The organism is Microbacterium sp. MYb64 (assembly GCF_002979495.1).
GTDB lineage: Bacteria > Actinomycetota > Actinomycetes > Actinomycetales > Microbacteriaceae > Microbacterium > Microbacterium azadirachtae_A.
In genome coordinates this window covers 1-57,671 of sequence record NZ_PCOW01000022.1, presented here as the reverse complement: position 1 = coordinate 57,671, position 57,671 = coordinate 1, and the positions used below count along the sequence as shown (strand labels likewise).

At 71.5% G+C, this 57,671-nt stretch carries 46 protein-coding genes (1 of these 46 running past the window's edge); 24 read left to right on the top strand and 22 right to left on the bottom strand.

Going from position 1 to position 57,671, the window contains the following annotated elements; translation table 11 throughout:
- The 6 genes in view from CQ044_RS16285 to menC are tightly spaced (at most 25 nt apart) and all read left to right on the top strand, a layout consistent with a single transcriptional unit that may run on beyond the window.
- On the top strand, nucleotides 1–1,323 hold the 3' portion of the coding sequence (locus CQ044_RS16285) for a dipeptide/oligopeptide/nickel ABC transporter permease/ATP-binding protein (protein ID WP_105689428.1). It extends 624 nt beyond the left edge of the window; 1,323 of the gene's 1,947 nt are visible here — the last part of the coding sequence; its start codon lies off the left edge, out of view; it ends in the stop codon at nucleotides 1,321–1,323.
- On the top strand, nucleotides 1,320–2,357 hold the full coding sequence (locus tag CQ044_RS16280; protein ID WP_105689427.1) for an ABC transporter ATP-binding protein: 1,038 nt from the start codon (nucleotides 1,320–1,322) through the stop codon (nucleotides 2,355–2,357). Before CQ044_RS16285 ends, CQ044_RS16280 begins: the two co-directional genes overlap by 4 nt.
- 25 nt (nucleotides 2,358–2,382) lie before the next feature.
- On the top strand, nucleotides 2,383–5,718 hold the full coding sequence (locus tag CQ044_RS16275; protein WP_105689426.1) for a serine hydrolase: 3,336 nt from the start codon (nucleotides 2,383–2,385) through the stop codon (nucleotides 5,716–5,718).
- Nucleotides 5,718–6,851, top strand: coding sequence for a M20 family metallopeptidase (locus tag CQ044_RS16270; protein ID WP_258133350.1), 1,134 nt, complete (start codon nucleotides 5,718–5,720; stop codon nucleotides 6,849–6,851). Before CQ044_RS16275 ends, CQ044_RS16270 begins: the two co-directional genes overlap by 1 nt.
- Complete coding sequence (locus CQ044_RS16265) at nucleotides 6,848–7,711, top strand: GNAT family N-acetyltransferase (protein ID WP_105689425.1); 864 nt, start codon at nucleotides 6,848–6,850, stop codon at nucleotides 7,709–7,711. Before CQ044_RS16270 ends, CQ044_RS16265 begins: the two co-directional genes overlap by 4 nt.
- Complete coding sequence (gene menC, locus CQ044_RS16260) at nucleotides 7,708–8,814, top strand: o-succinylbenzoate synthase (RefSeq protein ID WP_105689424.1); 1,107 nt, start codon at nucleotides 7,708–7,710, stop codon at nucleotides 8,812–8,814. Before CQ044_RS16265 ends, menC begins: the two co-directional genes overlap by 4 nt.
- 80 nt (nucleotides 8,815–8,894) lie before the next feature.
- Here menC and CQ044_RS16255 read toward each other — a convergent pair whose 3' ends face one another.
- Complete coding sequence (locus CQ044_RS16255) at nucleotides 8,895–11,402, bottom strand: FtsX-like permease family protein (RefSeq protein ID WP_105689423.1); 2,508 nt, start codon at nucleotides 11,400–11,402, stop codon at nucleotides 8,895–8,897.
- Nucleotides 11,402–12,166, bottom strand: coding sequence for an ABC transporter ATP-binding protein (locus tag CQ044_RS16250; protein WP_105689422.1), 765 nt, complete (start codon nucleotides 12,164–12,166; stop codon nucleotides 11,402–11,404). Before CQ044_RS16250 ends, CQ044_RS16255 begins: the two co-directional genes overlap by 1 nt.
- A gap of 109 nt (nucleotides 12,167–12,275) precedes the next feature.
- On the opposite strand from CQ044_RS16250, the gene CQ044_RS16245 reads away from it, so the two are divergent.
- The 3 genes from CQ044_RS16245 (at nucleotide 12,276) to CQ044_RS16235 (ending at nucleotide 15,910) form a co-directional block, all read left to right on the top strand.
- The gene (locus CQ044_RS16245; protein ID WP_105689421.1) at nucleotides 12,276–13,511 is read left to right on the top strand and encodes a sensor histidine kinase; all 1,236 of its coding nucleotides are present in this window, start codon (nucleotides 12,276–12,278) and stop codon (nucleotides 13,509–13,511) included.
- The gene (locus CQ044_RS16240) at nucleotides 13,499–14,137 is read left to right on the top strand and encodes a response regulator transcription factor (protein WP_045272158.1); all 639 of its coding nucleotides are present in this window, start codon (nucleotides 13,499–13,501) and stop codon (nucleotides 14,135–14,137) included. The genes CQ044_RS16245 and CQ044_RS16240 overlap by 13 nt, the downstream gene beginning before the upstream one ends.
- Before the next feature lie 129 nt (nucleotides 14,138–14,266).
- The gene (locus tag CQ044_RS16235) at nucleotides 14,267–15,910 is read left to right on the top strand and encodes a helix-turn-helix domain-containing protein (RefSeq protein WP_219844984.1); all 1,644 of its coding nucleotides are present in this window, start codon (nucleotides 14,267–14,269) and stop codon (nucleotides 15,908–15,910) included.
- A 25-nt stretch (nucleotides 15,911–15,935) separates the two neighbouring features.
- Here the strand turns inward: CQ044_RS16235 and CQ044_RS16230 are convergent, their stop codons facing one another.
- Both CQ044_RS16230 and mgrA read right to left on the bottom strand, forming a co-directional pair.
- Nucleotides 15,936–16,922 carry a 4-(cytidine 5'-diphospho)-2-C-methyl-D-erythritol kinase gene (locus tag CQ044_RS16230; protein WP_105689419.1) on the bottom strand — a complete coding sequence of 329 codons (987 nt, stop codon included), beginning with the start codon at nucleotides 16,920–16,922 and terminating at the stop codon, nucleotides 15,936–15,938.
- Between the two features lie 4 nt (nucleotides 16,923–16,926).
- Nucleotides 16,927–17,994 carry an L-glyceraldehyde 3-phosphate reductase gene (gene mgrA, locus CQ044_RS16225; RefSeq protein ID WP_105689418.1) on the bottom strand — a complete coding sequence of 356 codons (1,068 nt, stop codon included), beginning with the start codon at nucleotides 17,992–17,994 and terminating at the stop codon, nucleotides 16,927–16,929.
- A gap of 299 nt (nucleotides 17,995–18,293) precedes the next feature.
- On the opposite strand from mgrA, the gene CQ044_RS16220 reads away from it, so the two are divergent.
- Nucleotides 18,294–18,902, top strand: coding sequence for a hypothetical protein (locus CQ044_RS16220; protein WP_146116811.1), 609 nt, complete (start codon nucleotides 18,294–18,296; stop codon nucleotides 18,900–18,902).
- A gap of 130 nt (nucleotides 18,903–19,032) precedes the next feature.
- Here CQ044_RS16220 and CQ044_RS16215 read toward each other — a convergent pair whose 3' ends face one another.
- From CQ044_RS16215 to rsmA, 3 genes are all read right to left on the bottom strand, one after another.
- Nucleotides 19,033–19,254 carry a hypothetical protein gene (locus tag CQ044_RS16215; protein WP_105689416.1) on the bottom strand — a complete coding sequence of 74 codons (222 nt, stop codon included), beginning with the start codon at nucleotides 19,252–19,254 and terminating at the stop codon, nucleotides 19,033–19,035.
- Nucleotides 19,255–19,483: 229 nt separating this feature from the next.
- Nucleotides 19,484–19,801, bottom strand: coding sequence for a hypothetical protein (locus CQ044_RS16210; protein ID WP_146116810.1), 318 nt, complete (start codon nucleotides 19,799–19,801; stop codon nucleotides 19,484–19,486).
- 33 nt (nucleotides 19,802–19,834) lie between these two features.
- Entirely contained in the window at nucleotides 19,835–20,683 is an 849-nt protein-coding gene (gene rsmA / locus CQ044_RS16205; protein ID WP_105689414.1) for a 16S rRNA (adenine(1518)-N(6)/adenine(1519)-N(6))-dimethyltransferase RsmA, read from the bottom strand.
- Nucleotides 20,684–20,719: 36 nt separating this feature from the next.
- Between rsmA and CQ044_RS16200 the strand changes: the two genes are divergently transcribed.
- Nucleotides 20,720–22,054, top strand: a complete 1,335-nt coding sequence (locus CQ044_RS16200) for an MFS transporter (protein ID WP_105689413.1) — start codon at nucleotides 20,720–20,722, stop codon at nucleotides 22,052–22,054.
- Here the strand turns inward: CQ044_RS16200 and CQ044_RS16195 are convergent.
- The 4 genes from CQ044_RS16195 to rsmI form a co-directional block, all read right to left on the bottom strand.
- Nucleotides 22,036–22,938, bottom strand: a complete 903-nt coding sequence (locus CQ044_RS16195) for a TatD family hydrolase (protein ID WP_105689412.1) — start codon at nucleotides 22,936–22,938, stop codon at nucleotides 22,036–22,038. The genes CQ044_RS16200 and CQ044_RS16195 overlap by 19 nt on opposite strands.
- 4 nt (nucleotides 22,939–22,942) lie before the next feature.
- The gene (gene metG / locus CQ044_RS16190; protein ID WP_105689411.1) at nucleotides 22,943–24,538 is read right to left on the bottom strand and encodes a methionine--tRNA ligase; all 1,596 of its coding nucleotides are present in this window, start codon (nucleotides 24,536–24,538) and stop codon (nucleotides 22,943–22,945) included.
- A 57-nt stretch (nucleotides 24,539–24,595) separates the two neighbouring features.
- Nucleotides 24,596–25,225: a class I SAM-dependent methyltransferase gene (locus CQ044_RS16185; protein WP_258133349.1), complete on the bottom strand. Its 630-nt coding sequence runs from the start codon at nucleotides 25,223–25,225 to the stop codon at nucleotides 24,596–24,598.
- A gap of 359 nt (nucleotides 25,226–25,584) precedes the next feature.
- Nucleotides 25,585–26,400, bottom strand: coding sequence for a 16S rRNA (cytidine(1402)-2'-O)-methyltransferase (rsmI, locus tag CQ044_RS16180; RefSeq protein WP_105689436.1), 816 nt, complete (start codon nucleotides 26,398–26,400; stop codon nucleotides 25,585–25,587).
- A gap of 23 nt (nucleotides 26,401–26,423) precedes the next feature.
- Between rsmI and CQ044_RS16175 the strand changes: the two genes are divergently transcribed.
- Nucleotides 26,424–27,995 (top strand): dolichyl-phosphate-mannose--protein mannosyltransferase, encoded by a 1,572-nt coding sequence (locus tag CQ044_RS16175; RefSeq protein WP_105689410.1) that lies wholly within the window; start codon nucleotides 26,424–26,426, stop codon nucleotides 27,993–27,995.
- 1 nt (nucleotide 27,996) lies between these two features.
- Complete coding sequence (locus tag CQ044_RS16170; protein ID WP_105689409.1) at nucleotides 27,997–28,959, top strand: magnesium transporter CorA family protein; 963 nt, start codon at nucleotides 27,997–27,999, stop codon at nucleotides 28,957–28,959.
- A gap of 38 nt (nucleotides 28,960–28,997) precedes the next feature.
- Here CQ044_RS16170 and CQ044_RS16165 read toward each other — a convergent pair whose 3' ends face one another.
- The 6 genes from CQ044_RS16165 to CQ044_RS16140 form a co-directional block, all read right to left on the bottom strand.
- Nucleotides 28,998–29,471: an Lrp/AsnC family transcriptional regulator gene (locus tag CQ044_RS16165; RefSeq protein WP_105689408.1), complete on the bottom strand. Its 474-nt coding sequence runs from the start codon at nucleotides 29,469–29,471 to the stop codon at nucleotides 28,998–29,000.
- Between the two features lie 2 nt (nucleotides 29,472–29,473).
- Nucleotides 29,474–30,889, bottom strand: coding sequence for an amino acid permease (locus CQ044_RS16160; RefSeq protein ID WP_105689407.1), 1,416 nt, complete (start codon nucleotides 30,887–30,889; stop codon nucleotides 29,474–29,476).
- The gene (locus tag CQ044_RS16155; protein ID WP_105689435.1) at nucleotides 30,886–32,049 is read right to left on the bottom strand and encodes a histidinol-phosphate transaminase; all 1,164 of its coding nucleotides are present in this window, start codon (nucleotides 32,047–32,049) and stop codon (nucleotides 30,886–30,888) included. The genes CQ044_RS16160 and CQ044_RS16155 overlap by 4 nt, the downstream gene beginning before the upstream one ends.
- A 213-nt stretch (nucleotides 32,050–32,262) precedes the next feature.
- Nucleotides 32,263–34,032, bottom strand: coding sequence for a thioredoxin domain-containing protein (locus tag CQ044_RS16150; RefSeq protein ID WP_105689406.1), 1,770 nt, complete (start codon nucleotides 34,030–34,032; stop codon nucleotides 32,263–32,265).
- Between the two features lie 33 nt (nucleotides 34,033–34,065).
- Nucleotides 34,066–34,902 carry an aldo/keto reductase gene (locus CQ044_RS16145; protein WP_105689405.1) on the bottom strand — a complete coding sequence of 279 codons (837 nt, stop codon included), beginning with the start codon at nucleotides 34,900–34,902 and terminating at the stop codon, nucleotides 34,066–34,068.
- Between the two features lie 70 nt (nucleotides 34,903–34,972).
- Nucleotides 34,973–35,572 carry a TetR/AcrR family transcriptional regulator gene (locus CQ044_RS16140; RefSeq protein ID WP_105689404.1) on the bottom strand — a complete coding sequence of 200 codons (600 nt, stop codon included), beginning with the start codon at nucleotides 35,570–35,572 and terminating at the stop codon, nucleotides 34,973–34,975.
- A 104-nt stretch (nucleotides 35,573–35,676) separates the two neighbouring features.
- On the opposite strand from CQ044_RS16140, the gene CQ044_RS16135 reads away from it, so the two are divergent.
- Complete coding sequence (locus CQ044_RS16135; RefSeq protein ID WP_105689403.1) at nucleotides 35,677–36,462, top strand: SDR family NAD(P)-dependent oxidoreductase; 786 nt, start codon at nucleotides 35,677–35,679, stop codon at nucleotides 36,460–36,462.
- Nucleotides 36,463–36,503: 41 nt separating this feature from the next.
- Here the strand turns inward: CQ044_RS16135 and CQ044_RS16130 are convergent, their stop codons facing one another.
- A complete protein-coding gene (locus tag CQ044_RS16130) occupies nucleotides 36,504–37,436 on the bottom strand; it encodes a nucleoside hydrolase (RefSeq protein ID WP_105689402.1) in 933 nt (310 codons plus the stop codon).
- A gap of 78 nt (nucleotides 37,437–37,514) precedes the next feature.
- Here CQ044_RS16130 and hrpA point away from each other — a divergent pair, with 78 nt between their 5' ends.
- The 5 genes from hrpA to CQ044_RS16105 all read left to right on the top strand — a co-directional run bounded on the left by hrpA (nucleotide 37,515) and on the right by CQ044_RS16105 (nucleotide 46,075).
- Nucleotides 37,515–41,585 carry an ATP-dependent RNA helicase HrpA gene (hrpA, locus tag CQ044_RS16125; protein WP_105689401.1) on the top strand — a complete coding sequence of 1,357 codons (4,071 nt, stop codon included), beginning with the start codon at nucleotides 37,515–37,517 and terminating at the stop codon, nucleotides 41,583–41,585.
- A gap of 190 nt (nucleotides 41,586–41,775) precedes the next feature.
- Nucleotides 41,776–42,753, top strand: coding sequence for an EamA family transporter (locus CQ044_RS16120; RefSeq protein ID WP_105689400.1), 978 nt, complete (start codon nucleotides 41,776–41,778; stop codon nucleotides 42,751–42,753).
- A gap of 9 nt (nucleotides 42,754–42,762) precedes the next feature.
- Entirely contained in the window at nucleotides 42,763–43,710 is a 948-nt protein-coding gene (locus CQ044_RS16115) for an NADP-dependent oxidoreductase (RefSeq protein WP_105689399.1), read from the top strand.
- A gap of 68 nt (nucleotides 43,711–43,778) precedes the next feature.
- A complete protein-coding gene (locus tag CQ044_RS16110) occupies nucleotides 43,779–45,146 on the top strand; it encodes an O-acetylhomoserine aminocarboxypropyltransferase/cysteine synthase family protein (RefSeq protein WP_105689398.1) in 1,368 nt (455 codons plus the stop codon).
- 110 nt (nucleotides 45,147–45,256) lie between these two features.
- The gene (locus CQ044_RS16105) at nucleotides 45,257–46,075 is read left to right on the top strand and encodes a shikimate 5-dehydrogenase (protein ID WP_258133348.1); all 819 of its coding nucleotides are present in this window, start codon (nucleotides 45,257–45,259) and stop codon (nucleotides 46,073–46,075) included.
- Nucleotides 46,076–46,078: 3 nt separating this feature from the next.
- Here the strand turns inward: CQ044_RS16105 and CQ044_RS16100 are convergent, their stop codons facing one another.
- The 3 genes from CQ044_RS16100 to CQ044_RS16090 are packed head-to-tail and all read right to left on the bottom strand — an operon-like array spanning nucleotide 46,079 to nucleotide 49,277.
- The gene (locus CQ044_RS16100; protein ID WP_105689397.1) at nucleotides 46,079–46,975 is read right to left on the bottom strand and encodes a carbohydrate ABC transporter permease; all 897 of its coding nucleotides are present in this window, start codon (nucleotides 46,973–46,975) and stop codon (nucleotides 46,079–46,081) included.
- Nucleotides 46,972–47,940 (bottom strand): carbohydrate ABC transporter permease, encoded by a 969-nt coding sequence (locus CQ044_RS16095; protein WP_105689396.1) that lies wholly within the window; start codon nucleotides 47,938–47,940, stop codon nucleotides 46,972–46,974. The genes CQ044_RS16100 and CQ044_RS16095 overlap by 4 nt, the downstream gene beginning before the upstream one ends.
- Nucleotides 47,941–47,966: 26 nt before the next feature.
- The gene (locus CQ044_RS16090) at nucleotides 47,967–49,277 is read right to left on the bottom strand and encodes an ABC transporter substrate-binding protein (protein ID WP_105689433.1); all 1,311 of its coding nucleotides are present in this window, start codon (nucleotides 49,275–49,277) and stop codon (nucleotides 47,967–47,969) included.
- 221 nt (nucleotides 49,278–49,498) lie between these two features.
- Between CQ044_RS16090 and CQ044_RS16085 the strand changes: the two genes are divergently transcribed.
- From CQ044_RS16085 to CQ044_RS16065, 5 genes are all read left to right on the top strand, one after another.
- A complete protein-coding gene (locus tag CQ044_RS16085) occupies nucleotides 49,499–51,022 on the top strand; it encodes a UDP-N-acetylmuramoyl-L-alanyl-D-glutamate--2,6-diaminopimelate ligase (RefSeq protein ID WP_105689395.1) in 1,524 nt (507 codons plus the stop codon).
- Nucleotides 51,023–51,114: 92 nt separating this feature from the next.
- Nucleotides 51,115–51,813 carry an RNA polymerase sigma factor gene (locus CQ044_RS16080; RefSeq protein WP_105689432.1) on the top strand — a complete coding sequence of 233 codons (699 nt, stop codon included), beginning with the start codon at nucleotides 51,115–51,117 and terminating at the stop codon, nucleotides 51,811–51,813.
- A 64-nt stretch (nucleotides 51,814–51,877) separates the two neighbouring features.
- Nucleotides 51,878–52,273 carry a hypothetical protein gene (locus CQ044_RS16075; RefSeq protein ID WP_258133347.1) on the top strand — a complete coding sequence of 132 codons (396 nt, stop codon included), beginning with the start codon at nucleotides 51,878–51,880 and terminating at the stop codon, nucleotides 52,271–52,273.
- 148 nt (nucleotides 52,274–52,421) lie between these two features.
- Nucleotides 52,422–54,023 (top strand): S8 family serine peptidase, encoded by a 1,602-nt coding sequence (locus tag CQ044_RS19890; protein WP_105689393.1) that lies wholly within the window; start codon nucleotides 52,422–52,424, stop codon nucleotides 54,021–54,023.
- Between the two features lie 42 nt (nucleotides 54,024–54,065).
- Complete coding sequence (locus CQ044_RS16065; RefSeq protein ID WP_258133346.1) at nucleotides 54,066–56,534, top strand: CHAT domain-containing protein; 2,469 nt, start codon at nucleotides 54,066–54,068, stop codon at nucleotides 56,532–56,534.
- A 236-nt stretch (nucleotides 56,535–56,770) separates the two neighbouring features.
- Here CQ044_RS16065 and CQ044_RS16060 read toward each other — a convergent pair whose 3' ends face one another.
- Nucleotides 56,771–57,628 (bottom strand): sulfurtransferase, encoded by an 858-nt coding sequence (locus tag CQ044_RS16060; protein ID WP_105689392.1) that lies wholly within the window; start codon nucleotides 57,626–57,628, stop codon nucleotides 56,771–56,773.
- Between the last annotated feature and the right edge of the window lie 43 nt (nucleotides 57,629–57,671).

Below are 57,671 nucleotides of genomic sequence, written 5' to 3'. Positions count from 1 at the left end.
CTCCTCGCCTTCGCCGGCCTGTCGTTCCTCGGGCTCGGCGTGCAGGTGCCGGCGTACGACTGGGGCCGGCTCCTCGGCGAGGGACTCAACCGCATCTACCTGAACCCCGCCGCCGCCCTCGGTCCCGCCGCCGCGGTGGTGATCGCCGGGCTCGCCTTCAACCTCCTCGGCGAGACCGCCGCTGCAGCCCTCGGCGGCCGCAACGCACGGCGCCCGCGCCGGCTCCCCCAGACCGCCCCCACGGGCGACCCCGGGCACGCGCAGGTCGTGAACGATGACATGGTTCTCCTCGTCGACGATCTGCGCGTGTCCTTCCCCTCAGCGGACGGCTGGGTCACCCCGGTCCGCGGCGTGAGCTTCTCTATCTCCCGCGGCGAGGCGATCGGCGTCGTCGGCGAGTCCGGATCCGGCAAGAGCCTGACCGCCCTGGCCGCGGCGCAGCTCATCGAACGACCCGGTCACGTGGACGCGACCAGGCTCGAGTTCTGCGGCACGCCGCTGCTCGACGCCCCGGAGCGGACGCTGCGCCCCCTGCTCGGCACCTCGCTCGCGATGGTGTTCCAGGATCCGATGACCTCGTTCAACCCCACCCGCCGGATCGGCTCGCAGCTGGCCGAGGCCGCCGCAGAGCATCAGGGCCTGGGCCGCACGGCCTCGATGGCACGGGCGATCGAGCGCCTCAAGGCGGTGCGCGTGCCGGCGGCCGAGCGGCGCGCACGACAGTTCCCGCACGAGTTCTCCGGCGGCATGCGGCAGCGCGCGATGATCGCGATGGGCCTGATGAACCACCCTCGGCTCATCATCGCCGACGAGCCCACCACGGCCCTCGACGTCACCGTGCAGCGCCAGGTGCTGCAGCTGCTCGCGAGCGTGCGCCGCGACACCGAGGCCGCGATCCTGCTGATCAGCCACGACATCGCCGTCGTCGCGCAGACCTGCGATCGCGTGCTCGTGATGTACGCGGGACGCATCGTCGAGGACCTCCCCGCGAGCCGGCTGAACGAGAGCGCCCGGCACCCGTACACGCGCGCACTGCTCGACGTCGTCCCCGAGCTGGACACCGACCGGGGCGCACCGCTGCGCATGATCCCCGGCCGTCCGCCGGCACCCGGGGCGTTCCCCGCCGGGTGCGCGTTCGCAGACCGCTGCCCGCTCGCCTCCGCCCTGTGCCGCGAGCAGGACCCCGCGCTGACCGATGCGGGGGACGGCCACAGGGTCGCCTGCTGGCATCCGGTCGACGGCACGATGCCGGTCGCCGCGGTGCCCACGATCACCACGGCCGTGCCCGTGCCCGACTTCGAAACCCAGGAGGTCGTCCGATGAGCGAGCTGCGTTTCGACCGGGTGAGCGTCCGCTACGGCACCCACCGCTCCGGCCTCACCGCCGTCGACGATGTGAGCCTCGTCGTCCCCTCCGGCTCGGTCGTGGGCCTCGTCGGCGAATCCGGATCCGGCAAGTCAACGCTCGCCCGCGCCGCGATCGGCCTCGCCCCGATCAGCGGCGGCGCGATCACGCTCGACGGCGCCGATGTCCGCTCGCTCCGCCGGCGCAGGCCCATCCAGATGGTGTTCCAGGATCCGTTCTCCTCGCTCGACCCGCGGATGAGCATCGGCGAATCGATCGCGGAGGCACTGCCGCGCAGCCTGCGCGGCGGCGCAGCCCGGCGGGCCAGAGTGGCGGAGCTGCTCGAGATGGTCAGCCTCGACCCGGAACGCGCCGGATCCCTTCCTGCGGCGCTCTCCGGCGGTCAGCGTCAGCGCATCGCCCTGGCCCGCGCGCTCGCCGCGGATCCCGAGGTCGTGATCGCCGACGAGATCACCTCGGCGCTCGACGTCTCCGTGCAGGGCTCGGTGCTCAACCTCGTCCGCGAGCTGCGGCGAGAGCTGTCGCTCACGATGCTGTTCATCTCGCACAATCTCGCCGTGGTCCGCTATCTCAGCGATCATCTCGCTGTGATGTACCTCGGCCGCATCGTCGAGTTCGGTCCGACCGAGCAGGTCCTCGCAGACCCGCAGCATCCGTACACGCGGGAGCTGCTGGCCGCCGCGCCGACGAGGCACGGCGACCTGCTGCGCACGGGTGACACCGCGGCGCTCGATGCGGAGCCGCCGGACCCGCACTCGCCGCCGAGCGGGTGCCGCTTCCATCCGCGGTGCCCGATCGGGCCTGCCGCGCATCCGGATCGGGCGGTCTGCCGCACCGTGATCCCCGTCCTGCCCACGGGCGTCCGCGGCGCCTCGTGCCACTTCGCGGCCTTCGGCGACGCCCGCTCGGCCGCGCCTGTGCGCGGCTCCCAAGAGGGGGCTGGCCTTTCGGCGGGCACGACAACATCCGCCGTCCCCGTGCGGACACAGTGAGTACCGACCACCGATTGGAGTCCGCATGAACCGCCCCGCGACCGTCGACGACCTCCTCGCCATCGCCTCCCCCGAGCAGCCCGCCCTCTCCCCCGACGGCACGCGCGTCGTGTACGCGCTGCGCACGACGGACCGCGACGCCGACCGCGACCTCCGTTCGCTGTGGCAGGTCTCCACGAACGGAGGCGAGCCGGAGCGGCTCACCCGAGGAGACGCGGACAGCACACCCGAGTGGAGCCCGGACGGATCCGCGCTCGCCTTCCTGCGCGCCACGGACGGCCCGGCGCAGCTCTGGCTGCTTCCCGCGTCAGGAGGGGAGGCCCGCGCTCTCACCGCGCTGCCGCTCGGCGCCGGCTCCCCGCAGTGGAGCCCCGACGGCGCACGCATCGCGTTCGCCGCCCCGGTGGACAGCGCCGCCCTGCCCGGCGAGGGCGCGGACACGATCCTCGCCCGCCGCTCCGCGCCGACCGTCGCCGACCGCCTCGGGTACAAGATCGACGGCGCCGGCCGACTCGGAACGCTCGTGCAGCAGGTGCACGTCGTCGACGTGGCCACCGGGGCCGTCACCGTGCTGACCCGCGGTCACGCCCACGCGTCCGATCCGTTCTGGTCGCCCGACGGCTCCCTCCTGGCCTATTCCTCGGCACCGGACGACGACGCCGACCTCACCCTGCGCATCCAGGTCTTCGTCACCTCCTCGACCGATGCGAACAGCGCCCCCGTGCGGGTGAGCGCCGCCGATGTGCAGGCGAGCCCCGTCGGCTGGAGCACCGACGGAAAGCACGTGCTGGCCGCCGGCCGCACCGACACCGAGGTCGGCAACGCCGATCTGCTGCTCTTCCCGCTCTCCGGCGGCGCTCCGATCGACCTCACCTCCGCACTCGACCGCAACGTGATGCCCGGCGGTCCCGGGTACCCCGGCGGCATGCCGCAGCACGCCGCCGACGGAGCGCTCGTGTTCTGCCTGCGTGAGAACGGATCCTCCCACCTCTGGCGCATCGCGGAGGACGGCGCGGGCGCCCGCGCGCTCGTGGACGGCACGGCCAACGTCTCCGGCCTCTCGGTCGCCGGCTCGGCCGCCGCGATCGTGCGGTCGACCCCCGACTCCTTCGGCGAGGTCGTCCTGGTCGACCTCGTCGAAGGCACGACCACGGTGCTCACCACGTCGCCCGCTCCCGGCTTCGACCTCGTCCCCGCCGAGGAGCGCAGGTTCACGATCTCCGACGGCACCGTGGTCACCGGATGGCTGCGCCGGGATCAGGACGCCTCGGGACCGCTGCCCCTGCTGCTCGACGTGCACGGCGGCCCGCACAACGCCTGGAACGGCGCGGCCGACCTCGTCCACCCGTACCACCAGGTGCTCGCGAGCCGCGGCTGGGCGATCCTCACCCTCAACCCGCGCGGCAGCGACGGCTACGGCAACGCGTTCTTCCGCGCCGTGGCCGGCGGCTGGGGCGTGAGCGACGCGAACGACTTCCTCGAGCCGATCGACGCGCTCGTCGCCGAGGGCATCGCGGATCCGGCGCGCCTCGCGATCACGGGCTACAGCTACGGCGGGTTCATGACCTGCTACCTCACCTCGCGCGACGACCGCTTCGCGGCCGCCGTCGCCGGCGGCGTCGTGACCGACCTGTTCTCGATGGGCGGCACGTCCGACATGGGCCACTTCCTCTCCGCGAAGGAGAACGGCGGCCTGCCGTGGCGGGACGAAGCCCTCATCTCGGCGCAGTCGCCGTTCACGCACGTCGACCGGGTGACCACCCCGACCCTGATCCTGCACGGCGCCGAGGACGACCGCTGCCCCGTCGGGCAGGCCGAGCAGTGGTTCACCGCCCTGCGCGAGCGCGACGTGCCCGCCCGCCTCGTGCTGTACCCGGGCGGCTCGCACCTGTTCCCCCTGTCCGGTCCCCCGTCGCACCGCGCCGACTTCTCCCAGCGCGTGATCGACTGGGTCGAGCAGTACGCCCCGGCGGCCGGACGGCCGGTGCGCGCGCGGCTGGACGCCCGGCATTGGCAGCAGCGGCTCAGCGCCCTCGCGACCGCGCACAAGGTTCCGGGTGCGACGCTCGGCATCCTCCGTCTCGGCGAGGAGCCCGTCTTCGCCCGCCACGGAATCCTGAACGCGCGCACCGGGGTCGCCACGACCGATGACTCGCTGTTCCAGATCGGATCCATGACGAAGGTCTGGACGACCACGGCGATCATGCGGCTCGTGGACGACGGCGTGCTCGACCTCGACCGCCCGGTCGTGGAGTACCTGCCCGAGTTCCGCTCCTCCGAGGACGAGACCACAGGCACCGTGACGCTCCGGCATCTGCTCAACCACACGAGCGGCATCGACGGCGACGTGTTCACCGACACCGGTCGCGGGGACGACGCTCTCGAGAAGTACGTCGGGATCCTCGACGGCGTCGCGCAGAACCACCCGATCGGCGCGACCATGTCCTACTGCAACTCGGGCTTCGTGCTGGCCGGACGCGTGATCGAGAAGGTCACCGGGACCACTTGGGATCAGGCCCTGCGCGACCTCGTGATGACGCCGCTCGGCCTGGAGCACTCGGCGACGCTGCCCGAGGAGGTGCTGCTGCACAGCGCGGCCGCGGGCCACACCGAGATCCTCGACGACGGGCCGAAGCTCGCCCCCGCCTGGATGCTGCCCCGCGCGATGGGGCCGGCCGGGCTGGTCTGCTCCACGACCGCCGACGTGCTCGCCTTCGCGCGCATGCACCTCACCGGCGGCCTCGCCGCGGACGGCACGCGAGTGCTCTCCGAGCGCAGCGTGGCACGCATGCAGCAGCGCGAGGTCGACATGCCGAACCCCTACACGCTCGGCGATGCCTGGGGAGTCGGCTGGATCCTGTTCGACTGGAACGGACGGCGGCTGTACGGTCACGACGGCAACACGATCGGGCAATCCGCGTTCCTGCGGGTGCTGCCCGACGAGGGCGTCGCGGTCACCCTGCTGACGAACGGCGGCGGCGCGCATGACCTCTACCTCGAGCTCTTCGAGGAGATCTTCTCGGAGGTCGCCGACGTGCACCTCCCCGAGGAGCTCGCTCCGCCCGAGGACCCTTTCGTGTCCGATTTCTCGGAGCTGTTCGGCACCTATGACCGGGCCGGGGTGCGGGCGGAGGTGTTCGAGTCGGATGCCGGACTGAGGCTGCGCACCACGATGACGGGCCCGCTCGCGAAGCTCCTTCCGGATCCGGTCGAGGAGCATGCGCTGATCCCGGTGCGGGAGAACGAGTTCGTCCTCCGCCCCGAGGGCTCGCAGGCCTGGAACGCCGTGGTCTTCTACCGCCTCGCCACCGGCGAGCAGTACCTGCACTACGGCGTGCGCGCCGCGCCGAAGGTCTCGTGATGGCCGCGCAGGCCCGCACGGCAGAGGTTCCGGAGATGGCCCTCGCCGCGATCGTCGCGGACATCGGCACGCTGGTGCGCTGCGAGTCGCCCTCGCACGACCGGGAGGCACTCCTCCGCAGCGCCGACGTCACCGCCGCACTCGGCGAGCGCGTGCTCGGCGCTGCTCCGGAGCGCATCGTCATCGACGGCACACCCCATCTGCGCTGGCGGTTCGGCACGCCCCGCGTGCTGCTGCTCGGCCACCATGACACGGTGTGGCCGGTCGGCTCGCTCGAACGCCTTCCCTTCGGCGTCGAAGACGGCGTCCTGCGCGGACCGGGGTGCTTCGACATGAAGACCGGCGTGGTGATGGCGATGCACGCCGTCGCCGCGCTCGACGACCGCGAGGGCGTGAGCATCCTCATCACGGGCGATGAGGAGCTCGGATCTCCGTCGTCGCGCACCCTCATCGAGACGGAGGCACGCGACTGCGCGGCGGCCCTCGTGCTCGAGGCCTCGGCCGACGGCGGCGCGGTGAAGGTGGCCCGCAAGGGCGTCTCGGTCTACCGCGTGCTCGTCACCGGACGGGCCGCGCACGCAGGCCTCGAACCCGAACGCGGGGTGAACGCCTCGGTCGAAGCCGCACACCTCATCCTCGCGATCGCGGCGCTCGGCGATCGCGACGCCGGCACGACCGTGACGCCCACGCTGCTGCGAGCGGGCACCGCGAGCAACACGGTGCCCGCGGAGGCCGAGTTCTCGGTCGACGTGCGCGCGGTCTCCCGCGCAGAACAGGAGCGCGTCGACCGGGCGCTGCACGCACTCGGCGCGACCCTTCCCGGCGCCGAGGTGCGCATCGTGGACGGCCCGCGGAGCACGCCGATGGAGCGGAGCGCCTCCGCCGACCTGTTCGCCCGCGCTCGCGCGATCGCCGCCGACCTTGGACTCGCGCCGCTCGAGGGCGTCGCCGTGGGCGGCGGCTCGGACGGCAACCACACGGCGGGCATCGGGGTGCCGACCCTCGACGGCCTCGGCGCCGTCGGCGGCGGCGCGCACGCCGACGACGAGCACGTGATCGTCGGCATGATCCCGGAGCGCATCGCGCTGCTGCGAGAACTCATCGCGGATATCCGGACAGGAGGCGGAAGATGACCATCATGGGAACCTCCATGCAGGAGACCGCGGCCGCCGCGGATGCCGCCGGCGCCGCTGCCGCGGAAGCCGGGATCGAAGTCCGGATCCTCTCCCAGGTCGAGGAGTTCGCTCAGGTGACCGCGCTGTTCCGCAGCATCTGGACCGCCGAGGGCGACCGTGCGCCGGTCAACGTGGAGACGCTGCGCGCGCTCTCGAAGGCCGGAAGCTACGTCGGAGGAGCCTTCGAGGGCGATGAGCTCGTCGGCGCGTGCTTCGGGTTCTTCGCAGCTCCCGAGCGGAGGGCGCTGCACAGCCACATCGCGGGAGTGTCGGCGCGCATGCGCGGGCGGAACGTGGGCTTCGCGCTCAAGGTGCACCAGCGATCCTGGGCGCTCGAGCAGGGCCTCGACGAGATCTCCTGGACCTTCGACCCGCTGATCAGCCGCAATGCGTATTTCAATCTCGTGAAGCTCGCCGCCACTCCGACCGGATACCTCCGCAACTTCTACGGTCAGATGAGCGATGCGCTGAACGGCGCGGACGACACCGATCGGATGCTCGTCACCTGGTATCTGCACGATCCGGCGGTGACGGCGGCGTGCCGCGGCTCCGCTCCCGACGCGCCGACGGCTCTCGCCGAGCCGCTGCTCTCCCGCGAGGACGACACGATTCCGGTCGTGCACGAGACCTCGGCCCGGCTGGTCCGCGTCTCGCTCCCCCGCGACATCGAATCCCTCCGCCGCACGGATCCGGAGCTCGCCACGCGCTGGCGCCTCGCCGTGCGCGCGACCCTCGGCGACCTCATGGACGAAGGAGCGCGCGTGCTCTCCTTCGACCGCTCCGGCGCCTACACCATCGACAGAGGAGAAGTGCAATGAAGCTCAGCGGGATCGAACTCCGCGTCATCGAGATGCCCCTGGTGTCTCCGTTCCGCACGTCGTTCGGCGTCGCGACCGCGCGCGAGGCACTGCTCGTGCGGGCCGTCACAGATGAGGCCGAGGGCTGGGGCGAGGGCGTCGCGATGGCCGATCCGCTGTACTCCTCGGAGTACGTCGAGGCGAGCGTCGATGTGATCACCCGCTTCCTGCTCCCGGCGCTGGCCCAGGTGCCCGACCTCGACGCCGCCAAGGTCGCGCCGGCCCTGGCGAAGTTCAAGGGCCACCGGATGTCGAAGGCGGCCATCGAGCTCGCGATCCTCGACGCGGAGCTGCGCGCCAGGGGCGTGCCGCTCTCTCGCGAGCTGGGAGCGGTGCGCGCCCAGGTCGACTGCGGGGTCTCCGTGGGGATCATGGACTCGATCCCCGAGCTCCTCGACGCCGTGGGCGGCTATCTGGACGAGGGCTACGTCCGGATCAAGCTCAAGATCGAGCCGGGATGGGACGTCGAGCCCGTGCGCGCCGTCAGGGAGCGCTTCGGCGACGACGTGCTGCTGCAGGTGGACGCCAACACCGCGTACCACCGCGGCGACGCCGGGCACCTCGCGCGCCTCGACCCGTTCGACCTGCTGCTCATCGAGCAGCCGCTGGACGAGGAGGATCTGCTCGGCCACGCCCAGCTGGCGAAGGCCGTGCGGACGCCGATCTGCCTGGACGAGTCGATCGTGTCCGCCCGCGCGGCGGCCGACGCGATCGCCCTCGGCGCGTGCTCGATCGTGAACATCAAGCCGGGCCGGGTCGGCGGCTATTTGGAGGCCCGGCGGATCCACGACGTCTGCGCCGCCAACGACATCCCCGTGTGGTGCGGCGGCATGCTCGAGACGGGGATCGGCCGGGCGGCCAACGTCGCGCTCGCCGCCCTTCCCGGCTTCACCCTCCCCGGCGACACGTCCGGCTCGGACCGCTACTACCGGCACGACATCACGGATCCGTTCGTGATCGAGAACGGCACGCTCACCGTGCCGACCGGCCCGGGAATCGGTGTCACCCCGACTGCGGAGGCGCTCGAGGAGGTCACGGTCCGCACCGAGTGGATCACGTTCTGATCCCTCTGTTCCGCTGACCTCCGCGACGAGAAGGGCGGCCCCGCATCCGCGGGGCCGCCCTTCTCGTCGTCAGCACGCGATCACTGCCGGGATCCGATCTCCTCGATCGGCCGGGTGCGCATCGCGCCCAGGGTCGCGACCCACAGGGTCGCCAGAGCCAGGGCGCCCATCGTGCCGACGAGTCCCAGCACGGCGAGCAGCGGAAGCTCCGGCACGAGCCGGCCCGAGATGCCGATGCTCATCCCGATGAGGGGCGGGATCGCGACGATGATGCCGAACGCCGTCGAGATCACCGCGACCATCACCGCTTCGGTCCGCATCATGGCCCGCACCTGACGTCGCGAGGATCCGATCAGCTGCAGGAGCGCGAACTCCCGTGAGCGCTCTCCCGTCGCCATCACGAGCGTGTTGACCACCGCGATCGCGATGTAGCCGAGGATCACGATCAGCGCCACGAGGTTCACCCAGCCCTGCTGCGACTGCGCGTCGGCCCCCGCGGCCTTCTGCCCGGCCCCGGGGACGACGTGCAGCCCCCGTGCGGTCGCGGCGGCCTGCACCTGGTCTGCCTGCCCGGCGTCGACGGCGACGAGCGCGAAGGCGTCGAGTCCGCTCGTGGTGCGCGCACGCACCGCCTCGGCGTCCATCGTGAGATCGCCGAATCCGAGACCGCGCTCGTAGACCGCGACGACCGTCGCGTGCAGCGGCGTGCCGTCGCCGAACCAGCCCTCGATCGCGTCTCCCAGGCCGACGCCCCAGGTCTGCGCCGCATCGGTGCTCACGGCCACGGTCTCCGCGCCGCCGAGCCCGGTCAGCGCGCCCGACCGGACCTGGAGGTCCATGGTGCGTTCGACCGCTCGCGGATCGACGCCCTGCAGCACGGGTTCGGCGTTCTTCGGCGTGCCGTCGAACTCCTTGTATCCGATGATGGCGCCGCTCAGAGCGATGGAGCCGACCGCGGTCACGCCGGGGATCTCCCCGAGTCCTGCGACCGCGCCCGACGACAGGCCCGCGGGGGCGCTGACCCGCAGAGCCGCGGTCACGCCCGCGTCCGCCTGCGCGGCGGATTCGTGCGCGACGATCGACGGAGCGCCGATCTGCACGAGCCCGAGGCCCACGCCCAGGGCGATCGGGAGGATCGCGCCGGCCAGGCGGCGACTGCTCGCGATGCCGTTGGCCGAGGCCAGGAAGCCGGCCGCAGACAGGCGGCTCAGGAGCGGAGCGGCGGCACGCATCACGAGGGCGACGAGCCACGGGCCCAGCAGAGCGAGGGCCACGATGAGCATCAGTGCTGCCGCGGCCGAGGCCCCGGCCGCGGCCACCCCGCGAGCGAACAGCGGGACGGCGGACACCGCGAGACCTGCCACGGCGAGGATCCCGCCGCTCACGAACCGGCCCCGCCCGATGCGCGTCGGCCCGCTCGAGGACTCCCGGAGCGCCTCGATCGGATCCAGTCCGGCCGGTCGGCGGGCGGCGATCCTCGCGGCCGCCCACGCGGCGCCCAGCACGAGCAGCAGAGCGCCGACGGCGGGCGAGGGGCCGACCGCGAGCGCGAAGTCGCCCGGGATCACCCCACCGGAGACGAACGCCCTCTGCAGCACGCCGGACAGGAGGTATCCGGGGACGATGCCGAGGACGCCCGCGACGACCGCGATCGACATCACCTCACGCGACACCAGCGCGTGCACCTGCTTCGGGCTCGCTCCCACGGCCCGCAGCAGCGCGAAGTCGCGACGACGGGACTGCACCGACAGCGACAGCGTGCCGGACACGATGAACAGCGCGACCAGGACGCAGGTGCCGACGAAGGCGCTGCCGATCGTCACGAGCGTCGAACGCGCCGCTCCGGAATCGAGGAACTCGATGTCGCCGCGCCCCGCGCCGGTCTGCACGGCGAGGCCGGGCACCGCGCCGCGGATCGCAGCCGCGACCTCCGCCGCGTCCGCCCCTTGCACGGGGAACACCCCGAGGGTCTGCGCGGCGCCGCCTCGGGGATCCAGCTCCGCGATGCGCGCGCTGCTGAGGTAGACCTGCGGAGCGCGTTCGGTGCCGACCGCGTCGACGACGCCGACGACCCGGTACTCGGCAGGAGCCCCGCCGTGCGCGAGCAGGATCCGGGCGCCGGGGCCTTCCGCGCCGCCGGCGGTCACGACGACCTCGTCTGCGCCCGCGGGCTCTGCGCCCTCCCGCAGGGCGGAGCCCGCCAGGGCGACCGCGCTCCAGGGATGCGCTTCCACGAGGCGCCCGTCCGCGTCCGCGAGGGGCACGGTGACATCGGCGACGACGTGGTCGACGCCCGGAACCGCCGCGACCTGCGCCGCCGCATCCTCGGGCAGGGGCGCGCGTTCGTGCAGCGGGATCGGGAGATCCTCCGGCACCTCGACCTGCTGCGAGGCTCCGACGACGACAGGAGCCGCCGTGTAGCGGACCGGGGCGAGCCCGCCGCGGACACCGGACTCCACCAGGACACCCAGGCCGGTGACGAGGGCGCTCGCGACGAACACCGCGACGGCCACGCCGACGAAACCGCCCCTGTTCTGCCTGAGGTCGGCGCGGACGAGCCGGCCGAACCCCAGTCGTGCGCCCGCCATCACCACTCCCCCAGCGCGCTCATGCGGTCCGTGATCTCCGCGGGCGTCGCCCCGTCGAGGTGACCCGCGAACGCGCCGTCCGCGAGGAAGATGACGCGATCCGCGTGCGAGGCCACGACGGGATCGTGCGTGACCATCACGACCGTCTGCGCGAGCGCCTTCGTGGTGTGCGCCAGTAGGTCGAGCACCTGCTTGCCCGACCGCGAATCGAGCGCGCCGGTGGGCTCATCGCCGAAGACCACGTACGGCCGCGTGATCAGCGCGCGGGCGATCGCCACGCGCTGCTGCTGCCCGCCGGAGAGCTCCGAGGGACGCCGCCGACGGTGTTCGGACAGCCCGACCGATTCGAGCAGGAAGTCGAGCCATTCCCGGTCGAGCCTCTGGCGCGCGAGCCGCAGCGGGAGCGTGATGTTCTCCTCGACGTTCAGGGCCGGGAGCAGGTTGTACGCCTGGAACACGAAGCCGACGTGATCCCGCCGGAACTCCGTGAGCCGCCGCGCGCTGAGCGAGGAGACCTCGGTGTCGCCGAGGACGACGCGGCCGCTCGTCGGCCGGTCGAGTCCTGCGGCGCTGTGCAGCAGCGTGCTCTTGCCGGATCCCGACGGCCCCATGATCGCGGTGAAGGTCCCCCGGGCCAGGGTGAGGTCGACGCCGCGCAGCGCGGGGACGGCGTTCGCTCCGGACCCGTAGGTCTTCACGATGTTCTCGAGACGGAGCGCGTCGCCGGGCTGCGCGGGCCGGGACGGTGCGGATGAAGTTGTCATGCTTCGACGCTAGGAACGACGACGGGCGGTGCCCATCCTGCTGGGCACCGCTCGGATGGTGCAGCTGGCTGTACCGTGCGGGGCGTCGGGCTCGGGCAGACTTGTCGGGATGACTCAGGGACCGGTGCGGCGCTGGCTGCGGGATTGGCGCTTCGTGGCCGTCGAAGCCGTGACGTCCGCCGTGTCGATCCTGTTCTTCTGCGCTGGCCTCGTGCTCGTTCCGCTCATGATCATCCCGGGCGGCGTCCTCCTGCTCCCGGGAGCGGTCAGGATCCTGCACGGCTGGTCGGACCGCGCCCGCCGCCGGGTCGGCTCCTACCGACGCGAGAGCATCCGGGGGCATGCGCCGGTGCCGCGGGACCTGCGGTCGATCGACGAGCGGATCCAGCTCGCGTTCTCCCCCGCGACCGTGCGCGACGCGCTCTGGCTCGCGGTCGACGCGATCCCCCTCTTCTCCGTCGCGATCGTGACGATCGTGATCCCGCTGGGCGCGGTGAACTCCCTGGCGGTGCCGTTCTACTGGCAGTTCGCCCCGGTCGACGAGCCGGTGACCGCGCCGTACCCCGTCACCTCCTGGCCGCTCGCGGCGACGATGCCGCTCATGGCCCTCGTCTACGTGCTGATCTCCTGGGCGCTCATCCCCGCGGTCGCCCGCCTGCTGGCGCTGATCTCCTCGCGTCTGCTCGCCGCTCCCGCGCGGTCGAGCCTGGCCGAGCGCGTGGATGCCCTGACGCTGAGCCGGGCGGCCGCGCTGGACGCGCACGCCGCCGAGCTGCGGCGCATCGAGCGCGACCTGCACGACGGCGCCCAGAACCGGCTCGTCTCGGTCGTCATGATGCTCGGGATCGCCGAGCGCTCGATGCAGGGCGAGGACGCGCAGACCGTCGAGCAGCTGCGCCGTGCGCAGGACGCGGCGACCGAGGCGCTCTCGGCCCTGCGCCGCACGGTCCACGACATCTACCCGCCGATCCTCGACGAACTCGGTCTCGAGGGCGCCCTGGCCTCGCTCGCCGGCCGCAGCGCCGTGCCCTGCACGCTCGAGACGGGAGGGGTGGGCAGAGTGCCCGCCGCGGTCGAATCCGCGACCTACTTCATCGTCGCCGAAGCGCTCAGCAACGTGAGCAAGCACAGCGCGGCGGCCCGCGCCGCCGTGCGGGTGCGACGCCGCGACGACGTTCTCGAGGTCGCCGTCGAGGACGACGGCATCGGCGGCGCCGTGGAGCGCCCCGGTGGGGGCTACGCCGGGATCCGCAAGCGCCTCGAAGCCTTCGAGGGCGCGATGACGCTCACCAGCCCGCCGGGCGGGCCGACAGTGCTGAGGACGGAGCTGCCATGCGGATCGTGATCGCCGAAGACGACACCCTGCTGCGGGAGGGGCTCGCCCTCCTGCTGCGGAGCGAGGGGTTCGACGTGATCGCCGCGGTGGACAACGGCGAGGACTTCCTCGCCCGTCTCGACGAGGCGGACGCCGCGGTGCTCGACGTGAGGATGCCCCCGACGTTCACGAGCGAGGGACTCAAGGCCGCCGCCGAGGCGCGTCGCCGTCGCCCCGGCTTCCCCGTGCTGGTGCTCTCCGCCTACGTCGAGGACCGCTACGCCGGAGAGCTCCTCGCGGACGGTGCGGGCGCCCTCGGCTACCTCCTCAAGGAGCGGGTCGGGAAGGTCGCCTCGTTCGTCGACGCACTGCACCGGGTGTCCGCCGGCGGGACCGTCATGGATCCCGAGGTCATCTCGCAGTTGATGAGCCGTCGCCGCGCCGACGACCCGGTCCGCGCGCTCACTCCGCGCGAGCGCGAGGTGCTCGGCCTCATGGCGGAGGGGCTCGACAACGCCTCGATCGCCGGCCGCCTCTTCGTCACCGAGACCGCGGTGAGCAAGCACATCGGCAACATCTTCGCGAAGCTCGGGCTCGCCGCCAGCGACAGCGGTCATCGTCGGGTGCTCGCGGTCCTCGCCTACCTGCGCAGCTGAGCCCGGATCCCGCATGACGTTCCTGCCGCGCCCCGCCCCTTCGTCGAATACGACGAACTCCGCCCTCGATTCGGGCGTGCCGCACCATCGCGGCCCTCACGCCCACCGCCTACCCTGGGGGCTGTGCTCATGTCAATGACGACGCGACCGCGTGCCAGCCTCGGGCGCGTGGTGGAGGACCTCGGCAACACGCTCCTCGAGGTGGTGTGCGGTGCGGCCGACGGCGACGCCGAGATCGAGACCGTCGTCATCCACGACGTGCTCGACGACGGGATGCCGATGCGCGGGGCCATGGTGCTGGGCGTGGGGCTGAGCGATCCGGCCGAGATCGCCGAGCTGCTCGTGGTGCTCGCCGCGCAGCAGGCCACCGCCCTCGTGCTGCGCGCTCCGGTGCGCGCGGAGGAGCAGGTGCTCGCGGCGTCCGAGGCGGCGGGCATCCCGGTGCTCGCCCTCACGCGCGGCGCATCCTGGGCGCAGCTGGCCGCCATGCTCCGGTCCCTGATCGCGGAGGGCGACGTCGGTGAGCAGGGCGCCCAGACGCTCGGCGGCATGCCCTCGGGCGACCTCTTCGCCCTGGCCAACGCGATCGCCACTCTGCTCAACGCGCCGGTGACCATCGAAGACCGCAATTCGCGCGTCGTGGCCTTCTCCGGACGCCAGGACGAGGCGGACCCCGCCCGCGTGGAGACGGTCCTGGGGCGTCAGGTCCCCGAGCGCTTCACCCGCCAGCTCGAGGAGCGCGGCGTCTTCCGGGACCTGTACCGCAGCGAGGATCCGATCGACATCGACCCGGTCGACGCCGACGGGGTCCCCTCGATCCCCCGGGTCGCACTCGCTGTGCGCGCGGGCGACGAGATCCTCGGCTCCATCTGGGCCGCCGTGCGCGAACCGCTGACCGCGGATCGCGTGCGGGCGCTGAAGGACTCCGCAGGGCTCGTCGCCCTGCACATGCTCCGCCGGCGCGCGGGCGCCGACGTCGAGCGGCGGCTCCGCGCCGACCTGCTCGCCACGGTGCTGGAGGGCGGCAGCGGCGCCGCGGACGCCGCGTCCCGGCTCCGGCTCGACGGGCACCGCTGCGTCGTGCTCGCCCTCGCCGCCGCGGATCGCACCAGGGACGAGTCCTCGGCGGACGCCAGGGCCATCGCGGAGCGGCAGCACATCGCGGATGCGTTCGCGATGCATCTCGGCGCGGTCTACCTGCGCTCCGCGGTCGCACCCATCGGCGACGTCGTTTACGCCGTCGTCGGGATCCGCGCCGATCACGGCGACGCCGACCTCCGCGCATCGCGGGTCGCGTCCGACTTCCTCGGTCGACTCGGCAGCACGCGAGAAGTGCGCGTCGGGGTCGGCACCGTCGCCGAGGACGTGCAGGGCATCCCGGCGTCGCGCGTGAACGCGGATCGCGCGCTGCGCGTGCTGCAGCACTCCCCGCACCGCGAACCGGTGGCGCTGTTCACCACGGTGCAGGTGGACGCCCTGCTCGTCGAGCTCGGCGACCTCGCCCGCGCGCGCGGGGATCAGCCGACCGGCCCGGTCCGGCTGCTGATCGATCACGACCGCGAGAAGGGCACCCAGCTCGTCGAGACGCTGCGGGCTTGGCTGGACGCGTTCGGCGACGTCAGCATCGCGGCCGCTCGCATCTACACGCACCCGAACACGTTCCGCTACCGGCTGCGCCGGCTCGCCGAGATCAGCGGGCTGGATCTCGCAGACCCCGAATCGCGGTTCTCCGCGATGATGCAGCTGCGCCTGCTGACCGCTGAGGAGCGCTGAGCCCCGGACAGCCGCGTGGTCGATCTCAGTCGTCCGCGGAGACGACGTGCGCGCCGCGCACCGGGCCGTGCGCCCGCAATGCGGTGCGCCCCCACCCGCGCAGCCGCTCGCCGGTGCTGTCCGCGCCTTCGGCGGTCTCGCAGAGGAACGCGATGGTCGGGCCAGAGCCCGACACGATGCCGCCGACGACGGGCCCGCCGCCCTCGCCGACCACCGCGTCGATCGTCTCCTCGAGCTGAGGGCGCAACCGGAAGGATCCGGCCTCCAGCTGATTGCGCAGGCTCTGCCCGAGTTCGAACGCCTCGCCGGAGAGCAGCGATTCGAAGAACGACGGCGGCACCTGCACAGGATCCAGGCGGCGGCGCTGAGCGTGCCGCTGCGGATCGCTCTTCAAGTCCTCCGCCATCACCATGTCGAATGCGCGGTACACCGCGGGCGTGGACAGGCCCTCCTCGTCGAGGAGCAGAACCCATTCGTACCGGCCTCGGGACAGCGCAGGCGTCAGCACATCTCCGCGCCCCGACCCGACGGCGGTGCCGCCCATCAGCGAGAAGGGCACGTCCGCTCCGAGCCGCGCGGCGAGCTCGTGCAGACGCCCGTGGTCGAGACCCGTGCGCCACAGCTCGTTGCAGGCCACGAGCGCGGCCGCGGCATCGGCGGATCCTCCCCCCATCCCGCCGGCGACGGGCACGCTCTTGTGCACGTCCAGGTGCACGCCGCCCGCGTAGCCGGTGGCCGCGGCGAGCACCTTGGCCGCGCGCATCGCGAGGTTGCGGTCGTCGAGCGGGACCGTGGACGGATCCGCCACGCCGAAGACCGAGAGCGTGAAGTCATCCGCAGGGGTCGCGATCACGTCCTCGTAGAGCGACACGGCCTGGAAGACCGTGGAGAGCTCGTGGTAGCCGTCATCGTCGAGCTCCCCGACGCCGAGGAAGAGGTTGACCTTGCCCGGCGCGCGTACGTGCACGCGCTGCACCGGCTGCTCGTCCGCCTGTTCCTCCGCGATGCTCATCGGCTCACAGCTCCGACGAGACCGACCACAGGTTCACGTCGAGGCCTGCGCCCGCGATGCCGTCGATGCGGGCGATCTCCGCAGCCGTGAGCTCCGGCGCGTCGAGAGCGGCGAGGTTCTCATCGAGCTGCGCCGGACGCGAGGCGCCGATGAGCGCCGAGGCCACCACGCCGTCGCGGAGCACCCACTGCAGCGCCAGCTGGGCGAGGCTCTGCCCTCGCTCGCGGGCGAGTTCGTTGAGCGCCCGCAGGATCGCGAGGCCCTCGTCGCTGAGCGGCTTGTCGGGCAGGGACCCGCGCTTCTGCGCGCGCGCCGCGGTGCCGTCACCGAGGTACTTGTCGGTGAGCAGTCCCTGCGCGAGCGGGGTGAACGCGATCGCGCCCATGCCCTCCTCGCGGAGGGTCTCGGTGAGCCCGCCCTCGACCCAGCGGTTCAGGATCGAGTAGGACGGCTGATGGATGACCAGCGGCGTGCCGAGCTCGCGGGCGACGTCCATCGCGGCCTCGGTGCGCTCCGCGCTGTAGGAGGAGATGCCGACGTACAGCGCCTTGCCCTGGCGGACCAGGGTGTCGAGAGCGCCGATGGTCTCCTCGATCGGCGTGACGGGGTCCACGCGGTGCGAGTAGAAGATGTCGACGTAGTCCAGTCCCATCCGGGTCAGCGACTGCTCGGCGCTCGCCAGGATGTACTTGCGGCTCCCGAGGTCGCCGTACGGTCCCGGCCACATGTCCCAGCCCGCCTTCGACGAGATGATCAGCTCGTCGCGGTACGGCCGGAAGTCCTCCGCGAAGATGCGGCCGAAGTTCTTCTCGGCGGATCCGTAGGGCGGTCCGTAGTTGTTCGCCAGGTCGAAATGCGTGATGCCCCGGTCGAAGGCATGCCGCAGCAGCGTGCGCTGATCGTCCAACGGGATGTTGTCGCCGAAGTTCCACCACAGCCCGAGCGAGATGGCCGGCAGGTACAGACCGGAGGATCCGACCTGACGGAAATGCGCCCCCTCGTACCGGTCCGCCGCAGCGGAATAGGGGCGGTGGATGTCGAGGACGTCTGGGCGGAAGCGCGGCTCGGTCACCGTCCCAGGTTAGCGTCGCCCGCCCCGTTCGGCGCATGTCCGCTGCGCGGGCCGCGCCTCGTGACTCTGCAGTGGCCGTGGCGCTGCTCGCCGAGTCACCTCAGGCTCGCTAAGATGATCCGCCAACCGCGGACCGAGCCCGATCCGCGTCCGATCACGCTCGCCCGAGTGCGGATCCATACCCGGCCAATGCACTCGCCCGAGCGTGCGGCGACAGGATCGTCATGCACTGGCACCGACGCGTACCGTTCGTCCTGACAGCGGCTGGCGTGCTCTGCGCGAGCATCTCCGCCGCTGCTTTGACGACCCCCGACTCCCTCTGGTGGCTGTCCTGCTTCAGCCGACTGGGCGCGACGGATGATGAGTCCAGCATGTTCTTCAACGGCGGCATCGCCCTGGCGGGAGCGGTGATCAGCCTCTCCGCCGTACCCGTGATGCGCGGCCTCCGCGGTGCTTCTGCCGCGGGATTCCGGGGAACCGGTGCCGCTGCCACGCTCGTGCCGCTGCTCATCGCGACCCTCGGACTCAGCCTCATCCTGATCGGGATGCTGCCGCTCTCGTTCAATGTCTTCGCGCACGAGCGCGCAGCCAACGGAGCCCTCGCATCCTCGGCGGGATTGCTCCTCCTGCACCGCCGATACCTGCGCGGCCTGTCCCGGAACCTGGACCGCATCGCGATGGGGGCGGTCGTCGTCCTGGCCCTCGGCATGGTCGGCCTGATCGCCGGGGTGCTCACCCTCACCGTGTTCGAGGGGCTCGCGTTCGGGTCGGTCATCACCTGGCTGCACGCTCTCGAGATGCGCTCGAAGCGCCTCCCGGCCGGTCCCGTGACCCCATTCACGGCAAACTCTCAGCAATTGTTCTTGTCCCCCATTTGGGGGACAAGGCGATCCGGTGTTACTGTCTAGTCCTCAGCTGAGGAAGTCGACCGGGACTGGGGACTCGGTCGACGTGAAGGTACCTCCAGTCGAAGTGAATGTGCCCTCTCGGGAACCCGATCCCGAGAGGGCACAACTTCGACCCGGGAGACCCTGCCGATCAGGCGCCGGAGCGGCCCGCGCCTCGGATTCTGCGCCTGCGTCGTGCGAGCGCGATCCGCCGCAGGAACCAGCGACCGCGCCTCTTCGCGGTCCAGAAGACGGCGAGAGCCAGCAGGACGAGCGGAACCAGCTCCGGTGCGATGAGCATCGCGCCGAGCAGCGCCTCCAGACCCTCGAATCCGAGCAGCGCGCCCGCCGCGAGATAGATCCACACCTCCATCCGGACGGCATGGCGAAGCGCCGCCTCCGCGCACCGGTGCCGGAACCGGAGACAGCGGTAGCGGATCAGCCGAAGCAGGCGCGGGCGGACACGAGGCGGGGGCAGGACGGGCATGACGGACTCCGGGTCGACGGGCAGGCGGATATGCGCCCGCACCCGTGCATCCGGCCGCGGTCGATGACCTGTCGATCGGAGACGTCGATGACGCCCGTGAGGTCCGGCGGACCGCTCAGCCGTGCAGCGGGGAGCGCAGCGGGCTTCTCCCCGGTGACCGCGCGCCCCGCGCGCCGGCCGGTCTGAACTCCGCCCTGGTCGGTCTCTCGGATCGCGCACCCGCGTCGGGGCGCACGACCATCGGAGTGCTGCCGCCGAGGATCGCGGCCAGGATCGCCTGGATCCTGATCCGGCCGCTCGTTCCCGCGAGGACGATGCCGATGACCACTAGCCCGAGGGCGATCAGCCACACGGCCGGCATCGCGGTCAGCGACAGCGCGAGTGACACGTCCATCCGGACCATCGCCTCGTCGAGCACCGCGATCAGCATCACGATCGGCACTCTACCTGTCGGGGTCCACGGCGGTCAGGCGACCGGGGCCGCCAGCGCGATGCGGTGGTAGTCGTCGACCGTGAGGTCCTCGCCGCGTGCGGTCGGCGCGACCCCCGCGGACTCCAGCACGGCCGACGCCTCGGCGGAGCTGCCGAAGATCCCGGACAGCGCCTGGCGCAGCATCTTGCGGCGCTGATTGAACGCGGCGTCGACGATCGCGAACGTGCGGCGGCGCTCCTCCTCGGATCCGCGCGGCTGCGGATCGCGGTGGAACCCGACGAGCAGGCTGTCGACGTTCGGCACCGGCCAGAAGACCTGGCGCGACACCGTGCCGCTGAGCTTCCACGGCCCGTACCAGGCGGCCTTGACGCTGGGCGTGCCGTAGATCTTCGAGCCGGGCTTCGCCGCGAGGCGCTCTGCGACCTCCGCCTGCACCATCACGACGCCGCGCTCGAGGTAGGGGAACGTCTCGAGGAAGTGCAGCAGCACCGGCACGGACACGTTGTACGGCAGGTTGGCGACGAGCACCGTCGGCTCCCCCGGCAGCGCGGTCACGCGCATCGCGTCGGCATCGACCACGGTCAGCGCCCCTTCGGGCACGCCGCGGTCGAGGGCGGTCTGCGGCAGGCGTGCGGCGAGGCGGTGGTCGATCTCGACGGCCGTGACGCTCGCGCCCGTCTCGAGGATCGCGAGGGTGAGGGATCCGAGCCCCGGCCCGATCTCCACCACCCGCTCGGAGGGCTGCACGTCGGCGGCCTGGACGATCTTGCGCACCGTGTTCGCGTCGACGACGAAGTTCTGGCCGAGCTTCTTGGTGGGCGTCACGTCGAGTTCGGCCGCGAGCCGGCGGATGTCGGCGGCGCCGAGCAGGGAGACGGTCATCTGACCATTGTCCCCTACGGTCGATAGTCTTCTCGGATGCCCCGGATCGGTGAACTCGTCGCGCCTCGACGCATGGGCACGGACTTCCGCTGGCTGCTCGCCTCCAGCTGGACGAGCAACGTCGGCGACGGCGTCGCCCTGGCCGCCGCTCCCCTGCTGATCGCGTCGATGACCTCGTCGCCGATCCTCGTCGCGTCCGGTGCGATCCTGCAGTTCCTGCCCTGGCTGGTGTTCGGCCTGCATGCGGGCGCGATCGCCGATCGTTTCGACCGCCGCCGGCTCGTCATGGTCGCGAACGCGGCGCGTGCCGTCGTGCTGCTCGCGCTGTGCGCCTTCCTGGTCACCGGCGTGGCGAACATCTGGATCGTGCTGGCCTCGGCGTTCCTCTACGGCACCGCGGAGGTGTTCGTCGACACCGCCGGATCCACACTGCTGCCCATGCTCCTGAAGCCGGCGGACCTCGGCCTCGGCAACGCGCGCCTGCAGGCCGGGTTCCTCGTCGCGAACCAGTTCGCGGGACCCCCGCTCGGCGCGTTCCTGTTCGCCGCGGGCCATGCGTGGCCGTTCCTGCTGGAGGCCGTGTGCGTGAGCCTCGCGGTCGTGCTCATCTCGCGCATCGCCCGCACGCCGGTGCCGCCGCGCCCTTCGACAGGCTCAGGGACGGCCATGGCCGGCCCAGGGGCCGCCATGGCCGGCCCAGAGGGCGACGCGACGGGATCCGCCCCCGGCGGGGCGAAGGTGCACACCGATATCGCGGAGGGCCTGCGCTGGCTGTGGCGCAATCCACCCGTGCGGATGCTCGTGCTCATCATCCTGTTGTTCAACGTGACCTGGGCGGCGCCGTGGGGCGTGCTCGTGCTCTATGCGACGGAGCACCTGCACATGGGAGCGGTCGGCTACGGGATGCTCACGACGGCATCGGCCGCAGGCGGGCTGCTCGCGACCATGAGCTTCGGCTGGCTGGAGCGTCATGTGTCGTTCGCCGCCATGATGCGCGTCTGCCTCTCGCTCGAGGTGGTCATGCACCTGGCGTTCGCGCTGACCACGCAGGGCTGGCTGGCGCTGCTGATCATGTTCGTGTTCGGGTTCTACGCGTTCATCTGGGGAACGATCTCGACGACCGTGCGGCAGCGGCTGGTGCCGCACGAGCTGCAGGGGCGGGTGTCGTCGGTGAACTCCGTCGGCGTGTTCGGCGGCATGGTCATCGGGCAGGCGCTGGGCGGCGTGATCGCGCAGGCCTGGGGCCTCACCGCCCCATGGTGGTTCGCCTTCGCGGGTGCGGCGCTCACGCTGCTGTTCGTCTGGCGCCCGATCTCGCAGATCGTCTCCGCGCGTCCCGTGCTCGACGAGGTTCAGGCGAACGAGCCGTAGACCTCGAGCGTGTTCGCGGCGATCTGCGCGCTGAGCTCGTCGACGTCGAGGCCGAGCTCGGCGGCCATGAAGCGCAGCGTGATCGGGATCAGATAGGGCGCGTTCGGACGCCCGCGCAGCGGCACCGGCGTCAGGAACGGAGCATCCGTCTCGATGAGGATCCGCTCCCGCGGCGTCACCGCGAGCGCGTCGCGCAGGTTCTGGGCGTTCTTGAACGTCACGTTGCCCGCGAACGAGAGGTAGTACCCCGCGTCGGCGCAGATCCGAGCCATCGCCTCGTCGCCCGAGAAGCAGTGGAACACCGTGCGGTCGGGGGCGCCGATGCGGAGCAGCGTCTCCAGCACGTCGTCGTGGGCGTCCCGGTCGTGGATCTGCATCGCGATGCCGTGCTTCTTCGCGAGTGCGATGTGCGCCTCGAAGGACGTGTGCTGGGCGGCGCGTCCTGGTTCCTCCGTGCGGAAGTAGTCCAGCCCGGTCTCGCCGATCGCCCTGGTGCGCGGGCGCGCGGCGAGCTCGTCGATCACCGCGATCGCCTCATCCAGGCGTCCCGCCTCGGCGTACGTCGGGGCGTCGTTCGGATGGATCGCGACCGCGGCGAGCACGCGCGGATCCGACTCGGCCGCGTCGACGGCCCAGCGCGAGGACTCGACGTCGCCCGAGGCCTGCACGACACCGGCGATCCCGACGGCCTGCGCCCTGTCCAGCTGCTCCTCGAGCGACAGCCCCACGGTCCCTGAGCCTGTCGAAGGGCCATCGGAGATCTCGAGATGGCAGTGGTTGTCGTACACCGGCACCGCGAGCGGCTCGGGCGCCGCGGGGTAGCGCAGGTCCTTGCGCCCCTCCGTCGCCCGCTCGCGCACGTAGGTGTCCGGCGTCTCGGTCATGCGGTCAGGCCGTGGCCTCGATACGCGGGAACAGCGGTGCGAGCGCCTGCACGACGGTGCCCGCAGGAAGCTGACCCCAGCGCCCGGCGTCGCGCAGCGGCTGCGCGGTGAGCGCGCCGAGGCCGCCCTCCGCCCCGAGCGCGCCCCAGAGCTTCGCCGTCGACTGCGGCATCACCGGCGACAGCAGCACGGCGAGCGCGCGCAGACCCTCGGCACAGGTGTACAGCACGGTGCCGAGGCGCTCGCGCTGCTCCTCGTCCTTGGCCAGCGCCCAGGGCTCGTTCTCGGTGATGTAGCCGTTGAGCGCATCGACGATCGTCCACACGTCGGCGATCGCCTCGTCGATGCGGAACCGCTCGACGGCGGCGTCGGCACCGGCCGCGGCCTTCGCGACGAGCTGCTGGATCGCGAGGTCCTGCGCGGTGTACTCCCCCGCCGACGGCACGACGCCGTCGAAGTAGCGCTCGATCATCGCGATCGTGCGCGAGGCGAGATTGCCGAAGCCGTTCGCGAGTTCGGCCTGGTAGCGCGCCGACAGGTCCTCCCAGGAGAAGGATCCGTCCTGGCCGAAGGCGATCGCGGAGAGGAAGTAGAACCGGTATGCGTCGGATCCGAAGACGTCAGTGATCTCGGACGGCGCGATGCCGGTGAGCTTCGACTTCGACATCTTCTCGCCGCCGACGAGCAGCCAGCCGTGCGCGAACACGCCCTTCGGGACCTCGAGACCCGCAGCCATGAGCATGGCCGGCCAGATGACGGCGTGGAAGCGCAGGATGTCCTTGCCCACGACGTGGTACGCGGGCCAGCGGCGCTCGAACGTGGTCCCTGAGCCTGTCGAAGGGTCGTCGGATCCGTACCCGACCGCGGTGACGTAGTTCAGCAGTGCATCGACCCACACGTAGATGACGTGCGAGGTGTCCCACGGCAGCGGGATGCCCCAGTCGAACGTGGAGCGCGAGATGGAGAGGTCCTTGAGCCCCTGCGAGACGAACGAGACGACCTCGTTGCGCGCCGAGTCCGGGCGCACGAAGTCGGGCTCCGTCTTGTACAGCTCGAGCAGGCGGTCCTGGAACTCGCTGAGCTTGAAGAAGTAGTTCTTCTCCTGCAGCAGTTCGAGCGGCTTGGAGTGGATCGCGCAGACCTTGAGGCCCTCGAAGGGGCCCGTGCCGTCGACGATCTCGGACTCGGGCTTGAACTCCTCGCAGCCCACGCAGTACAGCGCCTCGTACTCGCCGGCGTAGATGTAGCCCGCGTCGTAGAGCTTCTGGAAGAACACCTGCACGTTGGTCTCGTGCCGTTCCTGCGTGGTGCGGATGAAGTCGTCGTTGGCGACGTCGAGGGTCGTCAGCAGCGGGAACCAGCTCTCGCTGACGAGCTTGTCCACCCACTCCTGCGGAGTCACGCCGTTCGCGGCCGCCGCGCGCAGCATCTTCTGACCGTGCTCGTCGGTGCCGGTGAGCATCCAGGTGTCGTCACCCGACTGGCGGTGCCAGCGCGCGAGGGTGTCCACGGCGACGCTGGTGTAGCCGTGCCCGATGTGGGGCACGTCCGACGGGTAGTAGATCGGCGTGGTGATGTAGAAGGACTCGCCTGCGGGCATGCGTTCGATTCTAGGCGGGATGCGGGACCCGGTTCGGACGATGACGACGGGGGCGCATCAGCGACGCTCCGCCTCGAGTGCGCCGTGCGGGCGGACGCTGCCCGCGGCGCCGGGTTCGCGCTCGCGGCGCTCCGAGCCGATCACACGCAGCCCCGCGCTCTCGAGCAGCGGAGTCAGGGCCTCGGCCGACCAGTAGTACGCCGGGGCGACGGCGTGCGCGAACCGCTCCCGCGGCTCGCCGTCGAAGAACCCGATCAGGGTCCGGCCGCCGACCGCGAGCACCCGCGCGAGCTCGGCGAAGACCTCGGCCAGCTCGGCCGGCGGCACGTGGATGAGCGAATACCAGGCGAGCACTCCCCCGAAGGATCCGTCGGGGAACGGCAGGTCGCGCATCGACGCGGACTCGAACCGCACGGTGGGATGCTGCGCTCGCGCGGCGGCGAGGAACACCGCCGAAACGTCCACGCCGACGACCTCGCGACCTGGCGAGCCGGGATCCGGGTTCGCCAGGAACGCCGTCCACAGCCCGGGGCCGCACCCCGCGTCGAGCAGCGCGCCCGTCGTCTCGCCACGCCACCGGCCGATGCGGGCGACGTCGTCGCGCTCCATCTGTTCGACGCTCCCGATCAGCGCGACGTACTCCGCCGCGCGCGCGTCGTACGCCGCCGCCACCTCGTCGTCATCCACGTCGAGAATCCTGCCCGAGCACGTGCGCGTGCGTCACCTTCGCCACTCCGTCGCCGCCGAACCCGACGCGCTCGCTCGCCCGCCCGGGCCCGAGTGCACCGGATCCTGCCGACTGCACGGGAACTCCGCGCCGACAACCCGTGCACCCGGCAACAACCCGCGGCCTGGCCTCGCCTGCGCCCAACCTCACGCCACGTCTGCGTCAAGAACCCGTGCCCTCAGCGGGCGCAGCTCGAGCGCACCGGATCCTGTCGAGTGCACGGGAGCTTCGCGGCAACACCCCGTGCACCCGGCAGCAACCCGCACACTCGGCGCTCGCGGAACCGCGGGCGCGCGCGGAACCCCGGGGTGCGTCGCCCTCAGCGCGCGGCGAGCGCCGCCTGGTACAGGTCGCGGGAGCCGAGGCCCGTGGCTGCGGCGACTTCGGAGCACGCCTCCTTGAGGCGCACGCCCGAGGCGACGAGCGCCTGCACCTGGGCCAGGGCGTCCTCGGGAGAGACGGCACGGGGTTCGGCGCCCGAGACGACAACGACGATCTCGCCCTTGACGCCCTGCTCCGCCCAGGCGGCGAGCTCGGCCGCGCCGCCCCGGCGCACCTCCTCGTAGAACTTGGTGAGCTCGCGGCACACCGCCACCCGCCGAGAAGCGCCGAACGCCGTGGCCATGCCCCCCAGGGTCGCGGCCAGGCGCGACGGCGACTCGAAGAACACCATGGTGCGGGGCTCCGTCGCGAGCGCGTTCAACGCCGAGCGGCGCTCCCCCGGCTTGCGCGGCAGGAAGCCCTCGAACGTGAAGCGGTCGGTGGGCAGCCCCGACACGGCGAGCGCCGTGACGACCGCGCTCGGGCCGGGGATGACGGTCACCGTGACACCGCGCTCGGCGGCCGCCGCGACGAGACCGTATCCGGGATCGCTCACCGTGGGCATTCCCGCGTCGCTGAGCACCACGAGGTCTTCGGTCTCGGCGGCCTCGGCCAGCTCCGCCGCCTTGGCCTTCTCGTTGTGGTCGTGCAGCGCGATGAGCCGGGGCCGGTTGGCGATGCCGAGGCCCTGCAGCAGCCGCTGGGTCGTGCGGGTGTCCTCCGCCGCGATGATGGTGGCGTTCTCCAGCACCTCGATGAGGCGGCGGGACGCGTCGCCCAGATTTCCGATCGGAGTGGCCGCGAGGATGATCACCCGCCCCAGCATAGGCTGAGCGGGTGACCGCGCCTCTGCTGCCCGGCCTCGACGCTCGCATCGACGGCCGCCCCACCGCCTGGGAGCGACTGCGGGACGCCTGGCTCGGGGATCCGGCCCGGCTCCGGCTCGTGTCCTGGCTCGCGCCGACCCTCATCACCCTCCTCGCCGCCGTGCTGCGCATCGTGGGGCTCGGGCATCCGCACACGATCGTGTTCGACGAGACCTATTACGTCAAGGACGCCTGGTCGCTGTGGGTGCAGGGGTACGAAGGATCCTGGCGCACCGGCGCGAACGAGATGTTCGCGAAGGGCGACACGAGCGCGCTCGAGGACACCGCGTCATTCGTCGTGCACCCGCCCCTCGGCAAGTGGCTGATCGCGCTCGGCATCGCCGCGTTCGGCCCCGGATCCAGCTTCGGCTGGCGCATCTCGACGGCGGTCATCGGCACGCTCACCGTGCTCGTCGTCTACCTGCTCGCCAAGGCCCTCACCCGCTCGGTCACGGTCGCCAGCATCGCCGGCCTGCTCATGGCCATCGACGGCCTCGGCATCGTCCTGAGCCGGATCGGGCTGTTGGACGGGATCCTCACCTTCTTCATCATGCTCGGGATCCTGTTCCTCGTGTACGACGGGCGGCAGACGATGCCACGGCTCGAGGACCGCGCCTCGCATGAGCGCGGCGATGACCCGACGCTGTGGGGTCGCGTGTTCTGGCGCCGCCCGTGGGTGCTTGCCGCGGGCGTGGCCCTGGGAGCCGCGACCTCGGTGAAGTGGTCGGGCGGGTACGTGCTCGCCGCCGCCGGGATCTACCTCGTCGTCACCGACGCCCTCGCCCGCCGTCGCGCGGGTGTCGCCCTGTGGCCCACCGACGCCGTGATCCGACAGGGCCTCGCGAGCTTCGTACTGCTCGTGCCGGTCGCCGCGGCCGTGTACGTCGCCTCGTGGAGCGGCTGGTTCCTCACCACGGGCGGCTACGACCGCCAGATCACCGACAACGTGCTCACCTCGTGGTTCAAATACCACTCCGACATCCTGGCGTTCCATGTCGGGCTGACCTCCTCGCACCCCTATGCGAGCCCGGCGTGGCAGTGGCCGCTGCTGATCCGGCCCACCGCGTTCTGGGTCGGCGGTCAGGATGCGCCCTGCTTCGGCACGGATCACTGCATCGGCACGATCACGTCGATCCCGAACCCGCTGATCTGGTACCTGGGCGTCGCCGCCGCGGTCTACTTGCTCGTGCGGTTCGTGCGCGGACTCGTGCTGCGCGCACCCATGCCGTGGAGCTACGCGATCCCCCTGGTGGGACTCGCGGCGACGTACCTGCCCTGGCTCGCGTTCCCCGAGCGCACGATCTTCCAGTTCTACACGGTCGTGATGGCCCCCTTCCTGATCCTCGCGCTCGCCCTCGCGCTCCGCGACATCGCCGGGCGACGGAGCGATCCGAGACACCGCAGGCAGTCCGGGCAGCGCACCGTGGTGGTCATCCTGGTGCTGATCGTGCTGCTGAGCGCGTTCTTCTACCCGCTGTGGATCGGCCTGCCCGTGCCCTGGTGGTTCTGGCAGGCGCACAACTGGATGATCACCTGGATCTGACGTGCGCATCCTCGACTCCATCGACGAATCCCTGGTCGCACAGCTGCGCGGGCAGGGCGAGTTCTTCTGGCTCGATCTGACGTCCCCCTCCGCGGAAGACGTGCAGCGGCTCGGCACCCTGCTCGGCTGGCATCCGCTCTCGATCGAGGACACTCAGCGCATGGGGCAGCGCCCCAAGCTCGACGTGTACGGCGAGGGGGCGCTCCTCGTGCTGCAGGGCGCGGTCGAACTGCACCCCGAGGACGAGAACGACCACCCTCTGGAGGAGGTGCACTGTCACCTCAGCGGCGAGTTCATCGTCACCGTGCACTCCGAGCGCTTCCAGGATCTGCGCCAGGTGCGCGCGCTGCTGCAGAACTCCACCGCACCCAAGACCGAGCGCTACTACGTCTACAAGATCATCGACGTGATCGTGGACAGCTACTTCCCGATCCTCAGCGACCTCGACGAGGAGATCAACAGCCTCGAGGACGCGATCGTCGCCGGCGGCGGCCGCAAGGAGCTGCAGCAGACGTTCGGCCTCAAGCGCCTGCTGCTGAAGCTGCGGAGGGCCGTCGTCCCGATGCGGGACCTGTTCGCCCGGCAGGCCGAGATCATCACGGACCTGGCAGGCCTGGAGGCCGACAGTCACGACTACTTCCGCGACATCTACGACCACCTCATCCGGATCACGGACGAGATCGACGGCTATCACGAGATGGTCTCCGGGTGCACCGACCTCTATCTCTCCACGGTCGCGAACCGGCAGGGCGAGACGTCGAAGCAGCTGGCGATCATCGCGTCGATCTTCCTGCCGCTGAGCTTCCTCACGGGCTTCTTCGGCATGAACTTCGACTTCGCGGTGACGCACGTCTTCACCGGGCTCTGGTCGTTCCTCCTGCTCGGGCTCGGCTCCATGGCGCTGTCGGCCGGCCTGATGTGGTGGTGGTTCCGCCACAAGGGCTGGACCGGGAACGACGAATAGGCCGGCGCCTGCCGAAGCCGGGGCAGCGCCACGAGGGCTCAGCCTCGGGCCGCATGCTCCACGAGCGGCAGCACGCGCCCGCTGAGGTGCGTGCGCATCGCGATCGAGCTTGCGGTGCGGGCGACGCCGGGCACCAGGGCGATGCGGTCGAGCACCTCCTGCAGCTGCTCGGCGCTGTGCGCGACCAGGCGCAGCTGCATGTCGCTCGCCCCGGTGACCGTGTACATGTCGACGACCTCGGGGATCGCCGATGCCAGCGCCTCTGCGACCTCGTCGTGGCCGACCTTCTGGTCGATCTCCACCTGGCAGAACGCGGTGAGCGCGTATCCGAACCCTCGCGGGTCGATGCGGGGCACGATGCCCTCGATCACGCCGTTCTCGTGCAGCCGTGCGAGACGGCTGGTGACGGTGCCGCGGGCCACGCCGAGCCGCCGCGCGCATTCCAGCACGGGCAGCTGCGGCGTGTCCGTGAGCAGCCGGATCAGGGCCGCGTCGAGGGCATCGATGCGCATCGTCAGCTCCGGAACACCTCGTCGGCGGAGTCCTTGACCACCCCGGGGCGCGACAGCCCGCGGGTGAGGCGCGCCACGACGAGGAGCAGCACGGTGAGCCCGATCGTGAGCAGCAGCTGCGTGCGCGCGTTGGCGTCGAACATCGTGAGCACGATGACGGCGGCCAGCAGCACGAGCGTGACGATCGAGAGCCACGGGAAGCCCCACATGCGCATCGGCAGCGGCGTCCCCTCGGCGTCGGCGCGCCGGCGCAGGATGAACTGCGCGAGCGCGGTGGCCGTCCACATGATCAGCAGGGTGGATCCGACCACGTTCAGCAGCGCGGGCAGCACCTGGTTCGGGAACATCCAGTTCAGGATCACCGTGACGAACCCGAACGCGACCGAACTCAGGACGGCCACGCGGGGCACGCCGGCGGCGCTCGTGCGGGTGAGCGCGAGCGGGGCGAGTCCGCGCTCGCCGAGCGAGAACGCCATGCGCGAGGCGCCGTAGATGTTGGCGTTCATGGCCGACAGCAGCGCCACGATGACGATGAGGTCCATGACCAGCCCCACGCCGGGGATCTTCAGGGTGTCCAGCACGGCGGAGAAGGGCCCGGCCCGCACCGACTCGGAGTTCCACGGCAGCACGGCGACGATCACGAAGATGGATCCGACGTAGAACACGAGGATCCGCACCATCACCTGACGCACGATCCGGCTGATGTTGCGCGACGGGTCGTCCGACTCGGCCGCCGCGATCGCGACGACCTCGGTGCCGCCGAACGCGAAGACGACGATCAGCAGGGCCCCTGCGATGCCGGCGATCCCGTTGGGCATGAAGCCGCCCTGGTCGACCAGGTTGCCGATTCCGGTGGCGGGGGTGCCGGGGATCAGGCCGACGATCGCGAGCACGCCGACCACGAGGAACGCGATGATCGCGGCGACCTTGATCGCGGCGAACCAGAACTCGAAGCGGCCGTAGTTGCGCACGCCCAGCAGGTTCACGACGGTGAGGGCGAGCACGAACAGCAGCACCCAGGCCCATTCCGGGAGTCCGGGGAAGCGGTGCGCGACGATGCCGGCGGCTCCGGTGGCCTCGGCGGCGATCACGACGACGAGCTGGATCCAGTACAGCCAGCCGACCGCGCTGCCGACGCTGCGGCCCATGGCTTTCTGCGCGTAGGAGCTGAAAGCGCCCGAGGAGGGGTTGGCGGCCACCATCTCGGCGAGCATCGCCATGACGAGCACGACGATCGTGCCGGCCACGAGATAGGACACGATCACGGCGGGACCCGCGATGCCGATCGCCTGACCGGAGCCGACGAAGAGACCCGCGCCGATCGCGCCGCCGAGCCCCATCATGGAGATCTGCCGGCGGGTGAGCCCGGGATGCAGGCCCTTCGTGGTGGTCGTGGTCAGGGGCACTTCGGTGGTCATGCGGTCGCCTCCTCGCGAACGGCAGCGGTGGGGTGAGCGGAGCTCGGGATCGTGCCGGCGGCGAGGGCCGCCGCGACGCGGTCGATGTCCTCGGCGGATCCGGCGGAGATGCGAACGCCCTCGCCCGGGAAGGTGCGGGCGACGACGGCGCCGTCGTGCAGGAGCTCGTCGAACTCGACGGAGCGCTCCCCCGCCGGAACCCAGACGAAGTTGGCCTCGGAGGGCACGGCGGGCCAGCCCGCCTCGACGAGCACGTCGTGCAGGCGGTCGCGCTGCACGGTCACCTCGGCGATGCGCACGGCGAGCTCGTCCTGCGCGTCGAGGGAGGCGACCGCGGCCGCCTGCGCCAGGTCGGTGACGCCGAAGGGCACGGCGACCTTGCGCTGGGCGGTGGCGATCTCGGCAGGGGCGATGGCGTAGCCGATGCGCAGGCCCGCGAGCCCGTAGGCCTTGGAGAACGTGTGCAGCACGGCCACGTGCGGGTAGCGGCGGAACAGCTCGATGCCCGCGCCGCGCTCGGGGTCGGTCGCGCCGGGCGCTTGGGCGAAGTAGGGCGAACCGTCGAAGTGCACGTACGCCTCGTCGATCACGACCAGCACATCGCGCGGCACGGCGGCCACGAAGCGCTCGAGCTCCTCCGGCCCGACGACCGTGCCGGTGGGGTTGTTCGGGTTGCACACGAAGATCAGGCGGGTGCGCTCGGTGATGGCGGCGAGCATCGCGTCGAGGTCGTGCCGGTGCTCGGCGTCGAGCGGCACCATCACCGGGGTCGCTCCCGCGATGCGCACGAGCGACGGGTAGGCCTCGAAGGAGCGCCAGGCGAACATGACCTCGTCGCCCTCGCCCGCCATCGCGTGGATGAGTTGCGAGGCGAGTTCGACGGATCCGGCGCCGACCGTGACGAGCGACGGGTCCACGCCGTAGCGCTCGGCGAGGCGGCCGATGATCTCGGGTGCCGCCATCTGCGGGTAGCGGTGGATGGATCCGAGCCGGTCGGCGATCGCCGAGACCACGGATGGCAGCGGCGGGTGCGGGGACTCGTTCGAGGAGAGCTTCGAGGCGCCGTCCGGAGCGGAGCGCCCCTGCTTGTAGGCCGGCACGGCGTCCAGGCGCGCGTTGGTCGGCGGGGTGGCCGGGGGCGTGGTGACAGGGAGGGTCATCGTCGAGGCGTCCTTGCTGCGTTCGTTCGGGCCGGTGGGGAGGCGCGTCGGGCGGCAGGGCCGGAGCGGCGACGTCGCCGGGGATCCGGCCACTGTATCCGCGGCCCGGATCGCTGGACAAACGGATCAGCGACGTCTGCGCATGTCGCACAGCCTGCCGAGCATCTGCGCACTCTGCCTGGTCAGAATGTACAGCAGGCGCGGATTCGACGGTCAGCGTGCGACGGAGACGAGCGCGGGATCCGAGACCGGCAGCAGGCAGATGAAGCCCCGGCAGTCGTGCACGACCCCGTCGGCCCTGTCGCGTTCCTCGAACAGCGTGAAGCCCGCGTCGGCGAAGGCCCGCACCTGCTCCGGATTCAGCACTGCGGTGAGGTCGGCGTCGGCGGCGCGCGCGGCGATCGCGAGCGCTCCGTGCGGCTCCGAGGTCACGGCGACGATCTGCCGCGGCGCGCGGGCGAGCCCCGCCGCGGCCCGCAGCAGCGCACCGGATCCGAACGGGTGGCGCAGCGCCTGGCCTGTGCGCGCGGCGACGAGGGCGGCGGCCCGCTCGCGGTGCTCCTCCCCCGCCCCGAGCCGCCACGCGGTGAGTTCGGCGGCCGCGCGTGCGGACGCACCGGAGGGAAGGTCGCCGTCGCCGCCGTCCGCGGCCCCGGGGATCGCGTAGGCGGCGAGCACCGGGTCGGCCTCCGCATCCGCGGCGAGCACCTCGAGCGCCCGCGTCGCCCAGCGCGCATCCCCCGCGGCAAGGGCGAGGGCGAACAGCCCGTCCGCGAGCAGTCCGAGGTCGGCGTCCGTCGCGACGGCGGCTGAGGGCGCACCGTCCAGCGACGTGCGCACGAGGCGCCCTGCCGCATCGCGGTTCACGGCCAGCACGGTCTCGGCGGCACGGACCGCGGCGTCGATCCAGGCCCGCTCGCCGAGCACCGCGCCGGCGCGCGCGAGGGCGCCGATCGCGAGCCCGTTCCAACCCGTGATGACCTTGCCGTCGACGGCCGGCGGCTGCAGCCCGGCCCGCGCGGCCACCGGGCGGCGGTAGTAGCCGCCCTCGCTGCGCTGCCCGTCGATCACGGACTCGGAGTCCTGCGCGGCGCCGAACCCGCCATCCGTGCGCTGCAGCACGGTGATCAGGAACTGCGCGATGCCGCGCGCCACGTCAGGGCGCTCCGCATCGATCGCCACGTCCAGCAGCTGCGCGTTGTCGATCAGCATGCGCTCGTAGTGCGGCACGGACCAGTCCTGCTGCGTGGCGTAGCGGAAGAAGCCGCCGTCCTCGTCGCGCAGCTCGGACGCGGCCATCGCGTCGAGTGCCCGCGCCACGACGTCGGTGCGCCCTTCCGTCTGCAGGAATCGCAGGGTCGTGGCGACGGGGAACTTCGGCGCGGTGCCGAAGCCGCCGTACCGCCGGTCCTCCCGGCCGACGATCTCGTCCGCGGCCGCGGCGAGCGCGGCCTCATCGGGCAGCGGCGAGGGATCCGCCGCGTCCGAGGACTCCAGGGCGTCGGCCACCGCGCCGGCGAGATCCTCGACCTCCGTGCGACGGTCGGTCCACGCTTCTCGGACAGCGGCGAGCACGGTGCCGAACGCCGGCATCTGCCCTCGCGCCACGGGCGGGAAGTACGTGCCCGCGTGGAAGGCCCGTCCGGACGGCGTCGCGAAGACGGTGAGCGGCCAGCCCAGATCGCGCGTGAACGCCGAAGCCGCCGCCATGTACGCGGCGTCGACCTCGGGATGCTCCTCCCGGTCGACCTTGATCGACACGAAGCCGCGGTTCAACCCCTCGGCGGTGGCCGGATCTTGGAACGACTCCCGCGCCATGACGTGGCACCAATGGCAGGTGGAGTACCCGACCGAGATCATCACCGGCACGTCCCTGCGGCGGGCCTCGGCGAACGCCTCCTCGCCCCAGGGATACCAGTCCACGGGGTTGTCGGCGTGCGCGCGCAGGTATGGGCTGCCGGTGCCGGCGAGGCGATTGCTCATGGCTTCACGCTACGCCGGGCGGGCTCACGAAGGTCAGTTGACCTCGTCCGGGTGCGAGGCCACGCGACCGGAGCCGTCGCCCGGATCGAGGGCCGAGATCGCTGCGAACTCGACGTCGCTCAGCGCGAAGTCGAAGACGTCGAGGTTCTCCCGCAGGCGCTCGGCGCGCACCGACTTCGGGAAGACGATGTTGCCCTTCTGCAGGTGCCAGCGCAGCACGACCTGCGCCGGGCTCTTGCCGTGCGCCGCCGCGGCGTCCGCGACGGCCGGGATGCCGAACAGGTCGTACTTGCCCTGGCCGAGCGGGCCCCAGGCCTCGATCTTCACGTCGTGATCGCGCGCCCAGGAGCCCACGTCGCGCTGCTGGTAGGCGGGGTGCAGCTCGATCTGGTCGACCGCGGGGGTGACGCCGGTCTCGGCGACGATGCGCTCCAGGTGCGGCACGAGGAAGTTCGAAACGCCGGCCGAACGGGCAAGGCCCCGGTCGCGGATCTCGACGACCTTCTCCCAGGCGTGCACGTAGTTGTCCTTGGCGGGGGTCGGCCAGTGCACGAGGTAGAGGTCGACGTGGTCGAGGCCGAGCTTCTCCAGGCTCTCCGCGATCGCCGCATCGGGGGCGTCGCCGTCGTGGCGGTCGTTCCACAGCTTGGTGGTCACGAACAGCTCGTCGCGCGGGATGCCGCTCTTCGCGATCGCCGCTCCGACGCCCGCCTCGTTGCCGTAGATCGCCGCCGTGTCGATGTGGCGGTACCCGATCTCGAGGGCTTCGCTGACCGCGCGCTCGGTGTCGACCGGATCGACTTTGAAGACTCCGTAGCCGAGCTGAGGGATCGTGTGGCCGTCGTTGAGCAGGATTCCGGGGATCGTCATGGTTCCAGCCTAGGTTCCCGCACGGGACCGCGGGCCGGCGCCTTCGTGCCGATCCGTGCGGGACAAGCGCTCAGCGCTTCGGCGCAAGCGCGGCATACGCCCGGGCGGCGAGCGCCGCCGGGGATCCGCTTCCGCGTACCCCTGCCGTGGAGCGCGACCACTCCTCCAGCCCGATCCGGATCGCCTCCGTCGCCGCCGCCGCGAGCACCCGCGCAGCGAGCCGGTCCCGCTCGCCGCGTTCCGAGATGAGCGCGACGAGGCGCTCCTCGGACTCGTGGTTCACCCGGTGCCACACGGCCCTGAGCTCCCGGTCCTCGGCGAGCGCGCGCAGCAGCGGGCGCATGCGGGCGAGGCCCTCGGCGTCCTCGGGCGTCTCCGGAGTGAGCTGCGCGGCGAGCACCGCGGGGATCGCCGCTGCGGGCTCCTCCTCCGCCTCTTCGAGCGCGGCCTGCCAGCGCGCAGCGCCGATCTCGAGCACCGGAGCGACCGCATCCTCCTTCGTCGGGAAGTAGCGGTAGAACGTGCGCAGCGAGACTCCGGAGGCTTCCGCGATCTCGGCCGCCGTCACCTGAGCGACACCGCGCTCGGAGAACAGGCGCGCCGCCTCCGTCGCGATCTCGCCGGCGGTCGCCGCCTTGCGGCGCGACATGAGTCCGGTGCGGTTCTGCATGATCCGAGAGTACGGGAATATCTTCCGTTTCATGGTGTTGTGTGTCAATATGACACGTTGTGCCACTTCGACACAACAGGACTTCCAAGGAAGAAGGATTCGACATGAACCGCTATGAAGGTCGCCGCGCTCTGGTCACCGGCGGCGGATCCGGCATCGGTCAGGCCACCGTGCTGCGCATGCTCGCCGAAGGCGGGCACGTCGTGGCGGCCGACGTGAGTGCCGCCGGTCTCGCGGACACCGTCGCGAAGGCGGGAGATGCCGCCGATCGCCTCACCGCGATCGAGGTCAACATCGGCGACGAGGCCTCCGTGAAGGCGGGCGTCGCCGCCGCGGTCGAGGCCCTCGGCGGCCTGGACGTGCTCGTGAACGCCGCGGGCATCCTTCGTTCCTCGCACACCGCCGAGACCACGCTCGACCAGTTCCAGCAGGTCATCCAGGTGAACCTCGTCGGCACCTTCCTGATGATCCGCGAGGCGATCCCCGCGCTGCTCGCGGGCAACGACGCCGCCGTGGTGAACTTCAGCTCCACCTCCGCGATGTTCGCGCACCCGTACATGGCCGCCTATGCGGCGAGCAAGGGCGGCGTGCAGTCGATGACCCACGCGCTGGCGGCGGAGTACGCCAAGCAGGGAATCCGCTTCACCGCCGTGCAGCCGGGGTCGATCTCCTCGGGGATGACCGACGGATCCGGCCAGAGCGGGCAGAGCCGGGGGCCTGGTCTTCCGGAGGACGCCGACATGAGCCTGTTCATGAAGCTCGCTCCGGCCATCGGTCAGGGCTTCGCCGGCCCCGAGTCCGTGGCCGGCGTGGTCGCGATGCTCGCGAGCGCCGACGGCGCCTTCATCACGGGCACCGAGGTGCGCATCGACGGCGGAACACACTTCTGATCCGCGCAGACCTCTGATCCCCGCGAGGCGGTCGGCATCTCTCAGGCGAGGGTGCCGACCGCTTCTTCGATGAGCGCCCAGAACCGCTCGAGGTCGAGATCCATCGCGATCGTCGCGTTGGGCGCGGTGCCGAGAACGCCGAGGAGGTCCACGCTCGTGGCGCCGCGCGTGAAGACGCCCTCCGTCTCGACGTCCAGCCTGGCGCGCACGGTCGTCGCGACGGCCGGATCGATGAGCATCGCGACAGTGATCGGGTCGTGCAGCGGCCCGTCGGGCATGTGCTCGGCGATCTCGTAGGTGGCGCAGAAGAACTCGAGCAGCTCGGCGCCGAACGCCGCGGTGCGGGTGCCGATACGGCGGATCCGCTCCCGCACCTCTCGGGTGATGAGCGCCTGGTGCGAGATGTTCAGCCCCACCATCGTGAAGTCCACGCCGCTCTCCAGCACGAGGGCGATCGCCTCCGGGTCGGTCCAGGCGTTGAACTCCGCGTACGGGGTCGCGTTGCCGCGGCCGGTCGATCCGCCCATCCAGACGACGCGGGCGATGCGCGGCAGCAGGTCGGCGTGGTCGCGCACCAGCAGGCCGACGTTGGTGAGCGGCCCGGTGGCGACGATCGTGACCGGCTCCTCGGACTCCTCGAGCACCGCGCGCATGAGCGTCAGCGCGTCACGCGGATCCTCCGGGACGGTCGGCTCCGGCAGCTCAGGACCGCCGAGCGCGTTGGCGCCGTGGATCTGCTCCGCGGGGTGCAGGCGTCCGTGGATCGGCCCTGCCGCGCCTGCGGCGATCGGCACGCCCTCGATGCCCGCGACCGTGCACGCGATGCGGGCGTTGCGCGTGGTGAACTCCAGCAGCCCGTTGCCGCCCACGGTGGTGAGGGCGCGCAGGTCGATCGCGGGGTTCGCGGCGGCGAGCCAGATCGCGAAGACGTCGTCGTGGCCGGGATCGCAGTCGAGGATGACGGGTGTGCTCATGATGCCTCAGTATCCCGGCTGGTCGCGACGCGACGAAGCCCTGACGCGCTCCGCTCTCCCGCGATAGGCTGGAGGGCTATGTCTGCGCCCGTGATCTCCTACCCGCCGGAACTCCCGGTCAGTGCCGCGCGCGACGAGATCGCCGCGGCGATCCGCGACCATCAGGTGGTTGTCGTCGCGGGTGCGACCGGATCCGGGAAGACGACCCAGCTTCCGAAGATCCTGCTCGAGCTCGGCCGGGAGCGCATCGCGCACACCCAGCCGCGCCGCCTCGCGGCCCGCACGATCGCCGAGCGCGTGGCGGAGGAGCTGCGGGTGCCCCTCGGCGGACTCGTCGGCTACAAGGTGCGCTTCACCGATCAGGTCTCCGAGGAGACCCGGATCGCGCTCATGACCGACGGCATCCTGCTCAACGAGATCCACCGCGACCGGCTGCTGCGCCGCTACGACGCCATCATCATCGACGAGGCGCACGAGCGCTCCCTCAACGTCGACTTCCTCCTCGGCTACCTGCACCGGATCCTCCCCGAGCGCCCCGACCTCAAGGTCGTCATCACCTCGGCGACGATCGACCCGCACAGCTTCGCCAAGCACTTCGCCGATGCCGATGGCGAGCCCGCGCCCGTGGTCGAGGTCTCGGGACGGACCTATCCCGTCGAGATCCGCTACCGGCCCCTCGTGGATCCGGTCCCTGAGCTTGTCGAAGGGCCCGGATCCACGAAGGCCCTTCGACAAGCTCAGGGACCGAAGAGGCGCGCCGAGTCCGAGCCCGAGGACGAGGTCACGGCGATCGTGACCGCGCTGCGCGAGCTCGACCGCGAGGAGCGCGGCGACGTGCTGGTGTTCCTGCCCGGCGAGGCCGAGATCCGGGACGCCGCCGACGCGATCCGGGGCGCGTACCGCTCCCAGACAGCGCCGGTCGAGGTGCTCCCGCTGTACGGGCGCCTCTCGGCCGCCGAGCAGCACCGGGTGTTCGAACCGTCGACCGTGGCGGGGCTGCGGCGTCGGGTGATCCTGGCCACGAACGTCGCCGAGACGAGCCTCACCGTGCCCGGCATCAAGTACGTGATCGACACGGGCACGGCCCGCATCTCGCGCTACAGCAACCGCTCGAAGGTGCAGCAGCTGCCGATCGAGGCGGTGTCGCAGGCGTCCGCGAACCAGCGCTCCGGCCGCGCCGGCCGCACGAGCGCCGGCATCGCGATCCGGCTCTATGGCGAGGATGACTTCGAGAAGCGGCCGGAGTACACCGAACCCGAGATCCTGCGCACCTCGCTGGCATCCGTCGTGCTGCAGATGCTGAGCCTGGGCTTCGGCGACATCGCGGAGTTCCCCTTCCTCACTCCCCCGGGTTCGCGCGACGTGAAGTCGGCGATCGATCTGCTGGTCGAGCTCGGCGCGGTGCAGCCGGGCCGCCCCTCGGCGGGGACCGGCACCGAGGCCCCGCGCCTCACCCGGATCGGGCGCGACATCGCGCGCATGCCGATCGACCCGCGCTTCGCCCGCATGCTCGTCGAGGCGAGCCGCCCTTCGACAGGCTCTGGGAGCGCGGCGGGCTCTGCCACCGGCGTCATCGGACCGGTTCTCGCGATCGCGGCGGGGCTGTCGATCCAGGACGTGCGCGAGCGCCCGTCGGCCGACGCGCCGCAGGGTGTGCGCGACGAGGCGGAGCGGATGCACGCGCGGTTCGCGGATCCGACGAGCGACTTCCTGTCGATCCTGAACCTGTGGAACCATCTGCGCGAGCAGCAGAAGGAACTCGGGTCCAGCGCGTTCCGCCGGCTCTGCCGCTCGGAGCACCTGAACTACGTGCGGGTGCGCGAATGGTTCGACGTGCACCGGCAGCTGCGCACGCTCGTGAAGACCGGCCGCGACGCCTCGACGGAGGCCGCGGATCCGGATGCGGTGCACCGGGCTCTCCTCGCGGGGCTGCTCAGCCAGATCGGCATCCTCGACGAGCGCAACCTCACGAAGGGCCCGCCGACGAAGGGCGGGCAGAAGGACCAGAAGCGCCGCATCGCGGAGTACCGCGGTGCCCGCGGGATCCGGTTCTCCCTCTTCCCCGGCTCCGCGCTGCGCCCTTCGAGAGCCTCAGGGACCGGGGCGCCGCGCGCCGTCATGGCGGCGGAGATCGTGGAGACCTCCCGCACGTTCGCGCGCACCGCCGCGGCGATCGACCCCGCCTGGGCGGAGGCGCTCGCCGGAGACCTCGCCAAGCGGCAGGTCTCCGAACCGCACTGGTCCAAGGAGTCCGGGGCCGCGGTCGCCTTCGAGAAGGTCACGCTGTTCGGCGTGGAGATCGTGGCGCGCCGGCGCGTGCAGTTCGCCCGCATCGACCGGCCCGCCGCCCGCGAGCTCTTCCTGCGGCACGCGCTGGTCGAGGGCGAGTGGGATCCGAGCCGCATCGACAAGCGCGTCTCCGCGTTCTGGCGCAGCAACGCCGAGTTGCGCCGTCGCCTCGAGAAGCTCGAGGAGCGCGAGCGGCGCCGCGACATCCTCGTCGGCGACGAGGCCGTGTTCCGGTTCTACGACGAGCGGATCCCGAACGACGTGTTCGACGTGCGCTCGTTCGAGGCGTGGTGGCGCGACGCCCTCACGGCGACGCCGAAGCTGCTCGTGATGCGCGAGGGCGACCTGCTCGACGATGCCGACCGGGCCGATCAGCAGGACTTCCCCACGCGGTGGACGCAGGCGGACCAGGTGCTGGGCCTCGCGTACCGCTTCGAGCCGGGAGCCGTGGACGACGGCGTGAGCGTCGTCATCCCGCTCGCGCTGCTGCAGCAGGTGCGGGACACCGGATTCGACTGGCAGGTGCCGGGGTTGCGCGCAGAGCTCGTGACGGCGCTGCTGCGCGCACTGCCGAAGGCGATCCGCCGGCATGTGGTCCCCGCCGCGGACTGGGCCGACACCTTCGGTGCCGAGCTCGCGACCGACGGGCCGGAGTCGCATCAGGGCGTCCCCTCGCGGAGCCTGCGCGAGGCGCTCGCGCGGCTCATCCAGCCGCTCGCGAATCAGCCGATGTCCGCCGCGGACTTCGACATGGAGCGCGTGTCCGCGCACCTCCGGATGAACTTCCGTGCGGTCGACGAGCGCGGTCGCGTCGTCGGGTCGGGGCGGGATCTGACCGTGCTGCAGCACGAGCTCGCGGATCGTTCCCGCGCGAGCGTGGCCCGCTCGATCGAGCGAGGCCCCGAGCCCGCCCGCCCCGGACGAGGGCGCGGCGCCGCAACCGTCGCGGCCGCCTCTCCTGGGGCCCCGACGGAGCGCGACGGCATCACCACCTGGGACCTCGGCGAGCTTCCGGAGGTGCTGGACACCCGGGTGGCCGGCGGCGTGGTGCGCGGCTATCCCGCGCTCGTCGACCAGGGCAAGTCCGTCGCGCTGCGGGTCGAGGCGACCGCCGAGGCGGCGCTCGCAGCGACCCGCGACGGCGTGCTGCGGCTGGTGCTCCTCGGGATCCCCTCCCCCGCCTCCTATGTGCAGCAGCACCTGACGAGTCCGGAGAAGCTCGCGCTCGCCGCTTCCCCGTACCCGAACGTCGCTGCGCTCGTCGAGGATGCGCGCGCGGCCGTCGCACGGGCCGCGATCGACCGGATGACCGGTCCCTCGACCGGCTCGGCGACCGTGGGGATCGTGCGCACCGAGGCCGAGTTCGCCCGCGTGCGCGACGGGGTCTCCGCGATCGTCGTGGACGAGCTGTTCGCGCTCGTGTCGCTCGTCGCGAAGATCCTCACGAAGGCGCGCGAGGTCGAGCGCGGGATGAAGGGACAGAACTCCCTCGCGCTGCTCGGGCCGTTGGGCGACATCCGCGGCCAGCTCGCCGGCCTGCTGCCGAACGGCTTCATCTCGGGCGCGGGCGCCGAGCGCCTCGCCCAGTTCCCGCGCTACCTCGACGGCATCCTGGATCGGCTGCGCACCCTGGCGGACGCGCCGGGCAAGGACCGCACCCGGCAGAGCGAGTACGAGCGCATGGCCAAGGCCTACGCCGATGCCGGAGGCGCGATCCCGCTGCCCGCCGGATCCGCACCCCGACTCGTCGAGGTGCGCTGGCTTCTCGAGGAGTACCGCGTGAGCCTCTTCGCGCAGCGCCTGGGCACCGCGCAGCCGGTCTCCCCACAGCGCATCATGAAGGCCCTCGCGGAGAAGTGACCTCAGCACGGGTCGCCGGCGCTGCCGTGGTGGCCCCGTGTCCCGGTTCGGCCGTGCCGCGTCCCACTTCGGGCCGTACCGTGTCCCACTTCTGCCCGTACCCTGTCCCACTTTCGGCGCCGGGAACATCGGATCCGGCACCAGAACTGGGACACTCCCGCGCGAACGGGGCGCCGCTACCCTGAGCACCATGGCGCACGCGACCCCCGCGGCCCCGCACCGCGGGCATACGATCGGCGTGCTCGCGGCGGCCGCGGCCGCGCTGCTCTGGGGCACGACCGGCACCGCAGCCACGTTCGCGCCGAGCGCGGGGCCGCTGGCGATCGGCGCGGCCGCGCTCGGCATCGGCGGAATCCTGCAGGCGCTGATCGCCCCACGGGCACTGCGAAGGGCAGCACCGCAGCTGCGCGCGCGGTGGCGGATCGTGGCGGTCGGCGGCCTGTCGGTCGCAGTGTATCCGCTCGCTTTCTACAGCTCGATGCACCTCGCCGGGGTCGCGGTCGGCACGGTCGTGTCCCTCGCCTCCGCTCCCCTCGCCGCCGGCGTCATGGAGCGGGTGCTCGACGACCGACGCCTCGGCGCCCGCTGGTGGATCGCCGCTGCACTCGGCATCGCCGGGAGCGTGCTGCTGTGCGCCGCGAGGCTCGGCGACGCGCAGGGCGACCCTGCGGGCACCGTGTTCGGGATCCTGCTCGGTCTCGTCGCCGGCGTCACGTACGCGGCCTATTCCTGGGCCGCGGCGGCTCTCATGACGGGCGGCATCCCCCGCGCGGCCGCGATGGGCTCGGTCTTCGGCCTTGGTGGACTGCTGCTGATGCCGGTGCTCCTCGCGACCGGGGCTCCCCTGCTGGCCTCGGGCTCGGCCTTCGCCGTCGCGGCGTACATGGCGCTCGTGCCGATGTTCCTCGGCTACGTGCTGTTCGGGCTCGGACTGGCCAGGATCGGGGCGGGTACGGCGACGACGATCACGCTCCTCGAGCCCGCCGCCGCGACCGTGCTCGCAGTGCTGGTCGTGGGCGAGCGCCTGACGCCGGCGGGCTGGATCGGACTCGCCCTCATCGGCGCCTCGGTGGTGCTGCTCTCGATCCGCCCTGCCACCCCGGTCGGCGACGCCGGCGGCCCCGTGGCCGAGCCGCGGACGCGCCCCGCCCCCTCCGACCCGACGTAGCCTGGAGCCATGGCTCAGGCGATCGTGCAGACCGAGACCGGCGGACCCGAGGTCCTCACCCTCGTGGAGGTGCCGGATCCGATCCCCGCGGCCGGCGAGGTCGTCGTGCGCATCGAGGCGGCAGGCGTGAACCCGATCGACGTCAAGCAGCGCAGCGGCTTCCGCCCGCTCCCTCCGATCACGGAACCGCGACACCAGGGCTTCGACGGCGCGGGCGTCGTGACCGCGATCGGATCCGGCGTCGCCGACCTGCGGGTCGGCGATCGCGTCGCCATCCGGGACACCCGTGGCACGTACGCGACCGCGCTCGCGGTGCCGGCCGCGCACGCCGCCGTGATGCCGGTCGAGGTCGACGCCGCTCAGGGCGCCGCGCTCGGGATCCCCGCAGGCACCGCCTACCAGTCGCTGCGCTCGCTCGGCGTCGGCGAGGGCGACCTGCTACTCCTGCACGCCGGATCCGGCGCCGTCGGACAGGCCGCGATCCAATTCGCCGTCGCATGGGGCGCCGAGGTCATCGCCACCGGCGGGGAGTCGTCGCGGGAGCGCCTGCGCGCGCTGGGTGCGATCCCGGTCGTCTACGGCGAGGGCCTCGAGCAGCGGATCCGCGATGCCGCGGGCGATCGCGAGATCACCGTGGCGCTGGACGGGGCCGGCACGGACGAGGCCATCGCCGCATCCCTCGCCCTCGTCGCCGACCGCGACCGGATCGCCACGATCGTGCGCGGACCCGATGCGGCGTCGTTCGGCATCCGCGCGTTCAGCGGCGGAAGCCCCGTGCCTCTGACCGCGCAGGAGCTCGCATGGCGCGCCGAGGCCGTGCCCGTGGCCCTCGGGCTCATCGCCGAGGGCCGCTTCTCGGTCGAGTTCGGCCCCGAGCTGCCGCTCGCCGAAGCCGCCGAGGCGCACCGCCTCATCGAGACGCACGCCGCGCGCGGCAAGATCGTCCTGCGCCCCTGACCCCCGCCGGATCCGCAACAGACGGAAACATCCCGGCGGATCGGGCCCGCGCGCCCGAGGATGGGTGCGTGACCGTTCCCGCCGCCTCCGCCCCCGACACCCGTTTCGCCACGAAGCAGGTGCAGGCGGCGTACGTCGCGGGAACGCCGCAGAACACGGCCGTGCCCCCGCTGTACCAATCGGCCGCCTACGAGTTCGGGTCCCTCGCCGAGGCGCGCGACCTGTTCGCGCTGCGTCGCGCGGGCAACATCTACAGCCGCAACGCCAGCCCCACGCAGCAGTTGCTCGAGGAGCGCGTCACGGCGCTCGAGGGCGGCGTCTCCGCGATCGCCGTCGCCAGCGGGCAGGCCGCGGTCGCCGTCACGATCCTCGCGCTCGCGGGCCGCGGCGGTCATGTCGTCGCCGCCGACCGGCTCTACGGCGGCACGGTCGACCTGCTGCAGGACACCCTCGACGACTTCGGGATCACGGTGACCTTCGTCGACCAGGACAACCCGGAGGCCTGGCGCGCGGCGGCGAACGAACGCACCCGGCTGTTCTTCGCGGAGTCCGTCGCGAACCCGCTCGCCCAGGTTCTCGACATCCGCACGGTCGCCGAAATCGCGCACGCCGCGGGCGTCCCCCTCGTGATCGACAGCACGGTCGGCACCCCGTACCTGATCCGTCCCGGCGAGCACGGCGCCGACTTCGTGGTGCACTCCGCCACGAAGTTCCTGAGCGGCCATGGCACCTCTCTCGGCGGCGTCGCTGTCGACCTCGGATCCTTCGACTTCGGCGCCGACTCCGCGCGCTGGCCGCAGTTCACCGCCGCGCACGACCGGTTCGGGCCGCAGTCGCTCTGGGAGCGGTTCGGGCAGGGCTTCGCCTTCGGAGCGCTCGTGAAGGCCAAGTACGTGCACGACCTCGGCCCCTCCCTCTCGCCGTTCAACGCGCACCAGATCCTGCAGGGCATCGAGACGCTCGATCTGCGCGTCTCCCGGCAGAGCGCGTCGGCCCAGGCGATCGCCGAGGCCCTCGCCGCGCACCCCGCGGTCTCCGCCGTGCACCACCCCGGCCTCGCCGGCAACCCGTGGCACGACCTCGCCGCGCGCTATCTCCCCCGCGGGATCCCCTCGGTGTTCTCAATCGACCTGGTCTCCGCGGGCGACGAAACCCTGGACCAGGAGCGCGTGGAGCGGTTCGTGGACGGCTTGAGGGTCGTGCGCCTCGTCGCGAACATCGGCGACGCACGGTCGCTCGTCTCGCACCCCGCATCGATGACGCACTCGCACCTGAACGCCGCGCAGCGTGCCGCCGCCGGCATCGGCGCGACGACGGTCCGCCTGTCGATCGGCATCGAGGACCCCGCCGACATCCTCGCCGACCTCGAACAGGCTCTTGCCCTCGCGACCGCGGGCACGGAGACCACCACGGCGAAGGAGTTCGCCACGGTCTGAGCTCTCTCGCGTCTCGAACTCAGTCGATATTGGGGCCCCGGGCCTCAGATTCCCTCGCGGCCCCCGGAATCGACTGAGTTCGAAACAGGTGCGCTCGGTAATCTGATCCCGTGCCGATCCTGAACAAAGACATGACGCTGTGCATCTCGCTCTCCGCGCGACCGAGCAACAACGGCACCCGGTTCCACAACCACCTCTATGAGGCCCTTGGACTGAACTGGATCTACAAGGCCTTCGCCCCGACCGACCTCGCCCAGGCGATCGCCGGGGTGCGGGGCCTCGGGATCCGCGGCTGCGCGATCTCGATGCCGTACAAGGAGGACGTGATCGCACTCGTCGACCGGATGGATCCGTCCGCCACCGCGATCGACTCCGTCAACACGATCGTGAACGAGGACGGCGTGCTCACCGCCTACAACACCGACTACTCGGCGATCGCGCAGCTCATCGCGCGCCATTCGCTGGATCCGGCGTCGTCCGTGCTGCTGCGCGGATCCGGCGGGATGGCCAAGGCGACCGCGGCCGCGTTCCGGGATGCGGGCTTCGCGGACGTCACGATCGTGGCCCGCAACGAGGAGGCCGGCCGGGCGCTCGCCGGGCTGTACGGCTTCGGCTGGGCCGCAGACGTCGCCGATCGCAGCGCTGATGTGCTCGTGAACGTGACCCCGATCGGCATGGCGGGCGGCGCCGAGGCCGAGGCACTGTCGTTCCCGCCTTCGGCGATCGACGCCGCCGCCGTGGTCTTCGACGTCGTGGCCCTCCCCGCCGAGACGCCTCTCGTGCGTGCGGGGCGGGCCGCAGGCAAGACCGTGATCACGGGATCCGCCGTGGCGACCCTGCAGGCGCTCGAGCAGTTCGTGCTGTACACGGGGATCCGCCCGAGCGACGAGCAGGTGCGCGCGGCCGAGGAGTTCATGCGGAACGCGTGAGCGTCAGCGGCCCGCGAGCGCGCCTCCGATGCCGCCGACGCTGAAGTACCGGTTCAGCGCGGCGAAGACGATCACCGGCGGCGCCATCATGATCACGGAGACCGCCATGACGGAGCCCCAGTCGGTGGCGTTCTGCTGGAAGAAGGACTGCACTCCCATCGGCAGGGTGAACGTGGTGTCGGTGCGCAGGAAGACGATCGCGACGAGATAGTCGTTCCAGGCCAGCAGGAACGAGAAGATCGCGGTCGAGAGCACGCCGGGCAGACTGTTGCGCAGCACCACCCGGGTGAAGCTGCCGAACACCGAGGCGCCGTCGATCCAGGCGGCCTCCTCGAGGCTGATCGGGATCGAGTCGAAGTACGCGGCCATCATCCAGGTCGCGACCGAGAGACCGGCGCCGACGTAGACGATGGTCAGCCCCGCGAGGTTGTCGACCAGGCCGAGCCCGGCGAACAGGATGAAGAGCGGGATCACCGACACGATCACCGGCAGCGACTGGATCACGAACAGCAGCAGCGAGTATCCGGAGACGAGCCTGCTGCGCCCGCGGGACAGGACGTACCCCGCGGGTGCGGCGACCGCGACCGACACCACGACCGTGGCGAGCGTGGTGATCAGGCTGTTCACCATCCAGGTCGGCGTCAGCGTCTGCGTGAGCACGACGAAGAAGTTGTCGATGGTCAGCCCGCTGGTCTGCGTGCTCGTCGTGCTGGGCGTCAGCGAGAGCAACAACGTCGCGATGACGGGCACGAGGATCAGCAGAGTCAGCACCGAGAGGATCAGGAACCGCCACCAGCGTCCGCGGAGCGCGGCCTCGGACACGGGTCGAGGCGCGCGCCGCCGGCCGCGCTCCCCCGGAGCCGCACCCTCGACCGGGTGCGTGTGCAGGACACTGCTCATGATTCGACGCTCGACTTCCGGATCTGGCGGTACAGGACGACGGAGACGATCACCAGCGCGATCGTCATGATGAACGCGATCGCGACCCCGGGACCGACCTGGAAGTCCTGGAACACGGTGCGATACGCGAGGACCGTGAGCGAGGTCGTCGCGTCGACGGGCCCGCCCGCGGTGAGCAGGTAGATGGTCGGGAAGTCGTTGACGCAGAAGATGGTCATCAGGATCCAGCTGATGTACGTCGAGCGTGCGATCAACGGCAGGGTGATGTGCACGAATTGCTGCCACCGGTTCGCCCCGTCCATCCCCGAGGCCTCGTAGACCGTGCCGTCGACCGCGGCCAGCGCCGCGCTCGACATCAGCATCATGAACGGGAAGCTGATCCACACCTTGAACACGCACACCGTGATCGCGGCCCACATCGGGTCGGCGAGGAGCAGGACCTCTCCGAACCCGACGGTGCGGAGGAGCGTCGGCACGGGGCTCTGGGGCGTGGCGACGAGCCAGTTCCACGCCGTCGAGGACACCACGATCGGCACGACCCAGGGCAGCAGCAGGAGCACCTTGAAGGCGCCGGACGCCGGGATCCGCGTGCGCAGCAGCAACGCGAATCCGAGCCCCACCGCCCAGGATCCGAAGACGCCCACCAGCGTGAACACGAGGGTGAATCCTGCCGCCCTCCAGAAGGCGGGAGAGCCGAGCACCTGCGCGTAGTTGTCGAATCCCACGAACGGCCCGGTATCGAGCAGACTGCCCTGATGCGCGGACTGGAACGCCGCGTACACGAAGGGATACGCGTTGATCAGCAGCAGCAGGATGACGGACGGCGCGATGAGCGCCGAGTAGGTCCGCCGGGTCTGCAGGACGATCCTGCTTCCGCCGCGCCGCGGATCCCGGCCCGCGCCGGACGCCCCGAGGCCGGACGATGCGCGCCGCAGCCGCTGCGCCACGGTCTGTGTCGTGGTCATGGTCGTCTCCCCGCCCGACCGGGCTCCTACTTGACCACCGCCTCGATCGCGGTCTGGAACGTCTGCAGCGCCGCCTTGGCGTCGGTCTTGCCCTGCAGCATCGTCTGGCTGAACTGCGTGATCGCCTGGCCGCCGTCGATCGCGGCCAGAGCGCCGAAGAGCGCCGCCGAGGTCGCGCCGAAGGTCTTCGAGACGGGCTGCCACTCGCGGATGATCTTGTCTGCCTGGGTGTTCTTCTTGAAGTTCTCCGACTCGGCGATCGAGCGGAGCACGGGAAGCGCCGGGATGACGTTCTGATCCCAGAGCGCCTTCATGCTCTTGAGATACCAGGTCAGGAACGCCTCGGACGCCTCCTGAGACGGGGTGTTCGTGTACATCATGATGTTGTTGCCGAAGGCGAGCGTTGCCGTGTCGCCGTGCGGGCCTGCGAGCGGGCTGGTCACCAGGATGTCACCGGTGTCGCCGATCGATGCCGGCAGGCCCGCGGTGTTCCACCCCATGCCGATCTTGTTCGTCTTCCACTGCGTCGTGAGGTTGTCGCTCGTGTAGCTGACCGCGGCTGGATCCACGGCACCGAGCGAGACGAGCTCGCGGATGAACTCCATCGCCTCGATGTTGCGGTCGGTGACGAGGTCCGGCTTGCCCTCGGCGTCGAACATGCCGCCGCCGTTGCCGATCATCATCGCGACCATCGCGTGGTTGGCGAAGTTGTTGCCGGCACCGGCCCCCACGCCGAACCCGAACACGCCGATCTTCGCGAGCGCCTTGCTCGTCTCCCGGAAGGAGTCCCAGTCGGTGGGCACCTCGGCGCCCGCCTTCTCCAGCAGCGACTTCCGGTACCACATGACGCGCATGTCGAGCTGCCACGGAACGGCGACGTAGCCCTTGTCCGTCTTCATCGACTCGATCGTCCCCGGCAGGAAGTCGTCGAGCTGACCGCTCTTCTTCATCGCGTCGATGAGGTCGTCGGCGTACGCGATGGCGCCCTGGTCGGAGAACTGGAAAGCCTGGAAACCTCCGCCCGTACTCACCGCCGGCCCCGTCTTCGACGCGATCGCCGACGAGAAGGTCTGGGAGAAGTTGTTCCACTGGATCGTCTGGTAGCTCGCCTTGGGCAGGCCGCTCTTCGGGGCATAGCCCTCGACGAGCTTCTTGGCGGCGACGTTGTAGCCCGGCTGCCCCCAGGGCATGTCCCAGAACTTCAGCGGGGCGCTCGACCCGCCGCCGCTTCCGCCCCCGGGTGCGCACGCCGCGAGGACCGGCAGGATCGCCGCGGTGCCGGCGAGGCCGAGGAAACCGCGCCGGGAGAAGGACGAGGTGGTGCGTGAGGCGTTCATCATTGGACTCCTTGTCCGACCGTCGTGGTCGGGTCTGTGTGAGGGTGGTTGCGGCGGCCCGGATCTCAGGGTGCCTGAAACTCCTCTTCTTGGCAACTTCGACGCACGGGCGCGAGGCATTTCGTGCGCTCCCGGGACAAGGGCCGCCGCGTCGCCGGCGACGAGAGCGCGGCCGAGATGACGGAAGGGGCCGAAGGAACCCCCGGTAGACTCGGACGGTCATGCCCTCCGTGTCGAACTACCCCGCCCCGCGCCTGGATTCCCGCCCCGCCGAGACCTTCCGCGCCACGCTCGGCGACCTCGCGACGCATCTCGACGTCGCCGCGCCCGAGCGGGCCGATGTCGCGTTCACCGGCGTCGCGCTGGGCACCGACCACGTCCGCACCGGCGACCTGTTCCTCGGCATCCGAGGGGCGAACTCGCACGGCGCCCGCTTCGCGGCGGAGGCCGTGGAGGCCGGCGCGACCGCCGTGCTCACCGACGCCGAGGGCGCATCCCTCGTGCCCTCAGAGGTGCCGACGGTCGTCGTCGAGGATCCGCGCCTCGCCGCGGGCCCCGCCTCCGCGTTCCTGTACCGCGACCCGGTGGCGTCGATGACCTCGATCGGCATCACCGGCACGCAGGGCAAGACGACGACCGCGTTCTACGTGGCGGCCGCCGCGGGCATGCAGCAGTCCGGCACGATCGGATCCATCGGCACGACCGTGGGCGACGACTTCTTCCCGCCCGTGCTGACGACGCCGGAGGCTCCGGAGCTGCAGGCGCTCTTCGCGGTCATGCGCGAGCAGAAGCTCGGCACGGTCGCCGTCGAGGCGTCCAGCCACGCCCTCACCCTGGGCCGCGTGGACGGCTTCGCGTTCGACGCGGGCGTCTTCCTGAATCTCGGCCACGACCACCGCGACTACCACCCGACGCAGGCAGACTACTTCGCCGCCAAGGCGCTGCTGCTCACGCCCGAGCACGCGAAGATCGGCATCGTCGACATCGACTCGCACTGGGGCCGCGTCCTCGCCGCGCAGGCGACGGTGCCCGTGCGCACGACGTCGGCGAGCGGATCCGAGTCCGCCGACTGGCGCGCGGAGGACGTCGAGCTGCGCGCGCATGGATCCTCGTTCACGGTCCGCTCCCCCGACGGCGAGCGCGTGCGGTTCACGACGCAGCTGACCGGCGCGTTCAACGTGAACAACATCCTGGCCGCCGTCGCCGCGCTCACCGAGTCCGGGCGCGACCTCGCCGACCTCGCCCCCGGCATCGCCGCTCTGCCGAGCGTCGAGGGGCGCCTGCAGCGGTTCGACTTCGGGCAGCCGTTCGCCGCGATCGTCGACTCCGCGCACAAGCCCGAGGCCATCAACGCGGCACTGCGGGCCATCAGGACCACGACGCCCGAGGGCCGCCTGATCGCCGTGCTCGGCGCGAACGGCCACCGCGACGCGGCCAAGCGCCGCATGATGGGCCGCTTCGCCGCGATGTTCGCCGACGTGCTGGTCATCACGGACGACAATCCCTACGACGACGACCCCGCCGAGATCCGCGCCTCACTGATCGCCGGCGCGCGCTCGAGCACGGTCGAGATCACCGAGATCGCCGACCGCCGCGAGGCGATGGCGGCGGCCGTGCGGATGGCGCGCCCGGAGGACACCGTGGTGATCCTCGGCAAGGGCCACGAGCGCTATCACGCACTCGCCGGCGGCGAGATCGCCTGGTACGACCCCGACGTGCTCCGCGAGGTCATCGAGGCGCTCTGACCGCGGTCCGCGGATCCCACCGGATCCGCGGACCGAAGTTGTATCAGGGAGCCACTATCGCTCTCCTGCTTGTTGTGGAGACAATGGGCGCCATGACGGCCACCGGCGACCGTATACAGCCGTCCGACGAACGCGACGAGACGTTCGGCGGCGCTCTCGGGCGCGATCGGATCGCGTCCGGCGATGCAGACGTCGAGTGGACCGCGCCACGGGCGGATCCGCCCCGGTGGGAGCGTGCGACGGCGCTCTTCCTGCGCTGGCGCGACGGCGAGCCCCGCGCGATGGACGAGCTCGTGCGCCTGATGACGCCGGTGCTGTGGCATGTCGCACGCGCCTACGGGCTCGACCGCGCGCTCTCCGAGGATGTGGTGCAGACCACGTGGATGACCCTCATGCGCAGGCATGCCGCAATCTCCGAGCCACGGGCGATCTCGGGATGGCTGACCATGTGCGCCCGCCGGGAGGCGTGGCGCGTGGGCCGGCTGCAGCGCCGTGCGGATCCCACGGAGGCGGAGCATCTCGAACCGCACCTGCCTGTCGGCGAGTCGGCGGAACGGCAGGCGCAGCGCAGCACGGAGGCCAGTGCACTGTGGTCCGCGGTCGAGGCACTGAACGCACGGTGCCAGCGACTGCTGCGCATCGTGGCGTTCGAGGAACGGCCGGACTATGCGCGCATCGCGCAGGATCTCGCCATGCCGATCGGCTCGATAGGGCCGACGCGGCAGCGCTGTCTGGGCAAGCTCCGCGCGCTTCTGGAGCAGGACGGATGGGAGGACGACGATGACTGTTGAGGAAACCGCGGCCGACGCGGCTCTCTTCGCGAGGCTGCGGGCCGAGTGGGAAGTCGAGGATCCGGTGCCCGCCGGGCTCGCGGATCGGATGGTCGCCGCCGTCGCGGCGGAAGACCTCGGGCGTGAGTATGCATGGCTGACACTGATCGAGCAGGAAGGCTCGATCGCCGTTCGCGGCGAGGCCGATACCGCAACCCTCCAGTTCAGCGACGGGACCACCGGCGTCGTGCTGCACGTGACGACCACCGAATCGGATCTGCGGCGGATCGACGGATGGGTCGACGGGGCGGTGCTCGCGATCCGCCTGACACAGCATGACCGAGAATGGGTCGCCGAGATCTCGGGCCCCGGACGATTCGCCTTCGACGCGGTGCCGACGGGCCTTTCGGCGCTGCGGCTGATCCTTCGGGGAACGGACGGCGATCCGACCGAGTTCCGCACCCCGCAGTTCGAAGTGTGACTCGAGACCGCCGATCGATCGGGAGACGCAGATGACACGTGACGATGAGGGATGGGATGACGACGGTGCGCACAGGCCGCGGCGACGTTCACGACCGGGCTGGCGGGAGCGGGAGCGGGCAGCCCGATACCGCGGAGCGGTGCTGGACATGACGCTGCAGCCCGCGCACGGGCCCGAGGCGCACACCACCGTCTACGAGCCGGACGTGCTGCTGGTGCGCCCCGTCCTCTTCGAACGGGACGAAGCGGGGCGACGCGGCGACGAACGGCTGGCCTCTCTCGCGGAGGCGCTCGGCTGGAGCGTGTCCGCGGAAAGTCTCGAAGAGTCTCCGGAGTCGTGGAGAGCCGCCGGCCACGATCCGGCTCCCCGAGGAACGGCGGACCGCGGCGCCGCTCCGGATGCGTCTGCGGGTCGGACCCGGCCCGCTCGGCATCCTGGAGTCGCGGAGTCGACACGTCTGAGGATCACCGTTTCGGCCGGCGCAGCCCGCGAAGGCCGTCCGGTTCTCGCCCCCGACGCCTGGCGTCTGCTCGTCGCCGCGCGCGATGACGGCATCCCCGGTCTCGCACTGAACCACCTGCTCGGGATCCACCCGTTCACGGGAAATCCGTTCACCGGGAACCCGTTCACGGGCAACCCGTTCACCGGCAACCCCTTCACAGGGAATCCGTTCACCGGCAACCCCGCGGGCCTCTCGAGCTACGGCTTGCCCGGCTTCGGCGGAAGGCAACCTGTCACATGGACCGGCGCGGCCCCCGCCCGCAGCCCGCTGCCTACCGGAACACGGCGCCCCATCGTCGCCGTGCTGGACACCGGCTGCGGTGCGCACCCGTGGTTCGGAAACGTACCGGGGACCCCGCCGCCCGCGGACCCCGTGCTCATCGATCCGATGAGCCTCACCGGCGAACCGCTGGGACTGAGCGATCCGGCGACCGACGCCGAGTCCCACCCGTCCCTGCGCGACCCGCTCGACGGACATCTGGATCCGGTAGCAGGGCATGGCACGTTCATCGCCGGGCTCGTGCTGCAGGCATGTCCCCAGGCGCAGATCCTGCCGATCCGGGTCTCGGACGGCAGCGGCACGATCATGGAGAACGATCTACTCGGCGCGCTCGGGCGCGTCGTCGAGCTTCTCGAAAAGGGTGCACTGCACCTGGACGTGATGAGCCTTTCCTTCGGTTTCTTCCATGAGTCCCCTGGTGCGCAGGAGACGCAGAGCGAGCTGTATGCACTGCTGCAGCGCGTGCGGCGCCGCGGATGCGTCGTGGTGTGCTCCGCGGGGAACGACGCGACCGATCGGCCCTCGTCACCCGCGGCCCTGTTCGCCTGGGGGCCGGATTCCGGAATCGACCCGGCCGACGAGACCGACCTCGCACCTCATGTCTCCGTCGGCGCGCTGAATCCCTCCGCACGCTCGGTGGCGCTGTTCTCGAACATCGGCCCGTGGGTGCGGACCTACGTGGCCGGCGTCTCCGTGCTCTCGACGCTGCCCGTGTCGTTCGACGGCGGAACGCAGGCCGGCATGCGCGACGACGCGGACGACCGCCGACGGGAGACGCTCGATCTGGACGACTTCGCGGGAGGATTCGCGGTGTGGAGCGGCACGTCGTTCGCCGCACCGATCGTGGCCGGGCGGATCGCCCACGAGCTCGACTCGGGGGTGCCGGCCGCACGGGCGACGTCCGCGATCTCGCAGGCGGTGCAGACGGTGCTCGACCGCTGCGCTCGGGAGGATGCCTCGCACGCGTAGGAGACCCTCCCGCAGAGCGCGTCGAAGGGCCATGCTGTGAAAGTGACGCTGACGGCGGATGAGCTGTACCGGCGCGGCCGCGCGCAGCTGAACGCCGGACGCAACGCCGCGGCGCGGCGCGAGCTGCTCCGCGCGCGGTCGCGCACCGAGGATCCCAACCTCCGCGCCAGGATCGCCGGCTCGATCGCCGCGATCACGATCCGCCAGGGAGACCGGGCTTCCGCCGAGGCCATCTGCCTGGAGGCGCTGCGCCTGCCTGGGCTGTCCGTGGCGACCGCAGCCATGCTCTATGGGCAACTGGGCCTGGTCGCTCTCGAGCGCGGCGATCTGGCGCGGGCGATGGTGCTGCTGGATCGCGGCATCGCAGGGATCGGGGACGAGGTGGAGCACCGGGGACCGATGCTGCTCAATCGCAGCGTGGCGCACATGCAGGCGGGGCGACTGGGACCGGCGATCACCGACCTCGACCGCGCGGTGCCGGACTACGCGGCGACGGGAGATGACATCTCCCGCGCGATGGCAGTGCACAACCGCGGCTATGCGGCGCTGCTCGCCGGCGAACTGGTGCTCGCCCTGGAGAAGATGGGCGAAGCGCACGCCGTGCTGAGCGCGGCGTCCGCCGTGAACGCGGCGATCTGCGACCGAGACCGCGCCGAGGTGTTGCGGGACGCGGGCCTCACGCGTGATGCGGAGCGCACCCTCGAGCGGGTGATACGGGTATTCGGAGCGCACCGGATGCGGCAGGCACGCGCGGAGGCCGAGTTCCACCTCGCGCGCTCTCTGCTGAGCCATGACCCCGAGCGCGCGGCGGCGATCTCCGCGGCGGCGGCCCGGAGGTTCCATGCCGTGGGGAGCTCGTCGTGGGCGGTCCGGGCAGAGGCGGTCCGACTGCGCGCCCTCCTGACGGTCGAGGCGGATGGGAGACCCACCGGGCTGCGGGCGCCCGGCGAGGAGGAGGTCGACCGCGTGGAAGCGGCGCTTCACCGCCACCGGCTCCGGACAGAGGCGGCGTCGCTGCGGCTGACTCGGCAGCGCCACCACGCTCAAGCTGACGTCGAGATCTCCGGTTCTCGAGCACGGATCCGTGTCCCTCCTGGCGCCCCGCTGCAAGTGCGCCTGCTGGGGCAGGAGGTGCGGGCGGCCCGCGCCGCCGCGGTGGGCGACGACGGGGCCGCGCGCCGGATCGCGGCCGCCGGACTGGACGAGCTCGCCACCTGGCAGGCCTCGTTCGGCAGCCTCGATCTCACCACCGCTCTCGTCATGCACGGTGCGGGGCTGCTCTATGCCGGGCTCGGCGCGGCGGTGCGCTCGCGCCGGCCGGCCGTCGTGTTCGAGTGGTCGGAGCGGGCGCGGCAGCTGAGTCAGCAGACCGTGCCGCTACGCCCCCCGCCCGACCCCGAATGGGCTGCGGACCTCGCCGAGCTGAGAATGCTCCGCTCCGAGACCGTGTCCGGCGACTGGCTCGCACACCCGCGCGCTGCCGAGTTGAGTGAGCGCGTGCGACAGCGCGAATGGTCTTCGATCGGCCGCGCCGGCGGCCGCGAACGAGTGTCGCTCGACGAGCTCCGCACCGCGCTCGACAACGACACCGCTTTCGTCGCGTACGCCTACCAGCGTGACGGCCTGGTCGCGGTCGCGGTGACGGCGGACGACGCGCGCGTGGTGGAGATCCCTCGCTGGCCGCAGACGAGACAGGCGATGGCGGGACTGCGTGCCGACCTCGACGTCGCCGCGACCGTCCGCGGCGGGTCGATGGGCGGGATCGTGCGGCGCGCGCTGGACGAGCGGCTCGCCGTGCTCTCGGAGACGCTCCTCGCGCCGGTCCTCCCGATCATCGGGGACCGTCGCCTCGCGCTCGCGGCAGCGGCGATCCTGAACGGGGTTCCCTGGGGCATGCTGCCGGGGATGCGGGGCCGGGTCTTCACTCTGACCGACTCGGCAACGCAATGGCTGCGTGCTCGTGGCGAGGTTCCCTTCCGGGGCGCCGGCTTCGCGGTCGGCCCGCGCGTCGCCCGCGGAGCCGAGGAGGTCGCCCGCGCCGCGGCGGCCTGGACGGGGACTCGAGTGCTCAGCCCTCAGGAGGCGACGGTGGGCGCGGCGATGGAGCTGTCCGCCCGGGTGAGCGTGCTTCATATCGCGGCGCATGGGCGTCATGCCGACGGGAACCCCATGTTCTCTGGTCTGGAACTCGGTGACGGGACCCTGTTCGGCTACGACATCGACCGGATGACGCGAGTGCCCGAGACCGTGCTGCTGTCGGCCTGCGAGGTCGGGCGATCGTCGGTGCGCTGGGGGTGGGAGGCGATCGGCATGACCCGGATCTGGCTGCACGCCGGGACCCACGCCGTCATCGCGACCCCGGTGATCGTCGCCGACGATGATGCCTGCGAGCTCCTCGGCGCCGTTCACGCCGGACTCGCGGCGGGCCTCGCCCCGGCCCACGCGCTGGCGCGGGCGACCGAGCAGACCGGGGTGCTCTCGCCCTTCCAGACGCACGGCAACGGATTCTGACCTCGATGTATCACGGTCGGCGCCCGATGCTCTTCCTCTTCGGATCGACACGGTGCGGCCATCGCGGGGGCGGCGGCCAGGGGATGCCGTGGACTGGGGATGTGCGCGGAAGCGATGGCGCGCAGCGATCCGAGGAGGGGTGCCGCCGAGGGGACCGGCGGCACCCCTCCTGCATCTGCGGATGGAGACCTTGCCGCGCGGCCGCTCGCGCTGAGGCGACACAACGGCCGCCGGGTTCATTCCTCGAGCGGATCCTCCGCCGCAGGCACGGGCCCGACCTCGATCGGGCGGCCGGGGGTGTTCGACCACGCGCTCCAGGATCCCGGGTACACGGTCACCTCACGGCCGATGAGCGACCCGGCGAGCGCGAGCTGCGCCGCGGTCACCCCTGATCCGCAGTACCCCGCGATCGGCACCTCCTCGCCGGCGCCGACGGCCTCGAAGGCTGCCACGATCTCGGAGGGGCTGCGGAAGCGACCGTCGGCGGTGAGGAGATCGACGATGGGCAGGTTGCGCGCGCCGGGGATGTGACCTGCGACCGGGTCGATCGGCTCGGTCTCGCCGCGGAACCGCTCCGGCGCCCGCGCGTCCAGCAGCACTCCGGTCCACCCGGCCACCTCATCGGTGCCGAGCACGTCGGCGGTTCCAGGGCGACCCAGCACGACGTCACCGAGCGGCGGCACGACCTCGCCCTGTTCGACGGCTCCCCCGGCCTCGCGCCAGGCGCCGAGCCCGCCGTCGAGGACCCGCACATCGGCGATGCCGGCACGCCGCAGCGCCCACCAGGCGCGCGATGCCGGCAGTGAACGCGAGTCGTCGTACACCACGACGCTCTGGCCCTGACGGATCCCCCATCGCCGGGCGGCCTGCTCGAGGCTCTCGTCGGAGGGAAGCGGGTGGCGCCCGTCCGAGGGCGCCCCGTGGCCCGCGAGCTCGGCCTCCAGGTCGGCGAACACGGCCCCGGGAAGGTGCCCGCCGAGGTAGTTCTCATGCCCGTCGGTGAACCCGAGACGGTAGCGCACGTCGAGGACGCGCAGATCCGCCCCCTCTTCGAGGAGACTGCGGAGCTCGACGCCGGTGATCAGGTCATCCATGCCCCCATCCTCTCAACCCACCCCGCCCCGTGGTCCCCCCACC

Coding starts and splice junctions, on each gene's coding strand:
- CQ044_RS16270 (WP_258133350.1), top strand. CDS start 5,718: ATGGCCGCGCAGGCCCGCACGGCAGAGGTTCCGGAGATGGCCCTCGCC.
- CQ044_RS16145 (WP_105689405.1), bottom strand. CDS start 34,902: ATGACGATCCCCGGAATCCTGCTCAACGACGGCCACACGATCCCTCAG.
- CQ044_RS16130 (WP_105689402.1), bottom strand. CDS start 37,436: ATGAGCACACCCGTCATCCTCGACTGCGATCCCGGCCACGACGACGTC.
- CQ044_RS16120 (WP_105689400.1), top strand. CDS start 41,776: ATGGCGCACGCGACCCCCGCGGCCCCGCACCGCGGGCATACGATCGGC.
- CQ044_RS16095 (WP_105689396.1), bottom strand. CDS start 47,940: ATGACCACGACACAGACCGTGGCGCAGCGGCTGCGGCGCGCATCGTCC.
- metG (WP_105689411.1), bottom strand. CDS start 24,538: ATGCCCGCAGGCGAGTCCTTCTACATCACCACGCCGATCTACTACCCG.
- CQ044_RS16060 (WP_105689392.1), bottom strand. CDS start 57,628: ATGGATGACCTGATCACCGGCGTCGAGCTCCGCAGTCTCCTCGAAGAG.
- CQ044_RS16165 (WP_105689408.1), bottom strand. CDS start 29,471: ATGCGCATCGATGCCCTCGACGCGGCCCTGATCCGGCTGCTCACGGAC.
- CQ044_RS16195 (WP_105689412.1), bottom strand. CDS start 22,938: ATGACCGAGACGCCGGACACCTACGTGCGCGAGCGGGCGACGGAGGGG.
- CQ044_RS16235 (WP_219844984.1), top strand. CDS start 14,267: ATGTCAATGACGACGCGACCGCGTGCCAGCCTCGGGCGCGTGGTGGAG.
- CQ044_RS16245 (WP_105689421.1), top strand. CDS start 12,276: ATGACTCAGGGACCGGTGCGGCGCTGGCTGCGGGATTGGCGCTTCGTG.
- CQ044_RS16280 (WP_105689427.1), top strand. CDS start 1,320: ATGAGCGAGCTGCGTTTCGACCGGGTGAGCGTCCGCTACGGCACCCAC.
- CQ044_RS16200 (WP_105689413.1), top strand. CDS start 20,720: ATGCCCCGGATCGGTGAACTCGTCGCGCCTCGACGCATGGGCACGGAC.
- CQ044_RS16140 (WP_105689404.1), bottom strand. CDS start 35,572: ATGCAGAACCGCACCGGACTCATGTCGCGCCGCAAGGCGGCGACCGCC.
- CQ044_RS19890 (WP_105689393.1), top strand. CDS start 52,422: ATGACGCTGCAGCCCGCGCACGGGCCCGAGGCGCACACCACCGTCTAC.
- CQ044_RS16230 (WP_105689419.1), bottom strand. CDS start 16,922: ATGAGCATCGCGGAGGAACAGGCGGACGAGCAGCCGGTGCAGCGCGTG.
- CQ044_RS16100 (WP_105689397.1), bottom strand. CDS start 46,975: ATGAGCAGTGTCCTGCACACGCACCCGGTCGAGGGTGCGGCTCCGGGG.
- CQ044_RS16080 (WP_105689432.1), top strand. CDS start 51,115: ATGACGGCCACCGGCGACCGTATACAGCCGTCCGACGAACGCGACGAG.
- CQ044_RS16135 (WP_105689403.1), top strand. CDS start 35,677: ATGAACCGCTATGAAGGTCGCCGCGCTCTGGTCACCGGCGGCGGATCC.
- rsmA (WP_105689414.1), bottom strand. CDS start 20,683: ATGACCGTCTCCCTGCTCGGCGCCGCCGACATCCGCCGGCTCGCGGCC.
- CQ044_RS16255 (WP_105689423.1), bottom strand. CDS start 11,402: ATGGCGGGCGCACGACTGGGGTTCGGCCGGCTCGTCCGCGCCGACCTC.
- CQ044_RS16155 (WP_105689435.1), bottom strand. CDS start 32,049: ATGACCCTCCCTGTCACCACGCCCCCGGCCACCCCGCCGACCAACGCG.
- CQ044_RS16150 (WP_105689406.1), bottom strand. CDS start 34,032: ATGAGCAATCGCCTCGCCGGCACCGGCAGCCCATACCTGCGCGCGCAC.
- CQ044_RS16090 (WP_105689433.1), bottom strand. CDS start 49,277: ATGAACGCCTCACGCACCACCTCGTCCTTCTCCCGGCGCGGTTTCCTC.
- CQ044_RS16160 (WP_105689407.1), bottom strand. CDS start 30,889: ATGACCACCGAAGTGCCCCTGACCACGACCACCACGAAGGGCCTGCAT.
- CQ044_RS16085 (WP_105689395.1), top strand. CDS start 49,499: ATGCCCTCCGTGTCGAACTACCCCGCCCCGCGCCTGGATTCCCGCCCC.
- menC (WP_105689424.1), top strand. CDS start 7,708: ATGAAGCTCAGCGGGATCGAACTCCGCGTCATCGAGATGCCCCTGGTG.
- CQ044_RS16215 (WP_105689416.1), bottom strand. CDS start 19,254: ATGGAGGTGTGGATCTATCTCGCGGCGGGCGCGCTGCTCGGATTCGAG.
- CQ044_RS16275 (WP_105689426.1), top strand. CDS start 2,383: ATGAACCGCCCCGCGACCGTCGACGACCTCCTCGCCATCGCCTCCCCC.
- CQ044_RS16265 (WP_105689425.1), top strand. CDS start 6,848: ATGACCATCATGGGAACCTCCATGCAGGAGACCGCGGCCGCCGCGGAT.
- hrpA (WP_105689401.1), top strand. CDS start 37,515: ATGTCTGCGCCCGTGATCTCCTACCCGCCGGAACTCCCGGTCAGTGCC.
- CQ044_RS16240 (WP_045272158.1), top strand. CDS start 13,499: ATGCGGATCGTGATCGCCGAAGACGACACCCTGCTGCGGGAGGGGCTC.
- CQ044_RS16115 (WP_105689399.1), top strand. CDS start 42,763: ATGGCTCAGGCGATCGTGCAGACCGAGACCGGCGGACCCGAGGTCCTC.
- CQ044_RS16250 (WP_105689422.1), bottom strand. CDS start 12,166: ATGACAACTTCATCCGCACCGTCCCGGCCCGCGCAGCCCGGCGACGCG.